This is a genomic window from Streptomyces sp. CBMA152 (genome assembly GCF_014596475.1).
Classification (GTDB): domain Bacteria; phylum Actinomycetota; class Actinomycetes; order Streptomycetales; family Streptomycetaceae; genus Streptomyces.
Window position 1 is genome coordinate 287,084 of record NZ_MECJ01000024.1, and the last position, 57,671, is coordinate 344,754.

At 71.6% G+C, this 57,671-nt stretch carries 47 protein-coding genes and 1 pseudogene (2 of these 48 running past the window's edge); 17 read left to right on the forward strand and 31 right to left on the reverse strand.

Going from position 1 to position 57,671, the window contains the following annotated elements; all coding sequences use genetic code 11:
- From BG418_RS21200 to BG418_RS21215, 4 genes are all read right to left on the reverse strand, one after another.
- A protein-coding gene (locus tag BG418_RS21200; RefSeq protein ID WP_223185184.1) for an IucA/IucC family siderophore biosynthesis protein crosses the window boundary here: on the reverse strand, positions 1-1,674 show its 5' portion. Its footprint begins 216 nt before the window's first position; only the first 1,674 of its 1,890 coding nucleotides appear in the window; it begins with the start codon at positions 1,672-1,674; the stop codon falls past the left edge of the window.
- 78 nt (positions 1,675-1,752) lie between these two features.
- Positions 1,753-2,493, reverse strand: a complete 741-nt coding sequence (locus BG418_RS21205; RefSeq protein ID WP_188275514.1) for a GNAT family N-acetyltransferase — start codon at positions 2,491-2,493, stop codon at positions 1,753-1,755.
- Positions 2,494-2,525: 32 nt separating this feature from the next.
- Positions 2,526-4,409, reverse strand: coding sequence for an IucA/IucC family protein (locus BG418_RS21210; RefSeq protein WP_317453714.1), 1,884 nt, complete (start codon positions 4,407-4,409; stop codon positions 2,526-2,528).
- Between the two features lie 28 nt (positions 4,410-4,437).
- Positions 4,438-5,850, reverse strand: a complete 1,413-nt coding sequence (locus tag BG418_RS21215) for a diaminobutyrate--2-oxoglutarate transaminase family protein (RefSeq protein WP_398999665.1) — start codon at positions 5,848-5,850, stop codon at positions 4,438-4,440.
- A 453-nt stretch (positions 5,851-6,303) separates the two neighbouring features.
- On the opposite strand from BG418_RS21215, the gene BG418_RS21220 reads away from it, so the two are divergent.
- Together BG418_RS21220 and BG418_RS21225 are read left to right on the forward strand one after the other, a co-directional pair.
- Positions 6,304-7,527, forward strand: coding sequence for a serine protease (locus tag BG418_RS21220; RefSeq protein ID WP_188275516.1), 1,224 nt, complete (start codon positions 6,304-6,306; stop codon positions 7,525-7,527).
- A gap of 239 nt (positions 7,528-7,766) precedes the next feature.
- A complete protein-coding gene (locus tag BG418_RS21225) occupies positions 7,767-8,936 on the forward strand; it encodes a serine protease (protein ID WP_188275517.1) in 1,170 nt (389 codons plus the stop codon).
- Between the two features lie 89 nt (positions 8,937-9,025).
- Here the strand turns inward: BG418_RS21225 and hflX are convergent, their stop codons facing one another.
- The 6 genes from hflX to miaA all read right to left on the reverse strand — a co-directional run bounded on the left by hflX (position 9,026) and on the right by miaA (position 17,157).
- A complete protein-coding gene (hflX, locus tag BG418_RS21230) occupies positions 9,026-10,531 on the reverse strand; it encodes a GTPase HflX (RefSeq protein ID WP_188275518.1) in 1,506 nt (501 codons plus the stop codon).
- Between the two features lie 177 nt (positions 10,532-10,708).
- Positions 10,709-12,211, reverse strand: coding sequence for a M1 family metallopeptidase (locus BG418_RS40575; protein WP_188275519.1), 1,503 nt, complete (start codon positions 12,209-12,211; stop codon positions 10,709-10,711).
- Positions 12,212-12,291: 80 nt separating this feature from the next.
- Positions 12,292-14,379 (reverse strand): bifunctional (p)ppGpp synthetase/guanosine-3',5'-bis(diphosphate) 3'-pyrophosphohydrolase, encoded by a 2,088-nt coding sequence (locus BG418_RS21240; RefSeq protein ID WP_188275520.1) that lies wholly within the window; start codon positions 14,377-14,379, stop codon positions 12,292-12,294.
- 139 nt (positions 14,380-14,518) lie between these two features.
- On the reverse strand, positions 14,519-15,394 hold the full coding sequence (dapF, locus tag BG418_RS21245) for a diaminopimelate epimerase (RefSeq protein WP_398999670.1): 876 nt from the start codon (positions 15,392-15,394) through the stop codon (positions 14,519-14,521).
- Positions 15,395-15,527: 133 nt separating this feature from the next.
- On the reverse strand, positions 15,528-16,112 hold the full coding sequence (locus tag BG418_RS21250; RefSeq protein ID WP_223185219.1) for a hypothetical protein: 585 nt from the start codon (positions 16,110-16,112) through the stop codon (positions 15,528-15,530).
- A 106-nt stretch (positions 16,113-16,218) separates the two neighbouring features.
- Entirely contained in the window at positions 16,219-17,157 is a 939-nt protein-coding gene (miaA, locus tag BG418_RS21255) for a tRNA (adenosine(37)-N6)-dimethylallyltransferase MiaA (RefSeq protein ID WP_188275522.1), read from the reverse strand.
- A 183-nt stretch (positions 17,158-17,340) separates the two neighbouring features.
- On the opposite strand from miaA, the gene BG418_RS21260 reads away from it, so the two are divergent.
- Positions 17,341-17,598, forward strand: a complete 258-nt coding sequence (locus BG418_RS21260; protein WP_188275523.1) for a gliding motility protein — start codon at positions 17,341-17,343, stop codon at positions 17,596-17,598.
- An 85-nt stretch (positions 17,599-17,683) separates the two neighbouring features.
- Positions 17,684-17,923, forward strand: coding sequence for an antitoxin (locus tag BG418_RS21265; protein ID WP_188275524.1), 240 nt, complete (start codon positions 17,684-17,686; stop codon positions 17,921-17,923).
- Between the two features lie 118 nt (positions 17,924-18,041).
- On the opposite strand, the gene BG418_RS21270 is transcribed toward BG418_RS21265, so the two are convergent.
- Positions 18,042-18,764 carry a class III extradiol dioxygenase subunit B-like domain-containing protein gene (locus BG418_RS21270; RefSeq protein WP_188275525.1) on the reverse strand — a complete coding sequence of 241 codons (723 nt, stop codon included), beginning with the start codon at positions 18,762-18,764 and terminating at the stop codon, positions 18,042-18,044.
- Between the two features lie 225 nt (positions 18,765-18,989).
- Positions 18,990-20,486 (reverse strand): tRNA (N6-isopentenyl adenosine(37)-C2)-methylthiotransferase MiaB, encoded by a 1,497-nt coding sequence (miaB, locus tag BG418_RS21275; protein WP_188275526.1) that lies wholly within the window; start codon positions 20,484-20,486, stop codon positions 18,990-18,992.
- 97 nt (positions 20,487-20,583) lie between these two features.
- On the opposite strand from miaB, the gene BG418_RS21280 reads away from it, so the two are divergent.
- Positions 20,584-21,579 carry a TAXI family TRAP transporter solute-binding subunit gene (locus tag BG418_RS21280; protein ID WP_188275527.1) on the forward strand — a complete coding sequence of 332 codons (996 nt, stop codon included), beginning with the start codon at positions 20,584-20,586 and terminating at the stop codon, positions 21,577-21,579.
- 35 nt (positions 21,580-21,614) lie between these two features.
- Here the strand turns inward: BG418_RS21280 and BG418_RS21285 are convergent, their stop codons facing one another.
- Positions 21,615-23,015 (reverse strand): HAMP domain-containing sensor histidine kinase, encoded by a 1,401-nt coding sequence (locus BG418_RS21285; RefSeq protein WP_188275528.1) that lies wholly within the window; start codon positions 23,013-23,015, stop codon positions 21,615-21,617.
- A gap of 15 nt (positions 23,016-23,030) precedes the next feature.
- The gene (locus BG418_RS21290; RefSeq protein WP_188275529.1) at positions 23,031-23,735 is read right to left on the reverse strand and encodes a response regulator transcription factor; all 705 of its coding nucleotides are present in this window, start codon (positions 23,733-23,735) and stop codon (positions 23,031-23,033) included.
- A 254-nt stretch (positions 23,736-23,989) separates the two neighbouring features.
- On the opposite strand from BG418_RS21290, the gene BG418_RS21295 reads away from it, so the two are divergent.
- From BG418_RS21295 to BG418_RS21325, 8 genes are all read left to right on the forward strand, one after another.
- Positions 23,990-24,775 carry an amino acid ABC transporter ATP-binding protein gene (locus BG418_RS21295; RefSeq protein WP_188275530.1) on the forward strand — a complete coding sequence of 262 codons (786 nt, stop codon included), beginning with the start codon at positions 23,990-23,992 and terminating at the stop codon, positions 24,773-24,775.
- 110 nt (positions 24,776-24,885) lie between these two features.
- On the forward strand, positions 24,886-25,806 hold the full coding sequence (locus BG418_RS21300) for a glutamate ABC transporter substrate-binding protein (protein ID WP_188275531.1): 921 nt from the start codon (positions 24,886-24,888) through the stop codon (positions 25,804-25,806).
- 91 nt (positions 25,807-25,897) lie between these two features.
- Positions 25,898-26,545 carry an amino acid ABC transporter permease gene (locus BG418_RS21305; protein ID WP_188275532.1) on the forward strand — a complete coding sequence of 216 codons (648 nt, stop codon included), beginning with the start codon at positions 25,898-25,900 and terminating at the stop codon, positions 26,543-26,545.
- Positions 26,542-27,456 (forward strand): amino acid ABC transporter permease, encoded by a 915-nt coding sequence (locus tag BG418_RS21310; protein ID WP_188275533.1) that lies wholly within the window; start codon positions 26,542-26,544, stop codon positions 27,454-27,456. The genes BG418_RS21305 and BG418_RS21310 overlap by 4 nt, the downstream gene beginning before the upstream one ends.
- Positions 27,457-27,599: 143 nt before the next feature.
- Positions 27,600-29,204: an FAD-dependent monooxygenase gene (locus BG418_RS21315; protein WP_188275534.1), complete on the forward strand. Its 1,605-nt coding sequence runs from the start codon at positions 27,600-27,602 to the stop codon at positions 29,202-29,204.
- A 47-nt stretch (positions 29,205-29,251) separates the two neighbouring features.
- Complete coding sequence (locus BG418_RS40930; RefSeq protein WP_309544753.1) at positions 29,252-29,323, forward strand: putative leader peptide; 72 nt, start codon at positions 29,252-29,254, stop codon at positions 29,321-29,323.
- Positions 29,324-29,401: 78 nt separating this feature from the next.
- Positions 29,402-29,950, forward strand: a complete 549-nt coding sequence (locus BG418_RS21320; RefSeq protein ID WP_188275535.1) for a cysteine dioxygenase — start codon at positions 29,402-29,404, stop codon at positions 29,948-29,950.
- A complete protein-coding gene (locus tag BG418_RS21325) occupies positions 29,947-30,357 on the forward strand; it encodes a rhodanese-like domain-containing protein (protein ID WP_188275536.1) in 411 nt (136 codons plus the stop codon). Before BG418_RS21320 ends, BG418_RS21325 begins: the two co-directional genes overlap by 4 nt.
- Positions 30,358-30,479: 122 nt before the next feature.
- Here BG418_RS21325 and recX read toward each other — a convergent pair whose 3' ends face one another.
- The 4 genes from recX to BG418_RS21345 form a co-directional block, all read right to left on the reverse strand.
- Positions 30,480-31,136 (reverse strand): recombination regulator RecX, encoded by a 657-nt coding sequence (gene recX, locus BG418_RS21330; protein WP_188275537.1) that lies wholly within the window; start codon positions 31,134-31,136, stop codon positions 30,480-30,482.
- Positions 31,137-31,139: 3 nt separating this feature from the next.
- Positions 31,140-32,258: a recombinase RecA gene (gene recA, locus BG418_RS21335; RefSeq protein WP_188275538.1), complete on the reverse strand. Its 1,119-nt coding sequence runs from the start codon at positions 32,256-32,258 to the stop codon at positions 31,140-31,142.
- 243 nt (positions 32,259-32,501) lie between these two features.
- Positions 32,502-33,662, reverse strand: coding sequence for an AI-2E family transporter (locus BG418_RS21340; protein ID WP_188275574.1), 1,161 nt, complete (start codon positions 33,660-33,662; stop codon positions 32,502-32,504).
- A gap of 320 nt (positions 33,663-33,982) precedes the next feature.
- Positions 33,983-34,177 carry a DUF3046 domain-containing protein gene (locus BG418_RS21345; protein ID WP_188275539.1) on the reverse strand — a complete coding sequence of 65 codons (195 nt, stop codon included), beginning with the start codon at positions 34,175-34,177 and terminating at the stop codon, positions 33,983-33,985.
- Positions 34,178-34,257: 80 nt separating this feature from the next.
- Between BG418_RS21345 and BG418_RS21350 the strand changes: the two genes are divergently transcribed.
- Positions 34,258-35,199: a hypothetical protein gene (locus BG418_RS21350; RefSeq protein WP_188275540.1), complete on the forward strand. Its 942-nt coding sequence runs from the start codon at positions 34,258-34,260 to the stop codon at positions 35,197-35,199.
- 50 nt (positions 35,200-35,249) lie between these two features.
- Here BG418_RS21350 and BG418_RS21355 read toward each other — a convergent pair whose 3' ends face one another.
- The 3 genes and pseudogenes from BG418_RS21355 to BG418_RS40010 form a co-directional block, all read right to left on the reverse strand.
- A complete protein-coding gene (locus tag BG418_RS21355) occupies positions 35,250-35,558 on the reverse strand; it encodes an AzlD domain-containing protein (protein WP_188275541.1) in 309 nt (102 codons plus the stop codon).
- The gene (locus tag BG418_RS21360) at positions 35,555-36,382 is read right to left on the reverse strand and encodes an AzlC family ABC transporter permease (protein ID WP_188275542.1); all 828 of its coding nucleotides are present in this window, start codon (positions 36,380-36,382) and stop codon (positions 35,555-35,557) included. Before BG418_RS21360 ends, BG418_RS21355 begins: the two co-directional genes overlap by 4 nt.
- Positions 36,383-36,434: 52 nt before the next feature.
- Positions 36,435-36,608: pseudogene (locus tag BG418_RS40010) on the reverse strand (AraC family transcriptional regulator); the annotation flags it as partial.
- A gap of 29 nt (positions 36,609-36,637) precedes the next feature.
- Here BG418_RS40010 and BG418_RS21370 point away from each other — a divergent pair.
- From BG418_RS21370 to BG418_RS21380, 3 genes are all read left to right on the forward strand, one after another.
- Complete coding sequence (locus BG418_RS21370) at positions 36,638-41,287, forward strand: ATP-dependent helicase (protein ID WP_188275543.1); 4,650 nt, start codon at positions 36,638-36,640, stop codon at positions 41,285-41,287.
- 313 nt (positions 41,288-41,600) lie between these two features.
- Positions 41,601-42,407 carry an Fpg/Nei family DNA glycosylase gene (locus BG418_RS21375; RefSeq protein WP_188275544.1) on the forward strand — a complete coding sequence of 269 codons (807 nt, stop codon included), beginning with the start codon at positions 41,601-41,603 and terminating at the stop codon, positions 42,405-42,407.
- Between the two features lie 36 nt (positions 42,408-42,443).
- Positions 42,444-43,208 carry an SDR family NAD(P)-dependent oxidoreductase gene (locus tag BG418_RS21380; protein ID WP_188275545.1) on the forward strand — a complete coding sequence of 255 codons (765 nt, stop codon included), beginning with the start codon at positions 42,444-42,446 and terminating at the stop codon, positions 43,206-43,208.
- On the opposite strand, the gene BG418_RS21385 is transcribed toward BG418_RS21380, so the two are convergent.
- The 10 genes from BG418_RS21385 to BG418_RS21430 all read right to left on the reverse strand — a co-directional run.
- On the reverse strand, positions 43,156-43,449 hold the full coding sequence (locus BG418_RS21385) for a hypothetical protein (RefSeq protein WP_188275546.1): 294 nt from the start codon (positions 43,447-43,449) through the stop codon (positions 43,156-43,158). The genes BG418_RS21380 and BG418_RS21385 overlap by 53 nt on opposite strands.
- A gap of 106 nt (positions 43,450-43,555) precedes the next feature.
- Positions 43,556-44,026 (reverse strand): Dps family protein, encoded by a 471-nt coding sequence (locus BG418_RS21390; RefSeq protein ID WP_188275547.1) that lies wholly within the window; start codon positions 44,024-44,026, stop codon positions 43,556-43,558.
- 197 nt (positions 44,027-44,223) lie between these two features.
- Positions 44,224-44,607, reverse strand: a complete 384-nt coding sequence (locus BG418_RS21395) for a helix-turn-helix domain-containing protein (RefSeq protein ID WP_188275548.1) — start codon at positions 44,605-44,607, stop codon at positions 44,224-44,226.
- A gap of 109 nt (positions 44,608-44,716) precedes the next feature.
- On the reverse strand, positions 44,717-45,226 hold the full coding sequence (locus BG418_RS21400) for a CinA family protein (RefSeq protein ID WP_188275549.1): 510 nt from the start codon (positions 45,224-45,226) through the stop codon (positions 44,717-44,719).
- Positions 45,223-45,912 (reverse strand): CDP-diacylglycerol--glycerol-3-phosphate 3-phosphatidyltransferase, encoded by a 690-nt coding sequence (pgsA, locus tag BG418_RS21405; RefSeq protein ID WP_188275550.1) that lies wholly within the window; start codon positions 45,910-45,912, stop codon positions 45,223-45,225. The genes BG418_RS21400 and pgsA overlap by 4 nt, the downstream gene beginning before the upstream one ends.
- On the reverse strand, positions 45,909-47,384 hold the full coding sequence (rimO, locus tag BG418_RS21410) for a 30S ribosomal protein S12 methylthiotransferase RimO (RefSeq protein WP_188275551.1): 1,476 nt from the start codon (positions 47,382-47,384) through the stop codon (positions 45,909-45,911). Before rimO ends, pgsA begins: the two co-directional genes overlap by 4 nt.
- A 71-nt stretch (positions 47,385-47,455) precedes the next feature.
- Positions 47,456-48,313, reverse strand: a complete 858-nt coding sequence (locus BG418_RS21415) for a RodZ domain-containing protein (RefSeq protein ID WP_188275552.1) — start codon at positions 48,311-48,313, stop codon at positions 47,456-47,458.
- A 255-nt stretch (positions 48,314-48,568) separates the two neighbouring features.
- The gene (locus BG418_RS21420) at positions 48,569-51,379 is read right to left on the reverse strand and encodes a DNA translocase FtsK (protein ID WP_188275553.1); all 2,811 of its coding nucleotides are present in this window, start codon (positions 51,377-51,379) and stop codon (positions 48,569-48,571) included.
- A 173-nt stretch (positions 51,380-51,552) separates the two neighbouring features.
- A complete protein-coding gene (locus BG418_RS21425; protein WP_188275554.1) occupies positions 51,553-52,233 on the reverse strand; it encodes a two-component system response regulator in 681 nt (226 codons plus the stop codon).
- 244 nt (positions 52,234-52,477) lie between these two features.
- Positions 52,478-57,671 carry the 3' portion of a HAMP domain-containing protein gene (locus BG418_RS21430; RefSeq protein WP_317453716.1) on the reverse strand. 266 nt of this gene lie beyond the right edge of the window, so 5,194 of the gene's 5,460 nt are visible here — the last part of the coding sequence; its start codon lies beyond the right edge, outside the window; it ends in the stop codon at positions 52,478-52,480.

Sequence of the window (57,671 nt, forward strand, 5' to 3'; positions counted from 1 at the left end):
GTCGTGCTCCGCGACGTCCAGTTGCTCCTCGCACAGCGGCGCGAGGAAGCGGAAGACGCCGACGAAGAGCCCGGAGTGGATGAACTGGGTGAGGAAGGAGGGCGGCTCGGTGAGCAGCACCTGCCGTACGTCGCCGGGCATCGCGTCGTGCTCGGGCAGCGGCTCCGCGCTGATGTTCACGTCGTCCACGAAGTCCTTGATCGCCAGCCGTACGGGGACGTCCCGCTCGTCGAAGACGACGATGGCGTTCTCGCCGTGCGGGGAGAAGACGGTCCCGTAGCGGTAGAGGAAGCGCAGCAGCGGCGGCAGCAGCGCGCCGAAGAGCCGGCGCAGCCAGACGTGGGGGGGCAGGCCCGAGCGGGCGACGAGCTCGGCGGTGAAGGCCCGCCCGCGCGGATCGGTGTGGAGCAGCGAGGCGAGCGTACGCGCGCGTTCCCCGGGCGCGAGCCGGCTCCGCAGCGGCTCCCGCCAGATCGCCCCGAGCAGTTCTTTGTACTGGTATGGAACCTCGGCGACGTGGTCGTACACGGGGTGCTCGACCGCCACCGAGGCGACCTCGCCGAGCAGGATCACCCCGCACTCGTCGCGCAGGAAGGGGTCCCGGTCGCGCAGGGAGTGCACCCAGGCGGTGACGGCGGGGGCGGCGAGGGTGCGCTCGGTGGGCAGGCCGCGCCAGACGAGCGTGTTGAGGATCGACAGCGGCAGCTTCACCGTGTGCCGCTCGGGCCGCGAGGTGTTCACGAAGGTCCGGATGGACTGCTGGGGAAGGCGCAGATCCGCGTCACCGGGCAGCGGCACGATCGCCTCGTCGGCCACGGCCGGGGCGAACAGCGGCAGCACCACCTCGTCCCACTGCCAGGGGTGGACGGGCAGATAGAGATAGTCGGCCGGGTCCAGGCCACGGCCTTGGAGCGTCGCGGCGAAGCGCTCACGGACCGCCGGGTCGAGCTCGCGGCGGTAGAGCTGCTCGGGGGCGGCGAGCCCCGGCACACCCCGGTAGCTGGCGAGGTCGGTGCGGACCGCGAGCCACGACAGCGGGGCGGCGCGGCGGGCCTCGGGCGCCCACTGCTCGGTCTCGGCGGCCGAGAACCCGAGCCGGCCCTTGTTCAGGACCAGCCAGGGGTGACCGGTCTGGTGGCCCTCCAGCTCCTCGTACCCGACGTCGGCGAGGCGGGCGGCGGACAGCGCGGTGTGGTCCAGGCGCGTGTCGGCGGCGAGGGTGGCCGACAGTTCGCGCACCAGGTGGCCGAAGGTGGCGCCGTCGAGCCCGAGCGTGCGGCGGGCGAGGACGAGGAAGCGGAGGGGGTCGCCGAAGGGCTGTCCGTGGTGGCCGATCGATTCCTCGCCGACGCGCCAGTCGTCGTACGCGCCGCGCCGGGCGCGGAAGGTGAGCGCGGAGCCGTCGTCCAGGGGCTGGGAGTAGAGATCCCCCGTGCGGAGGTCTTCCCGTGCACGCGACGACCCTTCGTCCGTACCGTGGCCGCCCCGCGACCCATCGTGCTGCGGCACCGCGACCGGCTCGATGATTCCCTCGTACGCGAAGGCCCCGAGCATCTTGGCCAGCAGCCGACGGGCGGCGCGCTCCCATGCCTCGCGGTTCAGCTCGGGCGGCGCGAGCAGCGGAGTCTGTTCCTCCCGTTCGTCGTGATCATCGGGGACAAGCGGATTCGGCAAGGCGACTCCTCGGGGTGGAACCGAAGCGGTTCGGGCGGTGTATGCGGTGTACGCGGTGCATCGAGAGCGGCGGTGTGTTCACAGCAGGCTCCTGAGCGCGCGGTCGCGGACCATCAAGGCGGCCCGCTTGTCGGGGAGTTCGACTTCCGCGGCGAACCGGAACCCGGCGCTCAAGAAGGCGGATACGGAAGGGGTGTTCCGCAGATCGGGCTCGGCGACGACCCGGGAGCAGAGCGGCCGATGGTCGAGGACGAGGTCGGCGACGGCCCTCAGCAGCGTGGTGCCGACGCCGCGTCCCCGGTCAGCGACGGCGCCGATGAGGAGGTGGATCCCGGTGTCGTGCGGGCGGGCCGGGTAGTGGCGGGCCAGCGGGTCGAGGTCGGCGCGGTAGATCTCCCAGTAGCTCATCGGGACGCCGTTCAGGAGGCCGAGGCACGGGACGCTGCGCCCGTCTCCGTCGAGCTGGGGGCGCAGATGGGCCGCGGTGACCGAGTCGGGCCCGGCCAGCTCCCAGAAGGCGGCGACGGCGGGATCGTTCATCCAGCCGCTCAGCATCGCGAGGTCGCGTCCGACACGTACGGGAACGAGCCTGAAGTCGCCCACAGAGGTGGCCACTTGATCCCACGCGCCGGGGGAATCCAGCAGGTCCTCACCGATCGTGCCGTACGCGTCCGACAACGGCTGCGCGACGCTCCCTGCGGCCCCTACAGGCTCGGAGACGAGTTCATCGGGCAGATGCAGGTCCAGGGTGTCCTCGGCGCCGTCGGTCTCGGGGACGGGACCGGTTCCGGCCTCGGTGCTCGCATCGGTGGAAGGCACGCCGACGCTCCTCTCGTCTGTGGGCCGTGAGGTCACGTTCCGCTGGTGTGCAGGGGGTTGGCGATCGTGACGTACACGGACTGGGTGTCGACCGGGCCGACGAGCTCGTCGAGGCCGTGCAGTCGGGTCATGAGGTTGGCCTTGCAGCGCAGGGTCGGGCTCTCCAGGAGCTGGGCTGGCAGCGGTGAGCCGAGCGCGGTCGTACGGGCGAGGAACTGCCGCAGGGCGGCCAGCAGTACGCGCTCGTCGGCCAGGCGCTGGGCGCCGAACGCGCCGACCAGGCCGAGGACGTTGTTGATGCCGAGGTAGTACGCGAAGCGCTCGTCGGTGACGGCGTCGGAGACGAACGTGTCGCTGTCGGCGCCGACTCCGGGCAGCAGGCGCTCCAGGGCGGTGCGGTGGGACTCGCGGAAGTAGTAGCCCTGGTTGTCGCGGTAGCGGCCGCCGACCGGCCAGCCGTGGGGGTCGAGCAGCACCAGGGTGTTCTGCTGATGGGCTTCGAGGGCGATGCCCGCCGTGGCGTCGAGCCAGAGCACGGGGCGTACGACCTGGTCGAGGTAGCGCAGGAACCACTCCGCGGCCACGGCCGGGGTGGGGCGGCCGGTGCGGGCGGCGAGCCGGGCCACGATGTCGGCGAGGCGCGAGTGCATCGCGGGCCCCGGGCGGCCGGGCAGGGGGCGCGGTGCGGTGAGCGCCGCGATGCAGACGGCGTCGTCGCTGGGGCCGAACGGGTTGTTCCGGATCATCACGTCGAGCCCGCGCACCGGTTGCCCGTCCAGGGCGTCGACGGCGAGCCAGGCGGGGTCGCGGACGATGTCGAAGCCGGGGTGCGCGGCCCGCCACCGCTCGGCGAGCCCGGCGCGCAGCAGCCGGTGGACCTCCACACCCCGGTGGAGCTCCTTGCGCAGGTTCTCCCGGCGGGAGTTGGTGATGCGCAGGCCGAGGGAGAGCTTGAGCATCATGTCGGTGCCGGGCCGGTGCACGGTGCGCACGGAGGAGGTGGGGTACCAGGGGCTGCCGTGCGGGCCGAGGTCGCGCAGGAATCCGGCGTCCAGGAGCTCGGCGACGGCCGGCTGATGGGCGAGCTCCCGGGCCTGCCAGGGGTGCATCGGCAACGGGACGGTGCCCGCCGGGACGCTGAGCCCGTCGGCGAGCCGGGTGGTGATCTCGTCGGCGGTGACCTCGCGGCCGCCGTCCGTCCAGGCCGAGTCGGCGGCGAGGACGGAACGGTCGACGGCCATCCAGTGCAGCGGGAACGCGCCGTGCAACTCGGGCGAGTAGCACCGCACTTCGGCCTCGGAAAGGCCCTCGCGGCTCTTCGGGGTGGGGTGGAGGGGGTGGCCGAGGAGGAGGGACTGCTCGGCGGAGAGGAAGAGGTCGGCCGCGTCGGCGGGGCCGGGGTGGCGGCGGCGCTCGGCGATGAAGTGGGCGGTGCGGCGGACCGAGTCGGCGACCCGGCCCACCAGGTCGGCACTCTCGCGCAGCCCTGCCTCGCGTCCGATGAGCGCGGCGACGGTGACGGCGTCGACAGCGGACGCGCCCGCCGGGGCGCCTTCGAGCTCCGGCATCCCGAACCGGTGCCATCCGGTGGCCGACCAGTACCGGACGGGGACGAGCAGCGCGGTGCCGCTGGCGTCGAGCGGGATGCGCAGCACGGCCCCGGCGGGCGCGGCCAGGTCGTTCTCGCGTACCCAGCAGCGCAGCAGGTTCTCCACGGCGGCGGCTTCGGCGGCCATGGCCGGGTCCGGGTCGTCCAGGAGGTCCGCGCCGCGCGTTTCTTCCGGAGGTGTGAGCCGTTCACCGTGGATCCCCGCCTTCTGGCGCGGCACCGTCGTCGCCTCTGCCACAAGGGGGCCGCAGGGGGCGGTGGGACGGCCGGAGCCGTCGGGCGCTTCGGGCGCGGGGATGCGGTTCACGGTGGGCTTCCTTGTGTGGTGGTCCGGGTCAGCGGGACGGCCCGGGATCGGTCCGGTGGTGCGGGGCGCGCTCGGCGGCGGCCAACGCGTCGGCCAGCCGGTCGAGGACGGCGTCGGCCTGTTCGTCGGTGAGGGTGAGCGGCGGCAGCAGCCTCACGACGCTGGAGTGGCGGCCGCCGATCTCGACGATGAGGCCGCGCCGCAGGCACTCCTGCTGGACGGCGGTGGCGAGCGCGGGCGCGGCCACCGGCACGCCACTGGCCGCGTCCAGCCGCTCGGGGTCCACGAGTTCGACGCCGATCATCAGCCCCCGACCCCTTACGTCGCCGACGCAGGGGTGGTCCACCGCGAGGTCCTGGAGCCGGGCGAGGATCCGCGCGCCGAGCAGCGCGGCGCGTTCGGCGAGCCGGTTCTCACGGACGTACGCGAGTGTGGCCGCGCCCGCCGCCATCGCGAGCTGGTTGCCCCGGAAGGTGCCGGCGTGGGCGCCGGGCTCCCAGACGTCGAGGTCGTCGCGGTAGACGATCACGGCCAGCGGCAGCGAGCCGCCGATGGCCTTGGAGAGGACCAACACGTCCGGGACGATGCCGCTGTGCTCGACGGCCCAGAACACGCCGGTGCGCCCCACGCCGGTCTGGACCTCGTCGGCGATGAGCGGGATCGACCGGGCCGCCGTGATCTCGCGCATCCGGCGCATCCAGGAGTCCGGCGCCGGGTTCACCCCGCCTTCGCCCTGTACCGGTTCGAGGATCATCGCGCCCGGTTCGGGCACCCCGCCCTTGGGGTCGTCCAGCAGGCTCTCGGTCCAGCGGGCCGCGAGCTCGGCGCCCCGCTCGCCGCCGACCCCGTACGGACAGCGGTAGTTCAGCGGGTAGGGCAGCCGGGTCACGCGCGCGTCGCGGGCGCCGCCGGAGGCTTCCAGGGCGCCCGCCGTCATCCCGTGGTACGCCCCGGTGAAGGCGAGCAGTCCGCTGCGGCCGGTGGCCGTGCGGACCAGCTTCAGGGCCGCCTCGACCGCGTCCGTACCGGCCGGGCTGCAGAACTGGATCCGGGCGCGCTCCACGAGGGGGCGCGGCAGGGTGGCGAACAGCTCGGTGGTGAAGGCGTCCTTGACCGGGGTGGCGAGATCCAGCGCGTGCAGGGGCGCACCCGAGTCGATGACCTTTCTGATCGCCTCCAGCACCACCGGGTGGTTGTGGCCGAGCGCCAGGGTGCCCGCGCCCGCGAGGCAGTCGAGGTAGCGCCGCCCGTCGGCCCCCTCGATCGTCAGCCCGCGCGCCCGCACGGGCACGATGGGCAGCGACCGGGCGTACGTCCGCGCCGCCGACTCGCGCAGCGACTGCCGCCGCAGGATGCCCTCGTGCGCGGCGGGCGCCACCTGCGGCGGTACGGTCGCGGTCCCGTCCCTCGACGGCGCCGGAGCGGATTCGGTCACGGCCACGGCTGTTGGTCCTCCCACGGTGTGCGCCCCGCTGTGCTGTGCCTGTTGTGTCGCCATGTGTCCGCTGTGCCCGTCGTACCGGGTCCGCTGTGACGGTTCCGTGGCACGCCCGTTGCCCGGTGCGAACGGTGGGGCTGAACGCTGACGTGTTGTCCCCCGTACGTACCAACGACGCCGGGGCCGGAGGATCACGGGCAAGCGTCAAGATCCTTGAGGAGCGGAACCGGGGCCCTGCCGCGTACCGTCCCCATCGGCACCGGCATAGTGGGGGCCGCGCTTCGGCCGGTAGTTTTCGGCCGGGGCGAGTGGACCACCGGCTTCGCACGGGCCGGGAGTTCGCTTCAGTAACCAACGAGCGGTGCAGCAACTGTGGCCGCGCCGCGCATCAGTAGCGTCGGTACGAAGAAGTACCGGAGCAGTAGTCAGTACCGAAGTCCCAGGGGGATCAAGAACATGCGACCGACACGTCCGACCTTCGCCGCCCGGGGTGAGCGGCGCGCAGCTCGCCGGACCGCCCCCGCGCTGGCCGCGCTCGGCCTCACGGCGGCGCTCGCCATGACCGCCACCGCCTGTGGCCCGGGCGGCGACGACAAGGCCGACGCCAAGCCGACCTCGTCGGCGACGGCGGGCGGCGACGGCCTGCAGATCCCGAGCGACATCGCGGACCAGCTCAAGAAGCACGGGATCGACCCGGACAAGTGGAAGAACGGCGAGTGGAAGAACTGGGACAAGGCCAAGTGGCTGCGTGAGGCGAAGGACTTCGTCAACCCGATCATCGCCGGACTGTGGGACCCGGACCGGATGCGCAAGGCCGACAAGCCCCCGCAGACGCCCGTCCCCAACGACATCTCCGGCGACAAGGGCGTCACGGACCCGACCCCGCTGCCGGTGAAGGCCCGGGCGCAGCAGGCCCCGTACCACCAGAGCCTGCCGGAGCTCGGCAAGCTCTTCTTCGACGGCCCCGAGGGCTCGATGGTCTGCTCCGCGACCGTCGTGAAGGACCCGGCGCACCCCGGCAAGTCCAACATGGTCTGGACGGCGGGCCACTGCGTGCACGCGGGCGCCAAGGGCGGCTGGTACCGCAACATCGCCTTCGTGCCCTCGTACAACAACGCCGACCTGCCGCTCGCGCAGCTGAAGAAGGCCACCAGGGAGCAGATCGCTCCCTACGGCGTGTTCTGGGCCGACTGGGCGCAGACCTCGCAGCAGTGGATCGAGGGCGGCGGCCCGACCGGCGGCCAGGGCGCCCCGTACGACTTCGCGGTGCTGCACGTCACGCCCGAGAAGGGCAAGGGCGGCAAGTCCCTTGAGGAGACGGTCGGTTCGTCGCTGCCGGTCGACTTCAACGCTCCCGCCGTGCCGAAGATCGCGAGCATGACGGCGAACGGCTACCCGGCCGCGCCGCCGTACGACGGCCAGAAGCTGTACCAGTGCAAGGACAAGCCGGGCCGGCTCTCGCTGGACGCGAGCCTGCCGACGATGTACCGCCTGGGCTGCACGATGACCGGCGGTTCCTCCGGCGGCGGCTGGATCGCGGCGGGCGCCGACGGCAAGCCCGCGCTGGTCTCCAACACCTCCATCGGCCCGGTGACGGCCGGCTGGCTGGCGGGTCCGCGCCTGGGCAAGGAGGCCAAGGGCGTGTACGACTCGGTGAGCGGCAAGTACGCGGGTCAGTAGACCCGATGAGGGGTCCCGGCACTCTCCACGAGAGCTCCGGGACCCCTGTCCGAAACCCTCACGAACTACCGGCATAGTGGGGGGCTGCGACACGGCGGTCCCGGAAGACCCCGTCTCCCAACATGACGTGCCCATGGCAATACTCGCTGTCACGGCACGCCGGTACGGCGGTGCGACACGGCCGTACCGCCTGGCGAGTGATCAAGGTAAGAGCAAGAATCTCAGGGGGAATCGTTTCCATGCGATCCATACGTCCGCTGCTGGCCTCCACCGGCCTCGCCGCGGCTCTCGCGCTGACGGCCACCGCGTGCGGCCCCGGCGGCGACAACGCGGACGGCAAGCCGTCCGCGTCCACCACGGCCCAGGGCAAGGGCGGTGCGGGCCTTCCCGCCGACGTCGCCGACACCCTCAAGAAGCACGGTGTCGACCTCGACAGGTGGAAGAACGGCGACTGGAAGAACTGGGACAAGTCCAAGTGGCTGCGCGACGCCAAGGACTTCGTCAACCCGGTCATCGCCGGCCTGTGGAAGCCCGAGCGGATGAAGTCCGCCAAGGACCCGCAGAAGACCATGGACGCCAGTGACATCAGCGGCGGCCAGGGCGTCACCGACCCGGAGCCGCGTCCGGTGCAGGCCAAGGCCGAGAGCCTGCCGTACCACAACTACGCGGCCCCGGTCGGCAAGGTCTTCTTCGACTCCCCCAAGGGCCCCATGGTCTGCTCGGGCACCGTCGTCAAGGACCCGGCGCACCCCGGCAAGTCCAACCTCGTGTGGACCGCGGGCCACTGTGTCCACCAGGGCGCCCAGGGCGGCTGGTACCGCAACATCGCCTTCGTCCCGGCCTACAACGACCAGGGCAAGTCGGCGACGCAGCTGCAGAACGCGCAGCCGCAGGAGGTCGCTCCGTACGGCGCGTACTGGGCCGACTGGGTCTCGACCTCCAACGAGTGGATCTCCGGCGGCGGTCCGACCGGTGGCACCGGCGCCGCGAACGACTACGCGGTGCTGCATGTGAAGCCGGAGAACGGCACCAAGTCGCTTGAGGAGACGGTCGGCAACGCCCTGACCGTCAACTTCTCGACGCCCCCCGTGAGCTCCATCTCCGCGATGGGCGCCTGGGGTTACCCGGCGGCCCCGCCGTACGACGGCGTCAAGATGTTCAAGTGCATCGACCGTCCCGGTCGCCTCACGGTCGCTCCCGGCACGGCCCCGATGTACCGCATCGGCTGCACCATGACGGGCGGCTCCTCCGGTGGCGGCTGGTTCATCACCGGCGCCGACGGCAAGGCGGAGCTCGTCTCCAACACCTCGATCGGCCCGGTCACTTCGGGCTGGCTGGCGGGCCCGCAGCTCGGCGCGGGTGCCGAGCAGCTCCTCACCCAGATGAGCCAGAAGTACGGCGGCCAGTAAGGCCGTGAGTTCGTGAGCCCAGGCCACGAACGACGAGGCCCGCCCCCTCCGGACGGAGAGGGCGGGCCTCGTTCGTGTACCGCGTACGGTCAGTGCTTGGCCGGTACGTACGGAGCGAGCTCCGCCGCCAGCACCTCGTGCACCCGCGCCTTGAGCAGCGTGCCCTCCGGGGTGTGCTCCTCGGAGATCACCTCGCCCTCGGCGTGCGCACGCGAGACCAGCTGTCCGTGCGTGTACGGCACGAGCGCCTCGATCTCGACCCGGGGGCGCGGCAGTTCGGCGTCGATGATGCCGAGCAGCTGCTCGATGCCCATGCCCGTACGGGCCGAGACCGCGATGGAGTGCTTCTCGATCCGCAGCAGGCGCTGGAGCACCAGCGGGTCCGCCGCGTCCGCCTTGTTGATCACCACGATCTCGGGCACGTCGACCGCGCCCACCTCGCGGATCACCTCGCGCACGGCGGCCAGCTGCTCCTCCGGAGCCGGGTGCGAGCCGTCCACCACGTGCAGGATCAGGTCGGAGTCGCCGACCTCCTCCATGGTGGAGCGGAACGCCTCGACCAGGTGGTGCGGCAGATGCCGGACGAACCCGACGGTGTCGGCCAGCGTGTAGAGCCGCCCGCTGGGCGTCTCGGCCCGGCGCACGGTCGGGTCGAGGGTGGCGAACAGCGCGTTCTCCACCAGCACGCCCGCGCCCGTGAGGCGGTTGAGCAGCGAGGACTTGCCGGCGTTGGTGTAGCCCGCGATGGCGACCGAGGGAACCTTGTTCCGACGGCGCTCCTGGCGCTTGATCTCGCGGCCGGTCTTCATCTCCGCGATCTCCCGGCGCATCTTCGCCATCTTCTCGCGGATCCGCCGCCGGTCCGTCTCGATCTTGGTCTCACCGGGACCACGGGTGGCCATGCCGCCGCCGGACGAACCGGAGCCACCACCACCCATCTGCCGGGACAGCGACTGACCCCAGCCGCGCAGCCTCGGCAGCATGTACTGCATCTGCGCGAGCGAGACCTGCGCCTTGCCCTCTCGGGACTTGGCGTGCTGGGCGAAGATGTCGAGGATCAGCGCGGTCCGGTCGACCACCTTCACCTTGACGACGTCTTCGAGATGGATGAGCTGGCCGGGGCTCAGCTCACCGTCGCAGACCACGGTGTCGGCGCCGGACTCCAGGACTATGTCCCGCAGCTCCAGCGCCTTGCCGGAGCCGATGTAGGTGGCCGGGTCGGGCTTGTCACGACGCTGGTAGACGCCGTCGAGCACCATCGCGCCGGCCGTCTCGGCCAGCGCGGCGAGCTCCGCCAGTGAGTTCTCCGCGTCCTGCAGCGTGCCCGTGGTCCAGACGCCGACCAGCACCACGCGCTCCAGGCGCAGCTGCCGGTACTCGACCTCGGTGACGTCTTCCAGCTCGGTGGAGAGGCCCGCCACGCGCCGCAGGGCCGCGCGCTCGGAGCGGTCGAGCTGGGCGCCGTCGCGCGCGCCGTCGATCTCGTGGCTCCAGGCGACGTCCTCTTCCATCAGGGCATCGGCCCGAAGGCTCTCGGTGCGGTTCTTGTCCGCGAAGCTCTGCTCGTCCTGGGAAGGGGATGAAGAGGAGGTCATTGGATCCTTACGTCGTTGGAATTTCGGGTTACGTCGGTCACAACGCGTAATGGCTCCGAAAGATTCCCGTACGGAATCCGGCCCCGGCAGCGCCGCCGACTGGTCGATGGTCGCACGGTGCCGCCGGGGCCGTCATCCCGGTTTTCCCGGGTCGTACGGGATGACCGACCGTATCGGTCAGGCGTGGCGGGGTGCGGTGACGCGTCCCGCCACGGGCGCGGCGGCGCGCCAGTCCGGGTGCCCCGGCATCGGCGGTGTCTTCGCCCCGTACAGCCAGCCCTTCAGGAACGCCGAGAGATCACGTCCGGCGACGTCGGACGCGAGGTGCACGAAGTCGGCGGTCGTCGCCGTCCCGTCCCGGTGCTCGCTCACCCAGCGCCGCTCCAGCTCCTCGAACTTCGGCGCCCCGATCTCCTGCCGCAGCGCGTACAGCACCAGCGCGCTGCCGTCGTAGACGACCGGCCGGAAGATGCTGATCTTCTGCCCGGGGGCGGGCGGCTTGGGAGCGGCGGGCGGACCGCCCTGCGCGCGCCACGCGTCGGACTGGCGGTAGGCCTCGCGCAGCCGCGCCTCCATGGGGTGCTTGCCGTGCTCCTGGGCGTACAGCGCCTCGTACCAGGTCGCGTGCCCCTCGTTGAGCCAGAGGTCGGACCACGCGCGCGGGGAGACGCTGTCGCCGAACCAGTGGTGCGCCAGCTCGTGCACCATCACCGAGTCGACGTACCACTCGGGGAAGCCGGGCCGGACGAACAGCGAGCGCTCGAAGAGCGACAGGGTCTGCGTCTCCAGCTCGAAGCCGGTGTCCGCGCCCGCGATGAGGACGCCGTACGTCTCGAAGGGGTACGGCCCGACGAGCCGCTCCATCCACGCGATCTCGTCCGGCGTCTTCTTCAGCCAGCGCTCCAGCTTCGCCTTGTCCGCCGCCGGGACCACATCGCGCACCGGCAGCCCGTGCGGCCCCTCGCGGTGCAGCACCGCCGAGCGGCCGATGGAGACCTGGGCGAGCTCGGTCGCCATGGGGTGTTCGGTGCGGTACGTGGACAGGACGCGGTTGCCGGCCCGCTCGCGGCCGACCGGCAGCCCGTTGGCGACCACCGTGTAGTCCTTCGGCGCGTCCACGTGGAAGGTGAACATGGCCTTGTCGGAGGGGTGGTCGTTGCACGGGAACACCCGGTGCGCGGCGTCGGCCTGATTGGCCATCACCAGACCGTCGGAGGTGCGCACCCAGCCGCCGTCCTCGGTGCCGGGGTCGCTGGTGTGCCGGACGGTGATCCGCATCGGCTGACCCGCGTACACCGGGTGCCCGGGGGTGATCACCAGGTCCTCGTCGGCGCTCGCGAACGTCGCCGGGCTCCCGTTCACCTCGACGCTGTGGACGGTGCCGCGCGCGAAGTCGAGGTTGATCCGCTCCAGCCAGTCGGTGGCCAGCGCGTCGATGGTGGTGACGGCCTCCATCGGCTTCTTGTTGTCGCCCTGATAGGTGAATCCGATGTCGTACGAGAGGACGTCGTAGCCCGGGTTGCCCAGATGCGGGAAGAGCGGATCGCCGATGCCCAGAGGAACCGCGGGGGGCGGGGCCGCGGCGAGCACACAGGCCGCGGCGGTGGCCAGCAGAGCGGCACGCAGCCGACGGGACGGGCGCGGACGAGAAGCGGACGGCGGACGGGAGGAGAGCAGCATGCCCTACCGCTACCAGCACGGACCCCGGTGACGGCTCCGACGCGCATCACTCCCACCCGAACGAGCGTCGGCCCGTCGGTTCAGCCCGCGGCCGCCGGGTGCTGGGCGCGGGTCACGTCGTAGACGCCCGGCACATCACGCATCACCCGCATCAGGGCGGGCAGTTCGGCGGCGTCCGCCAGCTGGAGGGTGTACGTGTGCCGCACCCGCTGCTCGCTGGGCGGCTCCACGGTGGCCGACACGATCGCGGCGCCCGCCGTGGCGATCGCCTCGGTGAGGTCGGCCAGGAGCCTCGGCCGCCCGAACGCCTCGGCGACCAGGGTCACCCGGCAGGCGGCGGTGTCGCCCCAGCGCACCCCGACCCTGGCCCGTCCGAGCGCCGTCATCCGGGCCACCGCCGGGCACTCCTCGCGGTGCACGGTGACCGCGCCGCCGCGTACCGCGAAGCCGGTGACCGCGTCCGGCGGCACCGGCGTACAACAGCCCGCGAGCCGTACCGTCGCCTGCGGCAGATCGGTGACCGCGTTCGCGGCGCTGCGCCGGTCGGTGGCCACCGAGATCTGCGGCCGGGGCGCGGCCGCCGGGACCTTGACGCCCTCGGGGTGCTCGGCGAGCCAGCCGGTGATGGCGATCCGCGCGGCCGGGGTCCTGGCGTGCTCCAGCCACTCCGGGGAGGGCCCGGAGGCCGCGTCCTGGGCGAGCAGCAACTGCACGGTGTCACCGTCGCCCAGCACCGTACTGAGCGTCGCCAGACGGCCGTTGACGCGCGCGCCGATGCAGCGGTGGGCGTCCTCGCCGTACTGCGCGTACGCGGCGTCCACACAGCTGGCGCCGGCCGGCAGGCCCAGGGTTCGGCCGTCGGCGCGGAACACGGTGATCTCGCGGTCCTGCGCCAACTCCTCCCGTAGGGAGGACCAGAAGGTGTCGGGATCGGGCGCGCTCTGCTGCCAGTCGAGCAGGCGCGAGAGCCAGCCGGGCCGGGTGGGGTCCTCGCGCTCGCCGGCCGGTGCGTCGGCGCCGTCGCCGGGGCCGCCCGCCGCGTACGGGTTGCCGAGGGCGACGACCCCGGCCTCGGCGACGTTGTGCATCTGGTGGGTGCGGATGAGGACTTCGGCGACGGCGCCGTCGGGGCTCGCCACCGCTGTGTGCAGCGACTGGTAGAGGTTGAACTTGGGGGCGGCGATGAAGTCCTTGAACTCGGAGATCACCGGCGTGAAGCAGGTGTGCAGCTCGCCCAGGACCGCGTAGCAGTCGGCGTCCTCGGCGACCAGGACGAGCAGCCGCCCGAAGTCGGTGCCGCGCAGCTCGCCGCGTTTGAGCTGGACGCGGTGGACGGAGACGAAGTGCCGTGGCCTGATGAGGACTTCGGCGCTGATGCCCGCCTCGCGCAGCACGCCCCGCACCCCGTCGGCGATGGCCGTGAGCGGGTCCTCGGTGCCCGAGTTGGCCGCGATGAGGGCGCGGGTGTGCTCGTACTCCTCGGGGTGCAGGATGGCGAAAACCAGATCCTCCAGCTCGGTCTTGATCGCCTGCACGCCCAGCCGTTCCGCGAGGGGAATGAGCACATCACGGGTGACCTTGGCGATCCTCGCCTGTTTCTCCGGGCGCATCACGCCCAGGGTGCGCATGTTATGCAGCCGGTCGGCCAGTTTGATCGACATCACGCGTACGTCGTTGCCGGTGGCCACCAGCATCTTGCGGAAGGTCTCGGGCTCGGCCGCCGCGCCGTAGTCGACCTTCTCCAACTTGGTGACGCCGTCCACCAGATAGGTGACTTCCTCGCCGAACTCCACCCGTACCTGATCGAGCGTCACCTCGGTGTCCTCGACGGTGTCGTGAAGGAGCGAGGCGGTCAACGTGGTGGTCTCGGCGCCCAGTTCGGCGAGAATCAGCGTGACCGCGAGGGGATGCGTGATGAACGGCTCGCCGCTCTTGCGGAACTGGCCCCGGTGGGACGTTTCCGCGAGGACGTAGGCCCGTCGCAGCACCGCCAGGTCGGCGTCGGGGTGGTGGGCCCGGTGCGCCTCGGCCACATGGCCGATGGCGTCGGGCAGCCGGTCGCGGGAGGTGGGGCCGAGCAGGGCGGCCCGGCCCAGCCTGCGGAGGTCGATCCTGGGAAGGCCGCGTCGGCGACTCTGCGCGTCAGGATTCGTGGCCTCTGCACTCATGGGGCACCTCCGGCAGCATCGACCGGCGGTGGAAAGGCAGGCGTGCCCTCCGGGCCGGTGCTTGATGCTACCGACCCCACCACGTGGCGCAGTCCGGCTCTCGCTCAGCGTGAACCGGATCACCCATTCGAGCGAAGGTTCAGGCCACAGCCGTTTCAATGAGCGCGGGGTCGATCACGCCTTCGGCGACGATCACGGCGGGCCCGGTCATCTCGATCTCCCCGTCCGGGTACTCGGTGATCACCAGCGTGCCGCCCGGCAGGTCCACCGTGTACGTCACGGGGGCGCCGGTGACGGCGGGGTCCACGCCGTCCCTGCGCGCCGCGGCGACCGCGACCGCGCACGCGCCCGTGCCGCACGAGCGCGTCTCGCCCGAGCCCCGCTCGTGCACCCGCATCGCCACATGGCCGGGGCCCCGGTCGACGACGAACTCGACGTTCACGCCGTCGGGATAGACCTCGGCGGGGCTGAAGGGCGGCACCGAGCGCAGCTCTCCCGCGTGGGCCAGGTCCGCCACGAAGGCGACCGCGTGCGGGTTGCCCATGTTGACGTTGCGCGCGGGCCAGCTGCGGCCGTCGACCGTGACGGTGACGCCGTCCGCCGGCAGCACGGCCTTGCCCATGGAGACGGTGACGTCGCCGTCCTTGGCGATGTGCGCCTTCTTGACACCGCCCCGGGTGGCGATGGCCAGGTCGCCCTCCTCGACGAGCCCGGCGCGCTGGAGGTAGCCGGCGAAGACCCGGACCCCGTTGCCGCACATCTCGGCGATCGAGCCGTCCGCGTTGCGGTAGTCCATGAACCACTCGGCCTCGCCGGCCATGGTCTGCGCGTCGGGGTGCGCGGCGCTGCGGACGACATGGAGCAGCCCGTCGCCACCGATGCCGGCCCGCCGGTCGCAGAGGCGGGCGACGACGGACGCGGGCAGGTCCAGGGCGTTGTCCGGGTCGGGAACGATCACGAAGTCGTTCTGGGTCCCGTGACCCTTGAGGAACGTGAGCGGCGAGGTGTTGTTCACGCCGTCAATCGTACGGGCAGACACCGACAACCGGCCGGGGGCTGTGGACAACGCTCACCGGGCGGCGCTCAGCCGTATGGGCAGGCACCGGGAGTCGGCCCGAGGATCCGGCACGACCCGCACCGGACGGCGCTCAGCGCAGCCGGGCGACCCGCAACACGGCCAGCGCGACGGCCACACCGAGGCCCGCCACGTACAGGCCGATGACCCGCCAGTCGGGCCGCTCGCCGGAGCCGCGCGCGGGCAGCCCGGGCCAGGTGTAGCCGACCCGGCGGGCGGCCATCATGCCCCAGCCTGCGGCGCAGCAGCTGATCAGGAGGCCGAGCATGGCGACGACGGGGCCGCCGTCGCCGAACTCGAAGGCGAGCGGGAAGGCGAACATCAAGGAGCCGATCGCCGCGAGCATCACGATCGGGGCGAGCTGCCAGATCCGCAGCCTGCGCTGGGGGCGGATCTCGACCTCGACCTCGCCGCCGTCGACGGCCACGCCCTCGTCCTGGGGGCCGTCGGGGGTGAGCCCGACGGCGCCGGGAACGGTCGGGCCCAGGGGCGGGAGGCTCAGCTCGGCGGGGCGGGGCTCAGGGACGTCGCCGTGCGCGGGCTCTCGTCCCCCGTCGCTCACGTCCGGCCCCTCCGACATCGCTGTCATTTCCGAAGGACCTGGTCGCGCAGCGTCGTTCTGCGGTTCCTGCTCTCTGTCGCGAGGGCCGGCCTCCATCGCCACGCGCCCTCCCAACTCGGACTCCACTGGTCGATCGAGCTCGATGATGGCACGCGCGCGGGGGCCAAAATGACCGGTGGTGCGTCCCGATGCCATCACGTGATCAGGCTGTGACCGCCCGTTCGACCAACGCCAGCGCCCGGTGCGGGAGTTCCGCGCGGTCCTCGGCGGCGCCGCCCAGCCAGTGCACGCGCGGGTCCCGGCGGAACCAGGAGTCCTGCCTGCGCGCGAAGCGCTTGGTGGCACGGACGGTCTCCACGCGCGCGTCCTCCTCGGTGCACTCGCCCGCGAGGACGTCGAGCACCTGCTGGTACCCGAGCGCCCGGGACGCGGTGCGGCCCTCGCGCAGCCCGCGCGCCTCCAGCTCCCGCACCTCGTCGACGAGTCCCGCCTCCCACATCCGGTCGACGCGGACCGTGATGCGCTCGTCGAGCTCCGGGCGGCCGACGTCGACGCCGATCTGCACGGTGTCGTATACGGAGTCGTGGCCGGGCAGGTTGGCGGTGAACGGCTTGCCGGTGATCTCGATGACCTCCAGGGCGCGCACGATCCGCCGGCCGTTGCTCGGCAGGATCACGCGGGCAGCCTCCGGGTCGGCCTCGGCGAGCAGCCGGTGCAGCGCGCCCGGCCCGTCCTGCTCCAGCTCCCGCTCCAGACGCGCGCGTACCTCGGGGTCGGTGCCCGGGAACTCCAGTACGTCGATGGCGCCGCGTACGTAGAGGCCGGAGCCGCCGACGAGGACGGGAGTGCGGCCCTCGGCGAGCAGCCGGTCGATCTCCGCGCGCGCCAGCTTCTGGTACTCGGCGACGCTGGCGGGCTCGGTCACGTCCCAGATGTCGAGGAGGTGGTGCGGGACACCGCCGCGCTCTTCGAGCGTCAGCTTGGCGGTGCCGATGTCCATCCCCCGGTAGAGCTGCATCGAGTCGGCGTTGACGACCTCGCCGCCGAGCTGCTGGGCCAGGAAGACACCCAGATCGGACTTTCCGGCCGCCGTGGGGCCGACGACGGCGATGACCCGCGGTGCGGGAGCTGCAGTTCTCACTGTCACAGTCTCGCAAACCTCCAGGGCCGTCCTCGAACGAGCTACGTGACGGCGTGCATGCGGGTTCGTTGCCTGTTGCGAGGTTCCGACCGCCGGTTTGCCGAACCGGTAGCCCCGGGCGACGCAATGAGGCGCTCCGGATGGCGCGGGATTTCGCCCACACGAGTACGCTATGGAGTAGATATGGGTGTTTTTTCAAGGTTTCGCCGCAAGGCCGAAGAGGCTGTCGCGGAGTCAACCGAGGAGGTCAAGTCCGCCACCCTGACGGCCGAGGCGGCCGCGGAGGACGAGGCCGAGGTCTCGGAGTCGTCCGAGGCCACCGCGGAGGCAGCCGCGGACGAACCCGCCGAGGCCGCGGCCGGCGAGGGCGTGGAGATTCCGAAGCAGCAGTCTGCGGAGGAGGCGGCGGACAACGAGGCCGGTGAGGGCGCCCGCAAGTAGGCTGATGTAGAAATGTACTCCGCACGGTCCCCGAGTCGAGGGCGTATCACCGACCCCGAGACGAGGGCAGAGGGAAGGTGACCACATGGGCTTCCTGGACAACCTGAAGGCCAAGCTGGCCCCCGCCAAGGACAAGGTCTCGGACTTCGCGCAGCAGCACGAGGACAAGATCGGGCAGGGGCTCGAAAAGGTCGCCAAGACGGTCGACGACAAGACCAAGGGCAAGTACAGCGACAAGATCGAATCGGGTACCGGGAAGGCGAAGGAAGCCCTGGACCGGATCGCGCACAAGGACGACGACGGGAAACCGCCGACGGCGTCCTGATCACCTCGGGGACGGCCGCGGAGCACTTGGGCTCCGCGGCCGTCCCCGTGTGCTGTCCCAGGTGCCTGCGTTGCCTTCGTTGCCTTCGGGCGGGTGCCCGGCCGCGCGTGTCGCCCCGTCAGGACCAGACGGCGACGAAGTACCCCACGCCGTAGGGCGCGTCGTCGTACAGCAGTCGGCCCGCCAGATCCGTGCCCTCGGCGGCGCCCGCGAGGACCTGCCAGGGGGCCCGGCCGGCGGCCTTCAGCTCGTACGCGAGCTCGGTGTCCAGCGCCATCAACGCGCGCGTGTCGGCGGCGCCCAGCGCGTTCGCCACCCCTTCGTCGAAGGCGGCCGCGCGTTCGTCCAGGTAGCCGGGGGCCTTCAGGGTGCGGCAGGCACTGCCGTCGCCCATGACGAGCAGGGCCACCCGGTCGGCCCTGCCCCCTAGTTCACGGCCCGCCGTCGCGCAGCGCACCGCTTCCAGCGGCTCGCCGACGCCCAGGCCCTCCACCGGCGCGTCCGACCAGTCGGCGCGTTCGAGCAGCCACGCGGCGACGGCAAGGGAGGACGGCAGCTCCCGCTCCTCGCGCGCGTCGGCGTCGGGTTCCGAGGCGCCGAGCCGGACCCGCAGGTCGACCCCGAAGCCCGCGAAGGACCCGGGTGCGCCCTGCGGATGCGGCCCGCGCCCGTCCTGGTCGGCGGGACCGACCACGACCAGCAGATCGGGCCGGGAGGCGGCGAGCAGCCCGACCGCGTCGGCACAGGCGGCCCGCGCCGCGTCGAGCTCGGGCGCGGCACCGGCGGCGACCGCGGGCACCAGAAGCGGCGGACAGGGGCAGACGGCGGCGGCTACGAGCATGATCCGCAGCGTAGTGGGTGCGCCCGCGCCGCCGCGCGGTATGGCCACCGGGAACCGGCCACGCGCGCGGGGGTGACGGCCGCGGAACCACGCCTACGCGCGCATGGCGACCGCCTCCCGCAAACGGCCACGCGCGCGTAGGCGTGGCCTGGCTCCAGGGCCGCGGCTACGCGCGCGTGAAGAGGTACTGCCGTACCGACTTATCGATGAGGCGACCTACCGCCGTCAGAGGACGCTGCAACCGCGCGTCGCCGCCGGCAGCGGCTCGGGGACGCCGATCTTCGGCAGGCCCAGCAGGACTCCGGCGGGCTGCGCCGGGGCGGCATTGCGCTTCTCCCACGCGTCGCCCGCGCGGGTGCGGCGCACGGCCGCCGTCGGGCCCTCGGCGAGCAGGTGGTGCGGGGCGGCGTAGGTGATCTCGACGGTCACCACGTCACCGGGGCGCACGTCCTGCTCCGGCTTGGTGAAGTGGACCAGCCGGTTGTCGGGGGCGCGGCCGGAGAGGCGGTGCGTGCTGCCGTCCTTGCGGCCCTCGCCCTCGGCGACCATGACCTCCAGGGTGCGGCCGACCTGCTTCTTGTTCTCCTCCCAGGAGATCTCCTCCTGGAGGGCGACCAGACGCTCGTAACGCGCCTGCACGACCTCCTTGGGGATCTGCCCGTCCATGGTCGCCGCGGGCGTGCCGGGGCGCTTGGAGTACTGGAAGGTGAAGGCGTTCGCGAAGCGGGCCTCGCGGACCGCGTGCATGGTCTGCTCGAAGTCCTCCTCGGTCTCGCCGGGGAAGCCCACGATGATGTCGGTGGAGATGGCCGCGTGCGGAATGGCCGCGCGGACCTTCTCGATGATCCCGAGGAAACGCTCCTGCCGGTACGAGCGGCGCATCGCCTTCAGGACCGTGTCCGAGCCGGACTGCAGCGGCATGTGCAGCTGCGGCATCACGTTCGGGGTCTCGGCCATCGCGGCGATCACGTCGTCCGTGAAGTCGCGCGGGTGCGGCGAGGTGAAGCGGACCCGCTCCAGGCCCTCGATGTTCCCGCAGGCGCGCAGCAGCTTGGAGAACGCCTCGCGGTCGCCGATGTCCGAGCCGTACGCGTTGACGTTCTGGCCGAGCAGGGTGATCTCGGAGACGCCCTCGGCGACCAGCGCCTCGACCTCGGCGAGGATGTCGCCGGGACGGCGGTCCTTCTCCTTGCCGCGCAGCGCCGGGACGATGCAGAAGGTGCAGGTGTTGTTGCAGCCGACGGAGATGGAGACCCAGGCGGCGTAGGCGGACTCGCGGCGGGTCGGCAGCGTCGAGGGGAACGCCTCCAGCGACTCGGCGATCTCGACCTGCGCCTCTTCCTGGATGCGGGCGCGCTCAAGGAGCACCGGCAGCTTGCCGATGTTGTGCGTGCCGAAGACGACGTCGACCCAGGGCGCCCGCTGCACGATGGTGTCGCGGTCCTTCTGGGCGAGGCAGCCGCCGACGGCGATCTGCATCCCGGGCCGCTTCGTCTTCATCGGGGCGAGCCGGCCGAGATTGCCGTACAGCTTGTTGTCGGCGTTCTCCCGCACCGCGCAGGTGTTGAAGACGACGACGTCGGCGTCACCGTCGGCGCCCTCGGGCGCGCGTACGTAGCCCGCGTCCTCCAGGAGGCCCGACAGCCGCTCGGAGTCGTGCACGTTCATCTGGCACCCGTAGGTGCGCACCTCGTACGTTTTCAAACCCTCTACCTCGCTCATCTCGTACACCAGGGTACGAGGTCGCGACCGCCCGCCGCCCCGCATTGCCCGACCGGGGGCCTGGCCATTACGGGGAGTGAGCTGGCAGGATCGCGCCATGCTCCAGGCCCTCCCCCGCGTCAGCCGCCGCCGTGCCCTCCAGGGGGCGGTAGCCGCCCTGGTGGTGTTGGGGATGCTGCTGTGGTGGCTGCTGCCCTTCGGGGCGTCCCAGCCGTCGGGGACGATCACGTTCAGTACGGGCGTACGGACCGGTGTCTACCAGCGTTACGGGGAGCTCCTTCAGCGGGCGCTCGCCGACGATCTGCCCGATGTGCGGATCAAGCTGCAGACCAGTGAGGGCTCCCAGCAGAACCTCCAGCGGGTGGCCACCGGTCAGGCCGACTTCACCATCGCCACCGCCGACGCCGTCGACAAGTACCGCCGCGACGGCAGCCCCGGCGCCGACCGACTGCGCGGCTGCGCCCGGCTGTACGACGACTACGTCCAGCTGGTGGTGCCGCGTGACTCACCGGTGCGCACGACGGCGGACCTGCGCTCCCGGCGGGTCGGTGTCGGCCAGGCGGGCTCCGGGGTGCGGCTGCTCGCGGACCGGCTGCTGACGGCCGCCAAGCTGGACCCGGCCCGGGACATCACCCCGGTCTCGGCGGGCATCGACACCATGCCGGACCTGCTGCGCAGCGGGAAGATCGACGCGTTCTTCTGGTCCGGCGGGCTGCCCACCTCGGCGGTGCGGCTGCTGTCCGAGGAGGACCAGATCCGGCTCGTGCCGCTGGACGACCTGGTCGCCGCGCTGCACGCGGAGGACGGCACCACCGGCTTCTACCGGCCCGCGACCATGCCCGCCGACGCCTATCCGCAGGCCCAGCGCGGCACCGCCGTACCGACGATCGCCATAGCGAACCTGCTCGTCACCACCGACCGCACCGACGCGGGGCTGACCGAGGAGTTCACCCATACGGTGATCCGCAGCCGGGACGTGATCGGCCGCGAGGTGCACGCCGCCCAGCTCGTGGATCTGCGCACCGCCATCTACACGGACCCTCTGCCGCTGCACGACGGTGCCCGCCGCTATTACCTGTCGGCCAAGCCGTAAACCCGCATTGCCCGACGAAAACGGCGGGCCTGGATTCAGCCCGTCGATGAGGTGCGCGGCACGCTGACCGTCACCCGCAGGCCGTGCGGCTCGTTGTGGGCGTACGCGATGGTGGCGTCGCCCGCGGCGAGCAGCGTGCGGGAGATGGACAGGCCAAGGCCCGAGCCCTTCACGTTCTGGTGGCGGCCCGCGCGCCAGAAGCGGTCGCCGATCCGGCTCAGCTCGTCGTCGGACAGGCCCGGACCGCGGTCGGTCACCGTGATCCGGGAGAACTCGCCGTCGGCCGCGACGGCGACGCTGACCTCCTCACCCGCCGGAGTGAACTTCAACGCGTTGTCGATGACGGCGTCCAGCGCGCTGGAGAGCGCCACCGGGTCCGCCCACCCGGTGACGGCGGCCCGCTTCTCGACCAGGTGGACGCCCCGGTCCTCGGCGAGCGGGCGCCATGCCTCGACCCGCTCGCCCGCCAGCGCGCCCACATCGGTCAGCCGGAGGTCCGCCTCGGCGTGCTCGGCCAGCGCCAGGCCCAGCAAGTCGTCGAGGACCTGGGCCAGGCGCTTGCCCTCGGCCTGCACGGAGGCGATCTCCTCGTTGCCCTCGGGGAGTTCGAGCGCGAGGAGCTCGATGCGCAGGAGCAGCGCGGAGAGCGGGTTGCGCAACTGGTGGGAGGCGTCGGCGACGAAGGCGCGCTGCTGGTCCAGTACGTCCTCGACGTTGTCCGCCATCTCGTTGAACGACCGGGCCAGCCTTCTGAGTTCCGGGGGTCCGCCGGCCGCCGCGACCCGCGACTTCATCCGTCCGGTCGCTATGCCGTGGGCGGCCGCGTCCAGGACCCGTACGGGCCGCAGCACCCAACTGGTCAGTCGGAAGGCCGCGCCGACCGCGAGCAGCATCGCCGCCACCTCGCCCGCCGCGATCAGCAGCCAGGACCGCAGCACGCGCGAACGCATGTGCCCGGTGGGCGAGTCGGTGACCACCACCGCGATCACATCGCCCTCCCGTACGACCGGGGAGGCCACCACGAGGCGTCCGCGCTGCCACGGCCACACCTGGGGCGGGTCGTGGCTGCGGCGGCCCGCCAGCGCCTCCTGGAAGGCGTCGCCGCCCTTGCTGTCGTCCGGCACGCCCCAGTCGCCGGGCGAGCTCGCCATGGCGACGCCGTTGCGGAAGAACACGCCCGCGCGGATCCCGTACAGGTCGTGGTAGCGGGCGAGTTCCTCCACCAGCGTGGTGAGCCGCTCCTTGCTGCTGGGGTCCTTGTCGTCGGCGGCGCTGACGAACTGGGCGAGCGCCGAGAAGCGGGCGGTGTCGTCGATGCGGTCGACGACCACCTTCTGCTGCTCGGCGGCGGCCACACTGATCGCGAGCGGGAAGCCCAGCGCCATCAGGACGAGCGCGAGCAGGAAGATCAGCAGCGGGAGAAGTCGGGCGCGCACCGCGGACGTCGGGCCTTACAGCGCGGCCGGTGCGACGAGCCGGTAGCCCACGCCGCGCACGGTCTCGATCAGGGCGGGCATCCGCAGCTTGGAACGCAGGGACGCGACATGCACTTCCAGGGTGCGCCCGGTCCCCTCCCAACTGGTGCGCCACACCTCGCTGATGATCTGCTCGCGCCTAAAGACCACCCCGGGCCGCTGCGCGAGCAGCGCGAGCAGGTCGAACTCCTTGCGGGTGAGCTGGACGCTCTCGCCGTCGACGCTGACCCGGCGGGTCGGCAGCTCGATGTGGACCGGCCCGAGCCGCAGGGCCACGGCGGGCAGCGCCCCGGTGTCCTCGCCCGCCGTGGTGCGCCGGCTGACCGCGTGGATACGGGCCAGGAGCTCGCCGGTGTCGTACGGCTTGACAACGTAGTCGTCGGCGCCGAGGTTCAGCCCGTGGATGCGCGAGCGGACGTCCGCGCGCGCGGTGACCATGATCACCGGGATGGCGGTGCGCTTGCGGATCTTGCCGCAGACCTCGTAGCCGTCCTGGTCGGGCAGTCCGAGGTCGAGCAGGACGACCGCGAAGGGGTCCTTGGGCGCGCGGTCGTCGGGCAGCAGCGCCCGCAGCGCCTCCTCGCCGTTGCGCGCGTGCACCACGGCGAAGCCGTGCTTGGCGAGCACGGCGGACAGGGCCGCGGCGACATGGTCGTCGTCCTCGACGAGCAGCAGTCTCATCGTCCCCCCTTCCGTGGTCCCCGCCAGGCATGTACCCCCGCATCCACGCCCATCCCGGCGGTGTGAGTCAAGGGGGCGCCCACCGGAGCGCGGTATCCGTTACGCAGCCGGTATTGCATCGCGCGCCCCCTTCACGGAGAGTGCCACCCCGCTACCCGATCGTGATGCTCAAGTTCCGCTCAGATGTGATGACGCTGGTCGTGGCGGCGCATTACGTTCCTCCCCAACCAAGGAAGAGCGGAGCTGGAAAGCCGATGAGCGGAGTATCAGTGGCCAAGGACGCCGAGGACGCCGTACCCGCGTCGGGCGACCTGGTCGTGCTGAGCAACGTCAACAAGCACTTCGGCGCGCTGCACGTGCTCCAGGACATCGACCTGACGATCGCGCGCGGCGAGGTCGTGGTGGTGATCGGGCCCTCCGGGTCCGGCAAGTCCACCCTGTGCCGCACCATCAACCGCCTGGAGACGATCGACTCCGGGGCGATATCGATCGACGGGAAGCCGCTCCCCCAGGAGGGCCGCGAGCTGGCCCGGCTCCGCGCCGACGTCGGCATGGTCTTCCAGTCGTTCAACCTCTTCGCGCACAAGACCGTGCTGGAGAACGTCATGCTGGGCCAGACCAAGGTCCGCCGGACGGAGAAGAAGCAGGCCGAGGAGAAGGGCCGCGCGCTGCTCGACCGGGTCGGCGTCGGCACCCAGGCGGACAAGTACCCCGCGCAGCTCTCCGGCGGCCAGCAGCAACGCGTCGCCATCGCGCGCGCGTTGGCGATGGACCCGAAGGTCATGCTCTTCGACGAGCCCACCTCGGCGCTCGACCCCGAGATGATCAACGAGGTCCTCGAGGTCATGCAGCAGCTGGCGCGCGACGGCATGACGATGATCGTCGTCACCCATGAGATGGGCTTCGCCCGCTCCGCCGCCAACCGGGTCGTGTTCATGGCCGACGGCCGGATCGTCGAAGAGGCCGCGCCCGACCAGTTCTTCAGCAACCCCCGCAGCGACCGGGCCAAGGACTTCCTGTCGAAGATCCTCCACCACTGAGGCGCGCGCTTCTTCAAAGAAGCGACTGCCCCGGGCAGCTCCGCCGCCACGACGTCACCGCCGGCGGCCCCACGACCTGAGTGTTTCAAGCGATACGTAGGGATGTTCACATGAAGCTCCGCCAGTCCGCCGCCGTCGCGGCGATCGCTGTGCTCGCGCTGACCGCGACCGCCTGCGGCGGCAAGTCCGGCTCCGCGGGCGACAAGCAGGCCGCCAAGCCCGGCCAGTCGGGTGCCCCGCAGCTGCCCACGTACACGGTCGCCAAGGACGTCACCCTCGACTCCCCGACCTTCAAGGCCGCCAAGGCCCGCGGCAAGCTGGTCATCGGCTCCAAGGCCGACCAGCCGTACCTCGGCTTCGAGGACCAGTCGACCAAGGTGCGCTCCGGGTTCGACGTCGAGATCGCCAAGATGATCGCCGCCGACCTGGGCTTCACGGCCGACCAGATCGAGTGGAAGACCGTCGACTCCGGCATCCGCGAGACCGCGATCTCCAAGGGCCAGGTCGACTACTACGTCGGTACGTACACGATCAACGACAAGCGCAAGAAGCTGGTCGGTTTCGCGGGCCCGTACTACAAGGCGGGCGCCGACCTGCTGGTGCGCAAGGACGAGACGGCGATCACCGACAAGTCGACCGTCAAGGGCAAGAAGGTCTGCTCGATCGTCGGCTCCACCCCGCTCCAGGAGATCAAGAAGCCGGAGTACGGCGCGAAGGTCGTGGAGCTCGCCAAGTACTCCGACTGCGTACAGCAGTTGCTCACCAAGCAGGTCGACGCGGTCACCACCGACGACGCGATCCTCAAGGGCTACGCCGCCGCCAACTCCGGCAAGCTCAAGGTGACCGGCCACCCGTTCACGCAGGAGCCGTACGGCATCGGCATGAACAAGGACGACAAGGCGCTGCGCGACTTCATCGACAGCGCCATCGAGAAGCACGTCCAGGACGGCACCTACAAGAAGATCTACGAGGCGACGCTCGGCCTGTCCAACGCCACCTACGTCGACCCGCCGGCCGTCCAGCGCTACTGACCCCACCCGCTGCCGAAGCGCCCTCTACGCGCGCGTAGAGGGCGCTGACGGCCCTGCCCGCCCAGCCGACGCCCGCCGACGCGGAGACCTCATGAACGTACTGCTCGACAACTTCTCGGAATTCCGTGACGGCTTCATAGGAACCGTGGAGATCACCGCCGTCAGTTCGGTCATCGCGCTGGTCCTCGGCCTGCTGCTGGCCGGATTCCGGGTCTCTCCGGTGCCGCCGCTGCGGTTCTTCGGCACCGCCTGGGTGACGCTGCTGCGCAACACCCCGCTGACCCTGCTCTTCCTGGTGTTCTTCTTCGTCGTGCCGGAGATCTTCTTCCCCGGCATGGACCCGTTCCTGCTCGGCTCGCTCGCCCTCGGCTTCTACACCGCCTCCTTTGTGTGCGAGACCGTCCGCTCGGGCATCAACACCGTCCCGCTGGGCCAGGCCGAGGCCGCCCGCTCGATCGGGATGTCGTTCACGCAGACCCTGCGTCTGATCGTGCTGCCGCAGGCCACCAGGACCGTCATCCCGCCGCTGAGCTCGATCTTCATCGCGCTCACCAAGAACTCGGCGATCGCCGGCGCCTTCAGCGTCACCGAACTCTTCGGCTGGCAGAAGCTGATGAGCGACCAGGGCTACGGCATCACGTCCCTCTTCGTCTGGGTCGCCCTCGGCTACCTGGTCGTCACCTTCGCCATCAGCGGCGCCTTCCGCCTGCTGGAGAGCCGTATGGAGGTCGCCCGATGAGCGCCAGCGTTCTCTACGACGCCCCGGGCCCCAAGGCCGTCGTACGCAACCGGATCTACGCCGTCGTCGGCTCCCTCGCCATCGTCGCGCTGCTCGCGGTCAGCGTCGTACGGCTGAAGGACAAGGGCCATCTCGCCCCCGAGATGTGGGACATCTTCAACTACGCGGGCATCCGGCAGAACATCGCCGACGGCGTCGTCGCCACCCTGAAGGCCTTCGGCCTGGCGGCCGTCGGGTCGCTGGTGCTCGGCGTGCTCCTCGCGGTCGCCCGGCTCTCCGACCACCGACCCGTCCGCTGGGCCGCGACGGCGTTCGTCGAGCTCTTCCGCTCCATCCCGCTGCTGATCACGATCTACGCCGTCTGGGTCGGATTCCTCACCGACTACTCGATGTGGGCCCTCGCGCTCGGCCTGTCGATCTACAACGGCTGCGTCCAGGCCGAGGTGCTGCGGGCGGGCGTCAACTCGGTGCCCAAGGGCCAGCGCGAGGCGGCGTACGCACTCGGCATGAGCAAGACGCAGGTCATGACCAGCGTGCTGATCCCGCAGGCGGTCCGGGCGATGCTGCCGACGATCATCAGCCAGCTGGTGGTCACGCTCAAGGACACCTCGCTCGGCTTCATCATCCTGTACCCCGAACTGCTCCAGACGGCCCGGCTGATCGCCAGCAACACGCAGGTCAACGGCCAGTACCCGTATGTCTCGACGATCGTCGTCATCGGCACCATCTACGTGGCGATGTGCCTGGCGCTCTCCGGGCTCGCCACCTGGATCGAGCGGCGCGGGCGGCGCGCCAAGACCGGTATCACGATGGGCGCGGCCGCCGCTCCCGTGACCGCCGCCGACCCGGTCGGCGCCATCGCGGGCGCCGGGGCGGGAGTGCCCGACGGGCCTGGTGGTACGACGAACTGACGGTATGTGAGGCAGTGGCGACCGCGTCACTGCCGCCGTCACTTGACGCAAGCACCCGCAGTGGGTTGCATACGTTCTGTGATCGTGCACCGGGTCCCCAGCGCCACCTGCCAGCCGTCCCGACGGGCCGGAGGGGACGCGCCGTGGACCCGGTGATCGTCGTCGGCGCGGGCCCGGTCGGACTGGCGCTCGCCCTCTCGCTCGCCGCCCAGGGCGTGCCCAGCGTCGTCCTGGACGAGGGCTCCGGCCACGAGGAGACCCGACCGGCCCGTACGGCCGTCCTGCGGCCCGACACGGCCGCGTTCGCCGAATGCCTCGGCAGCGCCACGGTACGCGACGAGAGCGCCCGCTGGACGGGCTGGCGGGCCATGCGCCGGGGCCATCTGCAACGACAGGTCTCCTTCGGAGACGGTCACGACGGCGGCCCGTCCCCGGTCCACCTGCCGCAGCACGCCCTGACCCGCGGGCTGCGCGACGCCGCGGCCGCCTCCGGCCTCGTCCGGGTGGTGCCGCACAGCCGCCTTGACGCGCTGGAGCAGGACGAGAGCGGTGTCGCCGCGCACTCCGTGGGGCCGGACGCGACCTGGTGGCGCGGCAGTTACCTGGTGGGCTGCGACGGCGCCCGCTCCACCGTGCGCAAGCTCCTGGACATCCGTTTCGCCGGTCGTACGGCGGTGGAGCGCCAGGCCGTGGTGGCGCTGCGGACCGAACTGCCGTGGCCCCAGGAGGCGTTGCTGCACCGGCTGCCGCCCTGGCGCACCGGTGGCGACGAGGTGTCCGCCCGGCCGCTGCCGGACGGGGTGTGGCGCATCGACTGGCTGCTGCCGCCGCGCGCCGAACTGGTCACGCCGGACGCGCTGTTGGGCCGGCTGCGCGACACCCTGGCCGGCTGGTGCGGCACGACGCCGCCGTTCGAGCTGCTCGACACCGGTGTGTACACGCTGCACCACCGCCTCGCCCGGCGCTGGCGGGTACGCCGCGCCTTCCTCGCCGGGGACGCCGCGCATCTGCTGGGCGCGGTGGGCATCCAGGGGCTCGACGAAGGGCTGCGGGACGCCGCGAACCTGGCCTGGAAGCTCGCCCAGGCCTGGCACCACGGGGCGTCCGAGGTGCTGCTCGACAGCTACCAGACCGAGCGGCGCGCGAGCGTGGCCGCCCGGCTGCGCGCCGCCGACCAGGCGCTGCCGGTGCTGCGCGGCGGTGGCGGGCTGCGCGCGTACATCCCGGGCACCGCGCGCGCCCACGACGCGCTGCTCGCGGACGGCCACTTGGGGCACGGCCCGCTCGGCGCGCCCCCCTCCTACCCGCACTCCCCCCTCGCACCCCCACCCGCCGAGGCGCACACACCGGTCGGCACGGCGCCGGGGGCGCCCGTCGAGGACGTACCGGTGACGGCGCCGGACGGCTCCACCGTGGCGCTGCGCGAACGGCTGGGCCGGGGGCGGCTCCTGGTGGTCCTGATCGCACCCGGCACCGGCGTCTGGGACCGGCGGCACTGGCTGACCGCCGGGGTGATGCCGCGCCTGGCGGCGGCGGTCGGCTCGCTGCCCGCGGACGCCGAGCTGCTGGTCGCCGAGGAGTACCCGGGCGCGGCCGCCCACTCGGTGCTGCTCGTCCGCCCCGACGGCCATCTGGTGGCCGCGTTCGGCGGGGTGTGGCCGGCCGAGCTGTACACGGCGGCGGACGCGGCGCGCGGCGGATCCCTCGCCCACGCGCGCGTGGAGGACCGTACGGCGGACGTCAATTGACCATCGCGGGCACGCATGGTGTACTCCGAAACGTGACCGACACCGATGTGCGCCTGTGGCGGAGGGTCCATATGGACCTCGTCCGTTACGCGGGCTGCGTGTGTCGCCCGTCCTGCTGATTCGCCCTCTCCTTCTCGCGCCGCCGGGCCGCTGTCCGGCGTACGCGCGTTCTCGCGAACTCTCCAGGACGGTCCTCCGTGTCACCTTCCCCGCACTCCCCCACGCCCGGTTCCGCCTCCGTGACGCTGCCGTCCGGGCCGAGCCAGGCGGATCTGCTCGACTTCGCCCGCCGCACCGCCGCCGACGCCTCGCTGGTGGCCTCCCTGCCGCTCGATCCGCAGGGCCGGACCTGGATCCGGCTCGACGGTCCCGGTGGCAGCGAGGCGTGGCTGATCGGCTGGCCGCCCGGCACCGGCACCGGCTGGCACGACCACGGCGGCTCGCACGGCGCCTTCGCCACGGCGGCGGGCACGCTCAGGGAGGAATCCCTGGCGGCCAGGTTGCCGACCGAGGGATGGAAGACGCTGGAACTCGCGGAGGACCTCGACCGTTCACGGAGTGTGGCGGCCGGAACGGGGCGAGCGTTCGGACCGCACCATGTGCACGAGGTCCGCAACGAGTCGACGACCGAGCACACCGTCTCGGTCCACGCCTACTATCCGCCCCTGCCGCTGATCCGGCGCTACAGCCGTACGGGCGCGGTGCTGCGCCTTGAGCAGGTCGAGCGCCCGGAGGACTGGCAGTGAGCGGAGCGAGTGAACGGCCGCTGGGAATCGACGAGTTGCTGGACCGGGTCCGCGACGGCCTCGACCGGATCGGCGCCCGGCAGGCGTACGACGCCGCGCGGGCGGGCGAGGCGCTGCTCGTCGACATCCGCTACGCGGCGCTGCGCGAGCGGGACGGGCTGATCCCCGGCGCGCTCGTCGTGGAGCGCAATGAGCTGGAGTGGCGCCTGGACCCCCAGGGCAGCCACCGCGCCCCCGAGGCGACCAGCCATGACCTCCGGGTCGTGGTGATCTGCAACGAGGGCTACGCGTCGAGCCTCGCGGCCGCGTCCCTGCGCCAGTTGGGCCTCCACCGCGCCACGGACCTGGTGGGCGGCTTCCAGTCCTGGCGCGCCGAGGGCCTGCCGGTGGTGGCACCGGAGGGCTGAGGGGCGCTGTCTGAGGGCGGCGGCCCCGGCTCGGGCGGGCCGAAGCCCGGCGTGGCTGCCGGAGGCCCGTCCTCCGTCCCGGCGCGGGTAGGCCCCAGGCCCCCCGCTGGGCCCCGCCCCCCTCAGTACGTCTCGTACAAGTCGTCCGACGCCTCGCCCTCGGCCTCCAGGGCCTGGCGGACGACCCGTAGGGCCATGCCTTCCGGGTAGCCCTTGCGGGCCAGCATGCCCGCAAGGCGGCGGATACGGCGGTCGCGGTCCAGGCCCCGGGTGGAGCGGAGCTTGCGGGCCACCAGCTCCCGCGCGGTCTCCTCCTCCTGGTCGGAGTCGAGCTGCCCGACCGCCTCGTCGACGACCGAGGACTCCACCCCCTTGGTGCGGAGCTCGCGCGCCAGGGCACGGCGGGCGAGGCCGCGCCCGTGGTGGCGGGACTCCACCCAGGCGTCGGCGAACGCCGCGTCGTTGATCAGCCCGACCTCCTCGAAGCGCGAGAGCACCTCCTCGGCGACCTCGTCGGGGATCTCCCGCTTCTTCAGGGCGTCGGCCAGTTGCTTACGGGTCCTGGGCTGCCCGGTGAGCAGGCGCAGACAGATCGCCCGCGCCCGCTCGGCCGGGTCCTGCGGCGGCGGTTCCTTCTCGGCCCTCGACGAGTCGGCACCGCCCTCGGTCCCCGCCGGGCCGGCCCGTCGGGAGCCGGCCCGCCCCGGGCCCGGCCGCTCGGACCGGGCCCGCTCGGGACCCGCTCCGTCCGGCTCGGCCCATTCGGTCCTGCGTGTCATGGCCTAGCTCTTGGCAGCGGCGGCCTTGGCCGTCTTGGCCTTGGTGGCGGGAGCGGGCACGGATGCCGCCTCCGCCTCCGGGGCTCCAGCCGCGTCCTGGCCGGGCTCGGCCTTCGGCTCCTCGGGCCGGACGCCGACGCCCAGCTTCTCCTTGATCTTCTTCTCGATCTCATTGGCGAGATCGGGGTTGTCCTTCAGGAAGTTGCGCGCGTTCTCCTTGCCCTGGCCGAGCTGGTCGCCCTCGTACGTGTACCAGGCGCCGGCCTTGCGGACGAAGCCGTGCTCGACGCCCATGTCGATCAGGCCGCCCTCACGGCTGATGCCCTGGCCGTACAGGATGTCGAACTCGGCCTGCTTGAAGGGCGGCGCGACCTTGTTCTTGACGACCTTGACGCGGGTGCGGTTGCCGACCGCGTCGGTGCCGTCCTTCAGCGTCTCGATACGGCGGATGTCGAGGCGCACCGAGGCGTAGAACTTGAGCGCGCGGCCACCGGTCGTGGTCTCCGGCGAGCCGAACATCACGCCGATCTTCTCGCGGAGCTGGTTGATGAAGATCGCGGTGGTCTTGGACTGGTTCAGCGCACTGGTGATCTTCCGGAGCGCCTGGGACATCAGACGGGCCTGCAGACCCACGTGCGAGTCGCCCATCTCGCCCTCGATCTCCGCGCGCGGCACGAGGGCCGCGACGGAGTCGATGACGATGAGGTCGAGGGCGCCGGAGCGGACCAGCATGTCGACGATCTCCAGAGCCTGCTCGCCGTTGTCCGGCTGGGACAGGATCAGGTTGTCGATGTCGACGCCGAGCTTCTTCGCGTACTCGGGGTCGAGCGCGTGCTCCGCGTCCACGAACGCGACCTGGCCGCCGGCCTTCTGCGCGTTCGCCACCGCGTGCAGCGTCAGGGTCGTCTTACCGGAGGACTCCGGTCCGTACACCTCCACCACTCGGCCGCGCGGCAGCCCGCCGACGCCGAGCGCCACGTCGAGCGCGGTCGACCCGGTGGGGATGACCTCGATGGGCTCGTTCGGCCGCTCGCCCAGGCGCATCACCGCGCCCTTGCCGAATTGCCGTTCAATCTGTGCGAGCGCGGCGTCCAGCGCCTTCTCGCGGTCGGTTCCTGCCATGGGTTCCACCCGGTTTGCTTGAGTCGATCGCTTCACGTCAAAGACGCTAACCCCTGCCACTGACAATGGGCCCCGGAGTCCCTCCCGGCCTGTGGATAACTCCGCCGTCGAACCGGCGGAACCCAAGCAAACACAGGGCCCTGACTCCATCTGAATGGATGTTCGATTTTGGTGTCAAGCGCACCACGCGGCACGCCCGACCCCGCCGCGACCCTCGGTCCGGGCTCGTGGAAGGCCCCCGGCTCAGACCCCGTCGCCGCCGGTCGGCGACACCGGCTGGGCGGCCCCGTCCCGCCCCAGCGCCCGCCGCAGCCGCGCCGACGCCGAGTCCCCACCGCGCACGCGCGGCTCGCGCCTGCCGTGCACCCGCGGGTCGTCCGTCACGTCGTAGCGCTTCACATAGGCGCCCAGGAACGCCTGGAGCGTCGCGACCGCCGGGATCGCGATCAGCGCGCCCACCGCGCCCATCAGCGCGGTGCCCGCGATGACCGAGCCGAAGGCCACCGCCGGGTGGATGTCGACGGTCCTGGCGGTGAGCTTGGGCTGCAGCATGTAGTTCTCGAACTGCTGGTAGACCACGACGAATCCGAGCACCCACACCGCGTACCAGGGGTCGACGGTGAAGGCGACCAGCATCGGCAGGGCGCCCGCCAGATACGTACCGATGGTGGGGATGAACTGGGAGACCAGGCCCACCCAGACGCCGAGCACCGGGGCGTACGGCACGCCCAGGATCTGCAGCAGGATGTAGTGCGCGACGCCGGAGATGAGCGCCATCAGACCGCGCGAGTAGAGGTAGCCGCCGGTCTTGTCGACCGCGATCTCCCAGGCGCGCAGCACCTCGGCCTGGCGGGCCGGCGGCAGCATGGAGCAGACGGTGCGCCGCAGTCGGGGCCCGTCCGCCGCGAAGTAGAACGAGAACAGGAAGATCGTCAGCAGCCGGAAGAGCCCGCCGAGGACGGTGGTCGAGACATCGAGCACACCGCTCGCGCTGTTCTGCACGTACTTCTGCAGCCAGTCCGAGTGCAGCACGCTGTCCTGCACCTCGACCCGGGAGAGGTCGGTGTGGAAGGTCTGGTTGACCCAGCTGATCACCGAGTCGAGGTACTTCGGGAAGTGCTCGACCATGTCGACGATCTGGCCCGCCAGCATCGAGCCGAGCAGCACGACGAACCCGACCGTGGCGAGGAACACCGCGAAGAAGACCAGGAAGGTGGCGAGCCCGCGGCGCATCCCGCGCGCGGACATCCGGCTGACGGCCGGCTCGACCGCGAGGGCGAGGAAGAACGAGATCAGAATGTTGATCAGCAGCCCGATGAGCTGGTGGAACGCCCAGCTGCCGAGCTGGAAGCAGGCGTAGAGCCCGAGCGCGAGCACGATGGCACGCGGCAGCCACCGGGGCATGTGCGCGGCGCCGCCGGTCCCGGGGACGGGCGGCGGTTCGGCGGTCCCGGCGCCCAGGGCCGCGCCGCCGTCCACGCGCGCGTCCTCGCCCGTGGCCGCGCGCGGAATGGCGCCCTCGGGCGCGACCGTCCGGCGCTCGTTTTCGGTCAAGCCGTCGGTCGGGCGGTCGGCCCGGCGGTCTGTCTGGGTGTCGCTGTCGTCAGTCGGTGCCACCCAGCAAGTCTCACCCATGCCGCAGACAGCGACTGTCAGGAGGCCTTTGTCAGGCCGGGGCCGGGGCGGTCGTCAGCGCTCGCGTGTCAGGCCGGAGCGGGTCGTCGTCACCGCAGGTGCGCGGGCACGTCCATGGCGGCGCACACGGCCCGCCAGACGTCCTTGGTCTCCCACCCCGCGTCGAGCGCCTGGTGCACGGTACGCCCGCCCAATTCGGCCATCACATGGTCGCGCGCGAAGGACTCGGCGTACCCCGCGCCGAAGTGGTCGGCCATCCGCTCCCAGAAAATCGTCAACCGCATGACCCCAGTATCCCGCCCCTGAGAGTGCAGCCGGGCCCGTCCCCCCTTGCCTGCGGCGCTGTGCGCCCTACGGTCGGACCATGGCCGGATCCGGAGCACCACCCTCGACTGTCCGCACCGCCCGCACGCCCCTCGCGCGCGCCGAGCACTTCGTGTGGCTGACGGCCCGCGTGCTGGAGCAGCGACGGTTCGCGTACCACTTCCTCGGCGGCGCCGCCGACGCGGTGGAGACCGCGCTCGCCGCCTACGAGAACGACGACGGCGGCTACGGGCACGCGCTCGAACCCGATCTGCGCGGCCCCGTCAGCCAGCCTCTGCACACCGCGCACGCGCTGCGCGTCCTCGACTCCGTAGGCCGTCTCAGCGGTCGGCGGGCCGAGCGGGTCTGCCGCTATCTGACGGGGGTCTCGGCGCAGGACGGCGCCCTGCCGGCGCTCCATCCGTCGCTGCGCGGCTACCCCTCGGCGCCGTTCGTCCAGGTCGTCGACGACCCGCCCAGCGAACTGCTGGCCACCGGTCCGGTGGTCGGGCTGCTCCACCGCAACCAGGTGTGGCACGCGTGGCTCTTCCGGGCCACGGACTTCTGCTGGGCGGCGGTCGAGGGGATGGAGAAGTCCCATCCGTACGAGATCGAGGCCGCGATCGCCTTCCTGGACGGCGTGCCCGACCGCGTGCGGGCCGAGGCGGCGGCGGACCGGCTCGGGCGCCTGGTGCGCGAGCAGCGGCTCGCGGTCCTCGATCCGGACCGGCTCGACGACTTCCCGGTCGCCCCCGGATACGCGCCGGGCGAGCACCACTTCCCGCACGACTACGCGCGCGTGCCCGAGTCACTGGCCCGCCGCTGGTTCACCGACACGGAGATGGCGCGCTCGCTCGACCACCTCGCGGCCGAGCAGCGCGAGGACGGCGGCTGGCCCATCCACTGGCGCGAGTGGGCGCCGGGCACGGCCCTGGAGTGGCGTCCGATCGTGACGGTCGAGGCGCTGCGGACCCTGCGCGCCCACGGCCGACCGATCGACTGACGGCGTACGCACCTGGTGCGGGTGCTGGCCGGCATGAGGCTCGACAGGCCCTAGCCGCCCAGTGCCCGCACACCAGCCGTCACCAGGACGGCGGCCCCGACGATGACCAGGAAGGGGGCGCGCAGCAGCAGGGCGACGGCTGCCGCCGCGAGACCCGCGCCCCTGGCGTCGAGCTCCAGGTGGTGGCCGGTGCTGAAGGTCTGCTGGGCGGTGAGGGCGGCGAGCAGCGCCACCGGCAGCAGTGCCGCGAGGCGTCTCACCAGTGGCCGCTCCAGCGCCCCGGCGGGGACGAGGAGCCCGAGCAGCTTGACGAGGTAGCAGCCGACGGCGGTGGCCGCGATCGCGATCCAGACAGTCAACGCCCCACTCCCTTCCCGAAGTTCCCGTCCGCGTTCGCGGAGTCTTCGGCACCGGAGGATTCCCCCGTGCGGGCGGGACCCCCGGCGCCCATCGCGTCCTCCACACGCGCGTCCATGCCGCGCCCCTTCAGGAAGAGCACGACGGGTGCGGCGAGCGCGGCCACCAGGACCGGCGCCCCGGCGGGCAGCACCGGCAGCAGTCCCAGCACCAGCAGCACGGCGACCCCGGCGGTGATGCGCTCGGTGGCGGTCGTGAGCATCGGCGCGAGCAGCGCCAGGAAGACGGCGGGGCTCGCCGCGTCCAGCCCCCACGCGTCGGTGTCGCCGATCGCCTCCGCACCCAGCGCCCCGCCCAGCGTCGTCAGGTTCCACAGCACGTAGAGCGTGAGCCCGGTGACGGTGAAGCCGATCCGCGCGGCCCTGCGGGTGGGCTGGGCGAGCGTCACCGCGGTCGTCTCGTCGATCACCCACTGGGCGGCGAACGGCCGCACCGCGCGCGGGAGCGCGAGCAGCTGCGAGAGCCGCAGCCCGTAGAACGCGTTGCGCACGCCGAGGAAGAACGCGCCGGCCGCGGCGGTGAACGGGTTGCCGCCCGCCGCCAGCGCACCCACCAGGGCGAACTGCGAGGCCCCCGTGAAGACGAGAAGGCTGAGCGCACACGTCTGCAGGACCGTCAGCCCCGACCCCGCCGAGGTCACACCGAAGGCGAAGCCGGACAGGCCCACGGCGACACCGACGCCGAGGGCGTCCCTGACGACGGCGGAGTCCGGCTTGGCCGCGCCCTGGGGGCGTATGTCTGGAAGTGCTGTCTGTTCTGCTGCCACGTCCCGGACGTTACGGGGGACCGCCCTCGACGTTCTTGTACGTTCTTGCGCGCTCCTCCCCGTACGGGCCGGGCCCGCGCTCCTGGCCCTCGTGGCTGTGCCGGGCGAAGGAGTGGCTGACGTAGCGGGCGCGGAGCAGATCGAGGCCGGGCAGCCCCGGGTACTGCCAGTGCCGTGCCCACTCCTCGGCCGCGTTCATACCCGCATTCTCGCAGCTGGGGGCCATTGTCAGTGGGTGGGTGCACGATGGGGACCATGGCACGGACAGCGCTGGACTCCTTCTCTCCCGCGACCAGGGGATGGTTCACGGGAGCCTTCACCGCGCCCACTGCCGCCCAGGAAGGCGCCTGGCGGGCGATCGCGGAGGGCTCGGACGTCCTGGTCGTCGCGCCGACGGGCTCGGGCAAGACCCTCGCCGCGTTCCTCGCCGCGCTCGACCGGCTGGCGGCCGTCCCGCCGCCCGCCGAGGCGAAGAAGCGCTGCCGCGTGCTGTACGTGTCGCCGCTGAAGGCGCTCGCGGTCGACGTCGAGCGCAATCTGCGCTCCCCGCTCACCGGTATCCGCCAGGAGTCGGTGCGCCTTGGCCTGCCCGAGCCGGAGGTGCGGGTCGGGATCCGTTCCGGGGACACCCCGCCCGCCGAGCGCCGCGCCCTGTCGACCCGGCCGCCGGACATCCTGATCACCACTCCCGAGTCGCTGTTCCTGATGCTCACGTCCTCGGCGCGCGAAGCCCTGTCGGGCATCGAGACGGTGATCCTGGACGAGGTGCACGCGGTCGCGGGCACCAAGCGCGGGGCCCATCTCGCGCTCTCCCTGGAGCGGTTGGACGAGCTGCTGACCAGGCCCGCCCGCCGGATCGGTCTGTCGGCGACGGTGCGTCCGGTGGACGAGGTGGCGCGCTTCCTCTCCCCGCAGCGCAAGGTGGAGATCGTCCAGCCGCCGTCCACCAAGGAGTTCGACCTGTCGGTGGTCGTGCCGGTGGAGGACCTGGGCGAGCTGGGCGGCTCCCCGGCGGCCGACGCGGACGAGGGCGCAGAGAAGCCGTCGATCTGGCCGCATGTCGAGGAGCGCATCGTCGACCTGGTCCAGGCACACCGCTCGACGATCGTCTTCGCCAACTCCCGCCGCCTCGCCGAGCGTCTGTGCAACCGGCTCAACGAGATCGCGTACGAACGGGCGGCAGCTGCGGCGCTCGACGCGGGCGAGACCGCCGTGCCGCTGGACGAGGCCCACTCCCCGGCCGAGATCATGGCCCAGTCGGGCGCCTCCAAGGGCGCGCCCGCCGTCCTCGCGCGCGCCCATCACGGCTCGGTCTCCAAGGAGCAGCGCGCCCTGGTCGAGGAGGATCTGAAGGCGGGCCGGCTGCCGGCGGTCGTGGCCACCTCCAGTCTTGAACTGGGCATCGACATGGGCGCCGTGGACCTGGTCGTCCAGGTCGAGTCGCCGCCCTCGGTCGCCTCCGGGCTCCAGCGGGTCGGCCGCGCGGGCCACCAGGTGGGCGCGGTCTCCACCGGAGTGGTCTTCCCCAAGTACCGGGGCGACCTGGTCCAGTCGGCGGTGGTCACCGAGCGGATGCGCTCCGGGGCCATCGAGTCGCTGCGGATCCCGTCCAACCCGCTGGACGTGCTGGCGCAGCAGCTGGTCGCCATGACGGCGCTGGACAGCTGGCAGGTGGACGACCTCCTTGCGCTGGTCCGCCGGGCGGCGCCGTTCGCGGCACTTCCGGAGTCGGCGTTCACGGCGGTGCTCGACATGCTGGCGGGCCGCTATCCCTCCGACGCCTTCGCGGAGTTGCGCCCGCGCGTGGTGTGGGACCGGGTCGCGGGCACGGTCACCGGCCGCCCCGGCGCGCAGCGGCTGGCGGTCACCTCCGGCGGCACCATCCCCGACCGCGGCCTCTTCGGGGTCTTCCTGGCCGGCTCCGACCCCAAGAAGGGCGGCGGCCGGGTCGGCGAGCTCGACGAGGAGATGGTCTACGAGTCCCGGGTCGGCGATGTGTTCACTCTCGGGACGACGTCCTGGCGGATCCAGGACATCACGCGCGACCGCGTGCTGGTCCTGCCCGCCCCGGGCGTGCCGGGCAGGCTCCCCTTCTGGAAGGGCGACCAGCTGGGCCGCCCGCTCGAACTGGGGCGCGCGCTGGGCGCGTTCCTGCGCGAGGTCGGCTCGCTGACGCCGGAGGACGCCCGGCTGCGGCTGCTGAGCGCGGGCCTGGACGCGTGGGCGGCGGACAACGTGCTGGCCTACCTCGACGAGCAGCGCCGCGCCTGCGGCCATGTCCCCGACGACCGCACGATCCTCGTCGAGCGGTTCCGCGACGAGCTGGGCGACTGGCGGGTCGTCATCCACTCCCCCTTCGGGGCCCAGGTGCACGCGCCGTGGGCCCTGGCGCTCGGCGCCCGCCTCGCCGAGCGGTACGGCATGGACGCCCAGGTCATGCACGCCGACGACGGCATCGTGCTGCGGCTGCCCGACGCCGATCTGATGGGTCTGGACCTCCTCGACCAGGACCCCGGCCACCTCGACTCCACGTATGACAGCGAGCAGGCTCCCGTCGGCGCGGCGGACGCCGTCTTCGACAAGGGCGAGATCGAGCAGATCGTCACCGACCAGGTGGGCGGGTCCGCGCTGTTCGCCGCCCGCTTCCGCGAGTGCGCCGCGCGCGCGTTGCTGCTCCCCCGGCGCAACCCCGGCAAGCGCACCCCGCTGTGGCAGCAGCGCCAGCGGGCAGCCCAACTGCTTCAGGTGGCAAGCGAGTTCGGGTCGTTCCCGATCGTCTTGGAAGCGGTCCGCGAATGCCTCCAGGACGTCTTCGACGTGCCCGGTCTCACCGAGCTGATGGGCGATCTCGAAGCGCGCCGGGTCCGTCTGGTCGAGGTCACCACACCGGAGCCGTCGCCCTTCGCACGCTCGCTGCTCTTCGGTTACGTCGCCCAGTTCCTGTACGAGGGGGACTCGCCGCTGGCCGAGCGGCGGGCCGCGGCGCTCTCCCTCGACTCCCGGCTCCTGTCCGAGCTGCTGGGCCAGGCGGAGCTGCGCGAGCTCCTGGACGCCGATGTCCTGACCGAGCTGGAGCAGGAGCTCCAGTGGCTCACCGAGGACCGCCGGATCAAGGACGCGGAGGGCGTCGCCGACCTGCTGCGCGTCCTCGGCCCGCTCACCGACGCCGAGTTGGCCGCGCGCGGCACCGATCCGGCGTGGCCGCAGGAGCTCGCGGGCGCCCGTCGCGCCATTCGGGTGCGGGTCGGCGGCGCCGAGCACTGGGCGGCGATCGAGGACGCGGGACGGCTGCGCGACGCTCTCGGCACGGCACTGCCGGTCGGCGTCCCCGAGGCGTTCACCGAGCCGGTCAAGGACCCGCTCGGCGACCTCCTGTCGCGGTACGCGCGTACGCACGGCCCGTTCACCTCCGCCACCGCCGCCGCCCGGTTCGGCCTCGGCACCGCCGTCACCGACGGCGCGCTCCAGCGGCTCGCGGCGGGCGGGCGGGTGGTGCAGGGCGAGTTCCACCCGGCGGGGATCGGGCAGGAATGGTGCGACGCGACGGTGCTGCGCCGGCTGCGCCGCCGCTCGCTGGCCGCGCTGCGCCACGAGGTGGAGCCGGTGCCGCCCGCGGCGCTCGCCACGTTCCTGCCGCAGTGGCAGCATCTGGGCGCCAACAGTCTGCGCGGCATCGACGGACTGGCCCGGGCGATCGAGCAGTTGCAGGGCGCCGCCGTGCCCGCCTCCGCGCTGGAGAAGCTGATCCTGCCGTCCCGGGTCTCCGACTACGGCCCGGCGCTGCTCGACGAGCTCACCACCACGGGCGAGGTGCTGTGGGCCGGGGCGGGCGCGCTGCCGGGCAAGGACGGCTGGGTCTCACTGTTCGTCGCGGACGCCGCGCCCCTGCTGCTGCCATCGCCGCACCCCCTGGAGCTCACCGCGCTCCATGAGTCGGTGCTCACCGCGCTCGCCCCCGGATACGGGCTGTTCTTCCGCCAGATCGCCGACCAGGTTCGGGCCACCACCCATCCGGAGGCGACCGATCCGCAACTGGCGGACGCGCTGTGGGACTTGGCGTGGTCCGGACGGCTCACCAACGACACGCTCGCGCCGCTGCGGGCGCTCCTCGGCTCCGGCCGCACGGCCGGGTCCACCGCGCACCGCGCCAAACGGACGGTGCCGCGCGGGCGTTACGGGACGCTGACCGCGGCCGCGCGGCCCGCCTCGCGCACCGGACCACCGACCGTGTCGGGCCGCTGGTCCCTGCTCCCGGCCCGGGAGCCGGACCCCACCCACCGGGCCCACGCCCTGGCCCGCACCCTGCTGGACCGCCACGGCGTCGTCACCCGGGGCGCGGTCGCGGCCGAGGGGGTCGAGGGCGGCTTCTCGGCGACTTACCGGATCCTGGCGGCGTTCGAGGACAGCGGTCAGGCGCGGCGCGGCTATGTGGTCGAGGGGCTCGGCGCCGCCCAGTTCGCGATGGACGGGGCCGTGGACCGGCTGCGGGCGGCGGCCACCGCGCGCGACCGCGCCGAGGCCCGCCCGGTCGCGCGCGGGGTGGTGCTGGCGGCCGCGGACCCGGCCAACGCGTACGGGGCGGCGCTGCCCTGGCCCGAGCCGCCCGCCGGGGCCGGGCACAAGCCGGGGCGCAAGGCCGGGTCGATGGTGGTCCTGGTCGACGGCGAGCTCGCGCTCTACATGGAGCGCGGCGGCAAGTCCCTGTTGCTCTGGCCGACCGAGGCCGACGATCCTGCGCTGGTCGCGGCCGTCGAGGCGCTGGCGGGGGCTGCGCGGGCGGGTCGGCTGGGCACGGTGACGGTGGAGCGGGTCAACGGCGAGGCCGCGCTCACGTCGCCGCTCGCCCGCACGCTGGAATCGGCGGGGTTCGTCCCGACGCCGAGGGGGTTGCGGCTGCGGCCTTGATCCCCCACCCCGCCCCTCCCCGTAACCCTCCGGGGGTGGGGTGGAGGTGGCTCTCCCGGGGGCTGCGCCCCGGTTCCCGTTTGTCTGCGGGCCGTGCTGGGTCGCTCGCGCAGTTCCCCGCGCCCCTAAGGAGGGCCCGAAGGGCCCATCAAGGGGCGCGGGGAACTGCGCGACCAGCCCCCACCGGCGGCCAGCCGAAGAACCCGGCCGCCCGCCCAGGGCTTTCGGGAAGGGGCGGGGTGGGGAAAAGCACCCGCCGCAGGCGGCACCGCCCCGCAGACGAAACCCCGCCCCCCGGAGGGACAATGGCCCCATGCCCGAAGGAGACACGGTCTGGCAGACCGCTCGGCGGCTGGACGAGGCGCTGAGTGGGCGCACGCTGACCCGGTCCGACCTGCGCGTACCCCGCCTCGCCACCGTCGACCTCGCCGGACGCACCGTGCTGGACGTCACCCCGCGCGGCAAGCACCTGCTCACCCGGATCGAGGGCGGCCTCACCCTCCACTCGCATCTGCGGATGGAGGGCTCCTGGCGGGTGTTCGCGCCCGGCGAGCGGTGGCGCGGCGGGCGCGGGGACCAGATCCGGGCGATCCTCGCCACCGAAGACCGCACGGCCGTCGGATACCGGCTGGCCGTGCTCGACCTGCTCCGCACCCGCGACGAACACCGCGTCGTCGGCCACCTCGGCCCCGATCTGCTCGGACCCGACTGGGACCCGGAGCTCGCCCTGAGCAATCTGCTCCAGGACCCCGACCGCCCCCTCGGCGAGGCCCTGCTCGACCAGCGCAACCTCGCCGGTGTGGGCAACATCTACAAGTCCGAGATCTGCTTCGCGGTACGGGCCGTCCCCTGGCTCCGGGTCGGCGAACTCCCCGCCCCCGAACGGGTCGTGGCCGCCGCCAAGAAGATCCTCGAAGCCAACCGGGAACGCACGTCGCGCAAGGTGTACGTGTACGGCCGCAGCGGCCAGCCCTGCCCGCGCTGCGGGACCGCCCTGCGCACCACCACCCAGCGCGACCCCGCCGGCAGCGAGCGCCCCACGTACTGGTGCCCCCGCTGCCAGCCCAACCCTCCGGCCGACAACTCACCGACCAACAACAACCCCACACGACCAGCATAGTTGACGGGCCGTCAGATCCGGTCGTACCGTCCCCGCATGCCCCTCTCGGCGTACGACCTCACCGATCGCACCGCCTTCGTCACCGGCGCCGCCGGGGGTATCGGGCGGGCCAGCGCCGTTCTGCTTGCCGAGGCCGGTGCCGTCGTGCACTGCGCGGACCGCGACGAAGGGGGCCTGCGGGAGACCCAGGAGCTGATCGCCAAGGCGGGCGGCACCGCGTACACCCACACGCTCGACGTGACCGACCGCGCCCCACTGCGCGCGGCCGTCCGGAGCGCGGGCCGGATCGACATCCTGGCCGCCATCGCCGGGATCATGCACTTCGGCGCGGTCCTGGACACCGACGACGCCGATCTCGACCGCGTCCTCGCCGTCAACTTCAAGGGCGTGCTGTACGCCTGCCAGGAGGCGGCCCGCGTCATGATCGAGAACGGCACCCCGGGGAGCATCATCACGATGGCGTCCGGGGCCGTCGACTCCGCCGGGCCCGGTCTGTTCTGCTACAGCGCCTCGAAGGCGGCCGTCGTCCAGCTCACCAAGACCCTCGCCACCGAGCTCGGCCCGCACTCCATCCGCGTCAACGCCGTGGCCCCGGGGTGGGTCCGTACCCCGATGACCGAGCGGCACGAGGCCGACCAGCAGCAACGGATCGAGTCGACGATGGTGCGGCTCTCCCCGCTCGGCCGGGTCGGCGCGCCCGAGGACATCGCCCACACCGTGCTCCATCTGGCGTCGGACGCCTCGTCGTTCACGACGGGCCAGATCCTCCGCCCGAACGGCGGCGTCGCGATGCCCTGGTGATCGCCGTGTCCTCGACACGCGCCGGACCTGAGGCACGCGCCGAGTCCCCGCCGCGCACCGAGCCCGTCACACGTACCGGCCCCACCACGTGCACCGGCAGCAGGCTCAGCCCCCAGCCGCCCACCACCATCGCGCCCTCGGTCACTCCCGCCTCGCCCGGCACCGTCAGCAGCCGCAGCGCGGCCCACCACCACAGCGCCCCCACCACGAGCGCCGGCACCCATCGCACCGCCACTTTCATGGCCGCCTCCTCAGGCCGACGCTAGACGGCCCCCCTCATACGCCGGGAGGGCGCACCGAGTACGGCCCCGGCGCGCCCACCACCACGCACGCCCCCGCAAGCCCTCTCAGGCCTGTTCCGCCTGGAACATCCACGCATGCTTCTCCAGCTCGGCCGTGAGCCCGATCAGCACGTCCTGGCTGATGGGGTCCGGCTCGGCCGTGGCGTCGATCCGCTCCCGCATCCGCGCGACCACCGCACCCAGCGCGTCGACGAGGATCCGTACCGCGTCGCCGTCCTTCACCCAGCCGGTCGGCACCTTGCCGATCGCGCTCGACGACGCCACGGTCGCCGCCCGCCCGTCCGGGGTCACACCCAGCGCGGCGGCCCGCTCGGCCACCGTGTCCGAGTGCAGCCTGGCCGTGTCCACCACCTCGTCGAGCTGGAGGTGTACGGACCTGAAGCGCGGCCCGACGACATTCCAGTGCACCTGCTTGGCGACCAGCGACAGATCCACCAGATCGACGAGGGCGCCTTGCAGCGCGTCGCCGACGACTTTGAGTTCCGCCTCGGACAGCGAGCTCTTCACGACAGACATCCAGGCACTCCGTTCCGTACGCGTCGACTTCCGTGCGCGACGAGTTCCACACACCGGCACGCCCACACACGCACACACGCACCGGCTCCCCCACCTTGGCACATAAGCAGCAAATGGGGCATGCCGAGGCAAAGAGAAGCCCCGGCCGGTCAACGTTCGACCGGCCGGGGCCCACTCACGCACAACGCCCGACAGAGTCAGGCCGCGACGACGTCCACCGCTTCCGCGGGTGCCTTGATCGTCACCCGCTCGGTCGGGACACCGGTCACCGACGTCACAGAGATCGAATTGAGCATCGGACGTACCGGTGCACGCACCGGATCGCTCGCCGCTGCCGACTCGGCCAGCTCGGCGAGTGCCAGCTCGTCGCTCACTTCCCGCATGAGCTCGGACATCCGTACGTCAAGCGCGTCGCAGATCGCGGAGAGCAGCTCGGAGGAAGCCTCCTTCTGCCCCCGCTCCACCTCGGAGAGATAGCCGAGTGAGACTCGGGCGGACGAGGAGACTTCGCGCAGAGTACGGCCCTGGCGCTGGCGCTGCCGACGCAGCACGTCACCCAGCAGGCGACGGAGCAGAATCATCGGTGGCTCCCTCCTCGGACCGCGTAGCCGCATCCTTCACGCCCCACCGTACCGCCTCGCGCTGCGGCCGTGCGGGGAGCGATGTCGTGTTCACTCAGGGCTGCAAACATCAATTCCCCCCGTTCTGTTCCGTATCCTGTGCCCGCGCATCTTCGCCGAGTTCACCGGAGAGCAGTTCGAGCACGCTCCGTACACTCTCTCTACGGATTTCCGCCCTGTCGCCGTTCAACCGCAAAGCGGCGGTTTTCCCTTTCCCGTCCGGTCCCCGGACCGCCACGTACACGGTCCCGACCGGCTGTCCATCCTGCTGCTCGGGCCCCGCGACGCCGGTCGTCGCGATGCCCCAGTCGGCACCCAGAACGGCCCGCACACCCGCCGCCATCTGCTGCGCGACCTCGGGATCGACCGCTCCGCGCTCGGCCAGAAGGGTCCCGTCGACGCCCAGCACGTCCCGCTTCAGCTCCGTCGCGTACGCCGTCACCGAGCCCCGGAAGGCCCGCGACGCACCCGGCACCCCGGTCAGCTCGGCGGCCACCAGACCACCGGTCAGCGACTCCGCAGCCGCGACCGTCTGGTCACGCTCCGTGAGCAGTTGCAGGACCCGGGCCGCCTCGCTCACCGGCCCGGTCCCTCCACGGCGGTCTCGGCGGCGCGCTCCGCGCGCTGCGCCGCGAGCCCCGAACGCCTCAGTACGACCGCCTGTCGCACATAGTCGAGCCCGGTGACAACGGTCAGCACCACGGCGACCACCATCACCCACAAGCGCAGGGTGGCCAGCGGACCCGTGAGCGCCAGCACGTACATCCCCGTCGCCGTGCCCTGCGCCAGGGTCTTGAGCTTCCCGCCCCGGCTGGCGGGAATCACCCCATGCCTGATGACCCAGAAACGAAGGAGCGTGATCCCGAGTTCCCGGAACAGGATCACTCCGGTGACCCACCACGGCAGATCGCCCAGCGAGGAGAGACAGATCAGCGCGGAACCCATGATCGCCTTGTCGGCGATCGGGTCGGCGATCTTCCCGAAGTCCGTGACCAGGTTGTACGTACGGGCCAGATGCCCGTCGAAGATGTCCGTGATCATGGCGACGGCGAACGCAGCCCACGCCCAGGCCCGCCAGGCCGGGTCGTAGCCGCCGTCCTGCAGCATCAGCACCACGAAGCCCGGGACGAGCACGAGCCGCACCATGGTGAGGATGTTGGCGATGTTCCAGAGGCTGGCCTGGTTGACGGCCGCAGCGCCCAGCTTGCCGCCGGGCGCCGGCGTCCGGCCGGTACCGCCCGCCGCGGATGCCGGGACTCCGGTCATCTGGCCGCCTCCTCAAGGACGTCGAGACTCGTCACCACCAGGTCGACACCCTCGGCGGCGACGACCTTCGCCTCGACGATACGGCCCGGGGTCAGGCCCGCGCCCTCGGTGAACCGCACTTGACCATCGGTCTCGGGCGCCTGGTGCTCGGCGCGGCCGATCACGCCGTCCTCGGGGTCCACCGACTCGACCAGCACCCGCACGGTGTCGCCGATGCGCTCCTCGGCGCGCTGGGCGGTCAGCTCCTCGGCGAGCCGCGAGAGGTGGTCGAGCCGCTCGGCGATCACCTCGTCGGAGAGCTTGTTCTCGTACGTGACCGCCTCGGTGCCCTCCTCGTCGGAGTAGCCGAAGACGCCGATGGCGTCGAGGCGGGCGCTGGAGAGGAAGCGTTCCAGCTCCTTGAAGTCGTCCTCGGTCTCACCGGGGAAGCCCACGATGAAGTTGGACCGCACACCGGCCTGCGGGGCCTTGGCGCGGATGGTCTCCAGGAGCTCCAGGAACCGCTCGGTGTCGCCGAAGCGCCGCATCGCGCGCAGCACACCGGGCGCGGAGTGCTGGAAGGACAGGTCGAAGTACGGCACGACCTTGTCGGTCGAGGTCAGCACGTCGATCAGGCCCGGCCGCATCTCGGCGGGCTGGAGGTAGCTGACACGTACACGCTCAATGCCCTCGACGGCCGCGAGCTCGGGCAGCAGCGTCTCCAGGAGCCGGATGTCGCCGAGGTCCTTGCCGTACGAGGTGTTGTTCTCGGAGACCAGCATGACCTCCTTGACGCCCTGCTCGGCCAGCCAGCGCGTCTCGCCGAGCACGTCCGAGGGGCGGCGCGAGATGAACGAGCCGCGGAAGGACGGGATGGCGCAGAAGGTGCAGCGGCGGTCGCAGCCGGAGGCGAGCTTCACCGAGGCCACCGGGCTGGTGTCCAGGCGGCGGCGCAGCGGCGCGCGCGGCCCGGAGGCGGGCGCGAGGCCGTCGGGCAGGTCCTCGGGGGCGCTCTCCTGGGCGTCCTGCGCGTGGCCGGGCAGGGCCACGTCGGCGCTCTGGCGCTCGACGGGGCTCAGCGGCAGCAGCTTGCGCCGGTCGCGCGGGGTGTGCGCCTCTACGCTGCCACCGCTGAGGATGGTCTGGAGGCGGTTGGAGATGTCGGCGTAGTCGTCGAAGCCGAGCACGCCGTCGGCCTCGGGCAGCGCGTCGGCGAGCTCCTTGCCGTACCGCTCGGCCATGCAGCCGACGGCGACCACGGCCTGGGTCCTGCCGTGGTCCTTCAGATCATTGGCTTCGAGGAGGGCGTCGACGGAGTCCTTCTTGGCGGCTTCGACGAACCCACAGGTGTTGACGACGGCGACATCCGCGTCCGAGGCGTCCTCGACGAGCTCCCAGCCGTCCGCTGCCAAGCGGCCTGCAAGCTCCTCCGAGTCCACCTCGTTACGGGCGCAGCCGAGAGTGACAAGGGCGACGGTACGGCGTTCGGGCATGGACTCAAGACTACTTTGTCCCGGCCCTCACCCCCGCCCCGAGGGTTGATCAAGGAACCGGGGGGCCGTGCTCAGCCGACGACCGGGTCGCCCTTGGTGTACGTCAGCCGCTCCACCTGGCCGTCCTCGAACTGGTCACCGACCTTCTTGCCGTTGACGTAGAGCTCGATCGCGCCCGCGTTGCCGAGGATGAGATCGATCTTCTCGCCGTCCACGAAGGTCTTCGACTCGCCCTTCTCCAGGAGGCCGTCGTAGAGCACCTTGCCGTTGTGCGCCTTGGCGGAGATCCAGCTCCGGTCGGAGATCGCGCTCAGCTTGACCGTGACCTTGTCCTGCGGCGCGGCCGCGATGGCGCTGTCCGAGGGGGCGGGCTTGGAGGCGGGGGGCGTGCTCGGGGCCGGCTTGGGGGCGGGGCTCTGCTGGGTCTGGGTGGGGCCCTCGGCGACCTGGGTGTTCCTGTCCTTGGAGTCGCCGCTGCCGCTGAACATCGTGAAGCCGGCGAAGCCGACGACCACCACGATGGCGGCGACCATGGCCGCGGTCCAGTTGGGCCGGCGCCGCTCGGGCCTGATCCGCTCGGCCTCGAACATGGGCGCCGCGGGCGTGGGCGCGGGTCGGCCGCCGTGCTCCGCGTCGTACTGCGCGACCAGGGGCTCCGAATCGAGCCCCACGGCTCGGGCCACCGTACGGATGTGACCGCGCGCGTAGACGTCGCCGCCGCACCGGGAGAAGTCGTCCTCTTCGAGCCCGTGGACGATGGGGACGCGCACTCTCGTGATCGAACTGACCTCGTCGACGGTCAGTCCGGACGCGATGCGGGCCTGCTTGAGGGCATGACCGATGGTGGGCCGGTCGTCGTCAGCAAAGGAGGGCCGGTCGTCGTCGCCGAGGGAAGGCCGGTCGTCTTCGGGAGAGTTGCCGATGGACACGGGGGCGCCTTTCGAGCGTGAGCCACCTGCTGGGTGTTCAGTCTAGGGGGGGTACGAAAGGGTGGGGCAACCGGGAGGGCGGAGTTTGTACGCCATCGGAATGGCCTCCTCCCTTCCTCCTAACGGGTCAGGAGGCGGGCATGTTCCTGCCCTTCGCCCAACTGGACGTACAACCAAGGCAAAAGGTTGCCCCACGCTCCCTTTCGAGTGGTCCTCCAGGTCGCGGGACGGGCCGCCGGGGCCCGCCCCGGGCCTTCAGGGAGCCTCCCCGCGGATCACCGCGAGCACACCGTCGAGTTCATCGGGTTTGACCAGGACATCACGCGCCTTGGAGCCCTCGCTCGGCCCGACGATCCCGCGCGACTCCATCAGGTCCATCAGCCGCCCGGCCTTGGCGAAGCCGACGCGCAGCTTGCGCTGGAGCATCGAGGTCGACCCGAACTGGGTGGAAACGACCAGCTCGGCGGCCTGGCACAGCAGATCGAGGTCGTCGCCGATCTCCTCGTCGATCTCCTTCTTCTGCTTCTGCCCGACCGTGACGTCGTCCCGGAAGACCGGCGCCATCTGGTCCTTGCAGTGCTGGACGATCGCCCCGATCTCGGCCTCGGTGACGAACGCGCCCTGGAGACGGGTCGGCTTGTTCGCACCCATCGGGAGGAACAGTCCGTCACCCTTTCCGATGAGCTTCTCGGCGCCCGGCTGGTCGAGGATGACCCGGCTGTCGGCGAGCGAGGAGGTCGCGAAGGCGAGCCTGGACGGCACGTTCGCCTTGATCAGACCGGTCACGACATCGACCGACGGACGCTGGGTGGCGAGCACCAGATGGATGCCGGCGGCGCGGGCCAACTGGGTGATGCGCACGATCGCGTCCTCGACGTCACGCGGCGCGACCATCATCAGGTCCGCGAGCTCGTCGACGATCACCAGCAGATACGGATACGGCGTCAGCTCCCGCTCGCTGCCCTCGGGCAGCTTCACCTTGCCGTTGCGGATCGCCTCGTTGAAGTCGTCGATATGGCGGAAACCGAACGCCGCGAGGTCGTCGTAGCGCAGGTCCATCTCGCGCACGACCCACTGCAGCGCCTCGGCGGCCCGCTTCGGGTTGGTGATGATCGGCGTGATCAAGTGCGGAATGCCCTCGTACGCGGTGAGCTCCACGCGCTTGGGGTCGACCAGCACCATCCGTACGTCCTCGGGCGTCGCCCGCACCATCACCGAGGTGATCAGGCAGTTGATGCAGGACGACTTGCCGGAACCGGTCGCACCGGCCACCAGGACGTGCGGCATCTTCGCGAGGTTGGCCATCACATAGCCGCCCTCGACGTCCTTGCCGAGCGCGACCAGCATCGGGTGGTCGTCCTCGGCCGCGTCCGCGAGCCGCAGCACATCGCCGAGATTGACCATCTCGCGGTCGGTGTTGGGGATCTCGATGCCGACCGCGGACTTGCCGGGGATCGGCGAGATGATCCGCACGTCGGGACTGGCGACCGCGTACGCGATGTTCTTGGCGAGCGCGGTGATCCGCTCGACCTTCACGGCCGGGCCCAGCTCCACCTCGTAACGGGTGACCGTCGGGCCCCGGGTGAAGCCGGTGACGGCGGCGTCGACCTTGAACTCGGTGAACACGTTCTGCAACGCGGCCACTATGGCGTCGTTGGCGGCGCTGCGCGTCTTGCCCGGGCCGCCGCGCTCCAGCAGGTCGAGCGAGGGCAGCGCGTACGTGATGTCCCCGGCGAGCTGCAACTGCTCGGCCCGCACCGGCATCTCGGAGTGCTCGGGCGCGGACTTGGTCAGGTCCGGTACGACGTCGGGCGCGCCCGGGGTCGCCCTGGGAGCCGCCTTCTTGGGTGCTGCCTTCGTGAAGTCGGCCTTGGGGGCTGCCTGTTCCTCACTGCGGGCCGTCGGCAGCGGCGTCGCGTTCTCGCGCTCCCGCTCGACGGAGACGCCCTGGGTGAGGTCGGCGACGATCGGGGACGGCGGCAGTCCGTTGAGTACGGCGCCGTCCAGCGCGGCGGCCGCGGCGGCGGCCACGTCGACCGGGTCCATCGGCCCGTCGAACGCCGGTTGCACCGAGGCGCGCCGGGGCTTGCGGCGCTGCGAGAGCGCCTCCTGTTCGGCGATGTCCTGGGCGATCTCGTTCAGTGCGTCGACGCGGCGCGCGGGCGCACGCCGGGCGCGCGGCGCGGGCTCCTCCTCCCGCCAGCCGTCGTCGTACGCCTCGTCCTCGCCCGGCTCCCCGGGCAGCGGCTCGACGACGCCGAGACGGGCGCCCAGGGCGCGCAGCCGCTGCGGGATGGCGTTGACCGGGGTCGCGGTGACGACGAGCAGCCCGAAGACGGTCAGGAGCACCAGCAGCGGTACGGCCAGCACATCGCCCATCAGGAATTCCAGCGGCTTGGACGCGGCCCAGCCGATGAGGCCGCCCGCGTCCTGCATCGCGCTGGTGCCGTCGCCCCGGCCCGGCGAGCCGCAGGCGATGTGGACCTGGCCGAGCACGCCGAGCACCAGGGCGGACAGGCCGATCACGATCCGCCCGTTGGCCTCCGGCTTCTCCGGGTAGAGGATCAGCCGCACGGCGATCGCGCCGAGCAGCAGCGGTACCAGGAGGTCGAGGCGGCCGAACGCGCCGGTCACCAGCATCTCGACGAGGTCGCCGACCGGTCCTTGCAGATTCGACCAGGTGCCCGCCGCGACGATCAGCGCGAGGCCGAGCAGCAGCAGGGCGAGCCCGTCCTTGCGGTGGGCGGGGTCCAGGCCCTTGGCGCCACGCCCTATGCCGCGGAACATCGCCCCCACGCCGTGCGCGGCGCCGAGCCAGACGGCGCGCGCCATCCGGTACACGCCCCCTGTGGGCGAAGGCGCCGGCTTGGGCGCGGGCTTGCTCGCCACCGACTTCTTGGCGGGTGCCTTCTTGGCAGCGGCTTTCTTCGCGGGCGCGGCGGTTTTCTTCGCGGGCGCCTTCTTGGCAGGCGCGGCCGCCTTCTTGGCGGGTGCCGCGGTACGGCCGGTGCGCTTCGCGGTGCCCGCCGTGCCCTGGGAACCCTTGCCGGACGTACGTGAGGCCATGGTGCTGAGGTTACCGGTGCCGACGGCGGTGGACACGACGCCCGCCGCTTCACCCGTCCGTGTCGGACATACGGAGGGTGCTGACGTACGGACAACTCAGTACGGACATACGGGCGAAGGAGACTGACGCACGCTCAGCGCCGGGACGCGTCGGCCCCGGCGGTGGCCGCGCGTCAGTTCTGCGAGGGCAGGGTCGCCGTACCGCTGCCCGTGCCCGGCTCCAGGGCGTCCAGCGCCCTGCGCAGCCCGGTCAGCTTGCGCTCCAGATGGGCGGCGGTCGCCACCGCCGCCGCGTCCGCCGACTCGTCGTCGAGCTGTTTGGAGAGCGCCTCGGCCTGCTCCTCAACTGCCGCCAGTCGCGCGGACAGTTCGGCGAGCAGCCCCGCCGGCTCCTTGGGGTCGCCGACCGTGTGGCCGCCGCCCTCCAGCTGGAGCCGCAGCAGCGCCGCCTGCTCGCGCAGCTGGCAGTTCTTCATGTACAGCTCGACGAACACCGACACCTTGGCGCGCAGCACCCAGGGGTCGAAGGGCTTGGAGATGTAGTCGACTGCGCCCGCCGCGTAGCCCCGGAAGGTGTGGTGCGGGCCGTGGTTGATCGCCGTGAGGAAGATGATCGGGATGTCCCGGGTCCGCTCGCGGCGCTTGATGTGCGCGGCCGTCTCGAAACCGTCCATTCCCGGCATCTGGACGTCCAGCAGGATCACTGCGAAATCGTCCGTCAGCAGCGCTTTGAGCGCTTCCTCCCCTGACGATGCCCGCACCAGTGTCTGATCGAGCGCAGAGAGGATGGCCTCCAGCGCCAGCAGATTCTCCGGCCGGTCATCGACCAGGAGGATCTTGGCCTTCTGCACCATGGCCCGTCCTCCTCGCCCCGGCAGTGCGCCGGGCGCCGCCCCAGGGGACGACTCCCTTGCGCCGCCCGTCCTTGTGCCGGTCATGGTAGCCGCACCCCGCCTGTCGCCACACCCTGTCACCGCGATGTCACTGTGCACGTAGCAGAAACGTAGTGGGAGACCAGAAGGTTCCCCGAATACCGCCGCCTCACACGCCTTCGGCCACACTCAGTCAGCAACTCGGGGTGAACCGTACAGCCACCGATCACTTCCCTCGCATCCACTGCTCCATCACCGAGAGCAGATGATCAGGGTCGACCGGCTTGGTGACGTAGTCGGAAGCGCCGGACTCGATGGCCTTCTCCCGGTCGCCCTTCATCGCCTTCGCGGTGAGCGCGATGATCGGCAACCCGGCGAACTGGGGCATCCGGCGAATCGCCGATGTCGTGGCGTATCCATCCATCTCCGGCATCATGATGTCCATCAGGACAACAGCCGTGTCCTCGTGCTGTTCCAGGACCTCGATGCCCTCCCGGCCGTTCTCCGCGTACAGCACCGAAAGCCCGTGCTGTTCCAGGACGCTGGTGAGCGCGAAGACGTTCCGTACGTCGTCGTCGACGATCAGAACCTTCTCGCCGCCGAACTGGAAAGTGCGCGCGGGCGCCCGCTCCGGCTCCTGCGCCCAGGCCTCCTGCGGGGCCCCGGGCTGCTGCCCGGGCAGCGCCGGAACCTGTCCGTCCGCGCCCAGCGTCTTGCGGCGACGCCGGAACAGCCCGGCCGCGCCCACCTGCGCCTCGCTCGGCGCGGGCGGCGCCAGCTCCTGCGGCACAAGGTCCTGTCGGACATCAAACGCTGCCCCACCGGTCCCCGTCTCGCCGCCGGGCGGCAGCTGCGGGTAGCCCTGCGGGGGCAACTCGCTGGGGTGAAGAGGCAGATAGAGCGTGAAGGTGGAGCCGCGGCCGGGTTCGCTCGCCGCGTGGATCTCGCCGCCGAGCAGCCGCGCGATCTCCCGGCTGATGGACAGACCCAGACCCGTGCCGCCGTACTTGCGGCTGGTCGTGCCGTCGGCCTGCTTGAACGCCTCGAAGATCACCCGCATCTTGCTGGCCGCGATGCCGATCCCGGTGTCGGTGACCGAGAACGCGATCAGATCGGCGTCCGCGTCCCGCAACGAGCCCGCCTCAAGCAGCTGTTCGCGGATCGCGTGCGGGACATCGGCGTGCGCGGGCCTGATCACCAGCTCCACCGCGCCGCTGTCGGTGAACTTCACCGCGTTCGACAGCAGGTTGCGCAGCACCTGGAGGAGGCGCTGCTCGTCGGTGTGCAGCGTCGCCGGAAGCTCCGGAGAGACCCGTACGGAGAAGTCGAGACCCTTCTCCGCGGTGAGCGGCCGGAACGTCGCCTCCACGTAGTCGACGAGCTGGACCAGCGCGATCCGGGTCGGGCTGACGTCCATCTTGCCCGCCTCGACCTTGGAGAGGTCGAGGATGTCGTTGATCAGCTGGAGCAGGTCCGAACCCGCACCATGGATCGTTTCGGCGAACTCGACCTGCTTGGGCGAGAGGTTGCCCTCCGCGTTGTCGGCGAGCAACTTGGCGAGGATCAGCAGGGAGTTGAGCGGCGTGCGCAGCTCGTGCGACATGTTGGCCAGGAACTCGGACTTGTAGCGCATGGAGACCGCGAGCTGCTCGGCGCGCTCTTCCAGGACCTGCCGGGCCTCCTCGATCTCGGTGTTCTTCACCTCGATGTCACGGTTCTGCTGGGCCAGCAGCTCGGCCTTCTCCTCCAGCTCCGCATTGGAGGCCTGGAGCGCCTTCTGCCGGTTCTCCAGCTCCGCGGAGCGCTCGCGCAGCTGCTCGGTGAGCTCCTGGGACTGCTTGAGCAGCACCTCGGTCTTGGAGTTGACGCTGATCGTGTTGACGCTGGTCGCGATCATCTCCGCGATCTGGTTCAGGAAGTCCTTCTGGATGTGCGTGAACGGCTGGAACGACGCCAGCTCGATCACCCCGAGGACCTTCCCCTCGAAGAGCACCGGCAGCACGATCACATGCGCGGGCGGCGCCTCGCCGAGCCCGGAGGAGATCTTCAGATAGCCCGGCGGCACGTTCTCCACCAGGATGGTGCGCTTCTCCTCCGCCGCCGTGCCGATCAGCGTCTCGCCGGGCCGGAACGAGGTGGGCATCGAGCCCGCCGAGTAGCCGTAACTCCCGCGCATCCTCAGCTCGTACGGGCTGTCCTCGTCGCCGCCGACCTCGGCGGTGCCGCCGGTGGGCAGCGCCAGGAAGAACGCGCCGTGCTGCGCCGAGACCACCGGCGTCAGCTCGGTCATGATCAGCGAGGCGACGTCGTCCAGGTCCCGGCGGCCCTGCATCAGACCGGAGATACGGGCCAGGTTGCCCTTCAGCCAGTCCTGCTCCTTGTTGGCGACGGTGGTGTCGCGCAGGTTGGCGATCATCGTGTTGATGTTGTCCTGGAGGGCCTGGATCTCGCCCGCCGCATCCACGTCGATCTTGAGATTGAGGTCGCCTCGGGTCACCGCGGTGGCGACGGCCGCGATCGCGCGCACCTGCCGGGTCAGGTTCCCGGCCATCTCGTTCACCGACTCGGTCAGATCGCGCCAGGTGCCGTCGACGTCGCGTACGCGCGCGTGGCCGCCGAGCTGTCCCTCGGTACCCACCTCGCGCGCGACCCTGGTGACCTCCACCGCGAACGAGGAGAGCTGGTCGACCATCGTGTTGATGGTGTTCTTCAGCTCCTGGATCTCGCCGCGCGCGTCGATGTCGATCTTCTTGGTGAGATCGCCCTTGGCGATGGCGGTGGTGACGGTGGCGATCTGGCGCACCTGGCCGGTGAGGTTGTCGGCCATGGAGTTCACCGATTCGGTGAGGTCCTTCCACGTACCGGAGACGCCGGGCACGCGCGCCTGGCCGCCGAGGATGCCGTCGGTGCCCACCTCGCGCGCGACCCTGGTGACCTGGTCGGCGAACGAGGAGAGCGTCGTCACCATCGTGTTGACGGTGTCGGCGAGCTCGGCGACCTCGCCGCGCGCCTCGACCGTGACCTTCTTGGTCAGATCGCCGTTGGCGACCGCCGCCGAGACGCGCGCGATGTTGCGCACCTGGTAGGTGAGGTTGGCGGCCATCAGGTTGACGTTGTCGCTGAGGTCCTTCCAGATGCCGGTCACCCCGCGCACCCGGGCCTGACCGCCGAGGATGCCCTCCGTGCCCACCTCACGGGCGACCCTGGTCACCTCGTCGGCGAAGTTGGAGAGCTGGTCGACCATCGTGTTGACGGTCGTCACCAGCTCCAGGATCTCGCCCTTGGCGTCGACGGTGATCTTCTTCGACAGGTCGCCCTTGGCGACGGCCGTGGTGACCTCGGCGATGTTGCGCACCTGCGAGGTCAGGTTGTTGGCCATGAAGTTGACGGACTGGGTCAGGTCCTTCCAGGTGCCCGAGACGCCCTGGACCTCGGCCTGGCCGCCCAGGATGCCCTCGGTGCCCACCTCGCGGGCCACCCTCGTGACCTGCTCCGCGAAGTTCGAGAGCTGGTCGACCATCGCGTTCAGGACGTTCTTGAGCTCAAGAATCTCGCCACGCGCGTCCACGTCGATCTTCTGGGACAGGTCACCGCGCGCGACCGCCGTGGCGACCTGGGCGATGTTGCGGACCTGCGCGGTGAGGTTGCCGGCCATGCCGTTCACCGAGTCGGTCAGGTCGCGCCACACACCGGCCACGCCCGGCACCTGCGCCTGCCCGCCGAGGCGGCCGTCGGTGCCCACCTCGCGCGCGACGCGGGTCACCTGCTCGGCGAAGCCGGACAGCTGGTCGACCATGTTGTTGATGGTGTTCTTGAGCTCCAGGATCTCGCCGCGCGCGTCCACGTCGATCTTCTGGGAGAGGTCACCGCGCGCGACCGCCGTGGTCACCTGGGCGATCTGGCGCACCTGGGAGGTCAGGTTGCCCGCCATGAAGTTGACTGAGTCGGTGAGGCCCTTCCACGTACCGGAGACGCCGTCCACGCGCGCCTGGCCGCCGAGCCGGCCCTCGGTGCCCACGTCACGGGCCATCCGCGTCAACTGGTCGGCGAACGACGCCAGCTGGTCGACCATCGTGTTGACGGTGTTCTTCAGCTCCAGCATCTCGCCGGAGACGTCGACCGTGACCTTCTGCGACAGATCGCCGTTGGCGACCGCCGTCGTCACCTGGGCGATGTTGCGGACCTGGCCGGTGAGGTTGCGGAAGGCGTTGTTGACGGAGTCGGTGAGGTCCTTCCAGGTGCCGGCCGCGCCCGGCACCTCGGCCTGCCCGCCGAGCCGGCCCTCGACGCCGACCTCCCGGGCCACCCTGGTCACTTCGGAACCGAACGACTGCAGCTGGTCCACCATCGTGTTGACGGTGTTCTTCAACTCCAGCATCTCGCCCGCGACATCGACCGTGACCTTCTGGGTCATGTCGCCGTTGGCGACCGCCGTGGTCACCTGGGCGATGTCGCGCACCTGCGTGGTCAGGTTGCGGAAGACCGTGTTGACCGAGTCCGTGAGGTCCTTCCAGGTCCCCGCGGCCCCCGGCACCTGCGCCTGCCCGCCGAGCAGACCCTCGGCGCCCACCTCGTTGGCGACCCGGGTGACCTCGTCCGCGAACGTACGCAGCGTCTCGGTCATCTGATTGATGGTCTCGGCGAGTTGGGCGACCTCACCGCGCGCGTTGACCGTGACCTTCTGCGACAGATCGCCGTTGGCGACCGCCGTCGTCACCTGCGCGATGCCGCGCACCTGGGCGGTGAGGTTGCCCGCCATCAGGTTGACGGAGTCGGTCAGGTCCTTCCACACACCCGCGACGCCGGGCACCTGCGCCTGACCGCCGAGCTCGCCCTCGGTACCGACCTCGCGCGCGACACGGGTCACCTCGGAGGAGAACGACGACAGCTGGTCGACCATCGTGTTCACGGTGTTCTTCAGCTGGAGCATCTCGCCGGCCACATGCACGGTGACCTTGCGCGACAGATCGCCCTTGGCGACCGCCGTCGTAACGAGAGCGATATCACGTACCTGGGCCGTCAGTCGGTACGCCATGGTGTTCACCGAATCCGTGAGATCCTTCCACGAACCGGACATTCCACGCACCTGGGCCTGACCGCCGAGCTTGCCCTCGGTGCCGACCTCCAGGGCGACCCTCGTCACCTCGTCGGTGAACGCCGACAACTGGTCGACCAGATTGTTGACGGTTCGCCCCACTTTGAGGAATTCGCCCCGCAACGGCCGCTCGGCGTTGTCCACGCCGTGCGAGCGCAGGTCCATGCGCTGTTCCAGATCGCCCTCGGCGACCGCCGACAGCACTCTGCCGACCTCGGAGACCGGCCGCGCCAGATCGTCCACCAGGGCATTGGAGGCGTCGATGGCGGCCGCCCAGGAGCCCTCACAGGCCCCGTTCTCCAGGCGCTCGGTCAGCTTGCCCTCG

Coding starts and splice junctions, on each gene's coding strand:
- BG418_RS21220 (WP_188275516.1), top strand. CDS start 6,304: ATGCGACCGACACGTCCGACCTTCGCCGCCCGGGGTGAGCGGCGCGCA.
- BG418_RS21225 (WP_188275517.1), top strand. CDS start 7,767: ATGCGATCCATACGTCCGCTGCTGGCCTCCACCGGCCTCGCCGCGGCT.
- hflX (WP_188275518.1), bottom strand. CDS start 10,531: ATGACCTCCTCTTCATCCCCTTCCCAGGACGAGCAGAGCTTCGCGGAC.
- BG418_RS40575 (WP_188275519.1), bottom strand. CDS start 12,211: ATGCTGCTCTCCTCCCGTCCGCCGTCCGCTTCTCGTCCGCGCCCGTCC.
- BG418_RS21240 (WP_188275520.1), bottom strand. CDS start 14,379: ATGAGTGCAGAGGCCACGAATCCTGACGCGCAGAGTCGCCGACGCGGC.
- BG418_RS21250 (WP_223185219.1), bottom strand. CDS start 16,112: ATGGAGGCCGGCCCTCGCGACAGAGAGCAGGAACCGCAGAACGACGCT.
- BG418_RS21260 (WP_188275523.1), top strand. CDS start 17,341: ATGGGTGTTTTTTCAAGGTTTCGCCGCAAGGCCGAAGAGGCTGTCGCG.
- BG418_RS21265 (WP_188275524.1), top strand. CDS start 17,684: ATGGGCTTCCTGGACAACCTGAAGGCCAAGCTGGCCCCCGCCAAGGAC.
- BG418_RS21270 (WP_188275525.1), bottom strand. CDS start 18,764: ATGCTCGTAGCCGCCGCCGTCTGCCCCTGTCCGCCGCTTCTGGTGCCC.
- miaB (WP_188275526.1), bottom strand. CDS start 20,486: ATGAGCGAGGTAGAGGGTTTGAAAACGTACGAGGTGCGCACCTACGGG.
- BG418_RS21280 (WP_188275527.1), top strand. CDS start 20,584: ATGCTCCAGGCCCTCCCCCGCGTCAGCCGCCGCCGTGCCCTCCAGGGG.
- BG418_RS21290 (WP_188275529.1), bottom strand. CDS start 23,735: ATGAGACTGCTGCTCGTCGAGGACGACGACCATGTCGCCGCGGCCCTG.
- BG418_RS21295 (WP_188275530.1), top strand. CDS start 23,990: ATGAGCGGAGTATCAGTGGCCAAGGACGCCGAGGACGCCGTACCCGCG.
- BG418_RS21300 (WP_188275531.1), top strand. CDS start 24,886: ATGAAGCTCCGCCAGTCCGCCGCCGTCGCGGCGATCGCTGTGCTCGCG.
- BG418_RS21305 (WP_188275532.1), top strand. CDS start 25,898: ATGAACGTACTGCTCGACAACTTCTCGGAATTCCGTGACGGCTTCATA.
- BG418_RS21310 (WP_188275533.1), top strand. CDS start 26,542: ATGAGCGCCAGCGTTCTCTACGACGCCCCGGGCCCCAAGGCCGTCGTA.
- recX (WP_188275537.1), bottom strand. CDS start 31,136: ATGACACGCAGGACCGAATGGGCCGAGCCGGACGGAGCGGGTCCCGAG.
- recA (WP_188275538.1), bottom strand. CDS start 32,258: ATGGCAGGAACCGACCGCGAGAAGGCGCTGGACGCCGCGCTCGCACAG.
- BG418_RS21340 (WP_188275574.1), bottom strand. CDS start 33,662: ATGCCCCGGTGGCTGCCGCGTGCCATCGTGCTCGCGCTCGGGCTCTAC.
- BG418_RS21345 (WP_188275539.1), bottom strand. CDS start 34,177: ATGCGGTTGACGATTTTCTGGGAGCGGATGGCCGACCACTTCGGCGCG.
- BG418_RS21350 (WP_188275540.1), top strand. CDS start 34,258: ATGGCCGGATCCGGAGCACCACCCTCGACTGTCCGCACCGCCCGCACG.
- BG418_RS21370 (WP_188275543.1), top strand. CDS start 36,638: ATGGCACGGACAGCGCTGGACTCCTTCTCTCCCGCGACCAGGGGATGG.
- BG418_RS21375 (WP_188275544.1), top strand. CDS start 41,601: ATGCCCGAAGGAGACACGGTCTGGCAGACCGCTCGGCGGCTGGACGAG.
- BG418_RS21380 (WP_188275545.1), top strand. CDS start 42,444: ATGCCCCTCTCGGCGTACGACCTCACCGATCGCACCGCCTTCGTCACC.
- BG418_RS21385 (WP_188275546.1), bottom strand. CDS start 43,449: ATGAAAGTGGCGGTGCGATGGGTGCCGGCGCTCGTGGTGGGGGCGCTG.
- BG418_RS21390 (WP_188275547.1), bottom strand. CDS start 44,026: ATGTCTGTCGTGAAGAGCTCGCTGTCCGAGGCGGAACTCAAAGTCGTC.
- BG418_RS21395 (WP_188275548.1), bottom strand. CDS start 44,607: ATGATTCTGCTCCGTCGCCTGCTGGGTGACGTGCTGCGTCGGCAGCGC.
- pgsA (WP_188275550.1), bottom strand. CDS start 45,912: ATGACCGGAGTCCCGGCATCCGCGGCGGGCGGTACCGGCCGGACGCCG.
- rimO (WP_188275551.1), bottom strand. CDS start 47,384: ATGCCCGAACGCCGTACCGTCGCCCTTGTCACTCTCGGCTGCGCCCGT.
- BG418_RS21420 (WP_188275553.1), bottom strand. CDS start 51,379: ATGGCCTCACGTACGTCCGGCAAGGGTTCCCAGGGCACGGCGGGCACC.
- BG418_RS21425 (WP_188275554.1), bottom strand. CDS start 52,233: ATGGTGCAGAAGGCCAAGATCCTCCTGGTCGATGACCGGCCGGAGAAT.